Origin of the sequence: Rhizobacter sp. Root404 (assembly GCF_001425865.1) — a bacterium.
In the GTDB taxonomy this organism is placed as follows: domain Bacteria; phylum Pseudomonadota; class Gammaproteobacteria; order Burkholderiales; family Burkholderiaceae_C; genus LMDS01.
The window spans coordinates 727,327-784,250 of the sequence record NZ_LMDS01000005.1; the positions used below are offsets into that span (position 1 = coordinate 727,327).

Sequence of the window (56,924 nt, forward strand, 5' to 3'; positions counted from 1 at the left end):
AACGTTCCCTACGTCGACCTGCCGGATATCGGACTGGCGTTCGACGACAAGCGCGGTGCGTACAGGCTGGAGCCGAACAGCGACTTCGGGGCGGAACTGGCGCGGCGCGTGGCCGAGAAGGGCCTGGGCAAGGACGACGTGATCATCCTGATGTGCAGGTCGGGTGATCGCTCCTCCCGGGCCATCAATCAGCAGCTCGCCGACTCTGGCTACACCCGCGTGTATTCGGTGGTCGACGGGTTCGAGGGCGACCTGTCGAGCGACGGCAGGCGGACCGTCAACGGCTGGAAGAACGCCGGTCTGCCATGGACCTACAAGATGGATCGCAGCAAGGTCTACCTCCCGAAGTAGGGCGGCTGTGATGCACCTGTTCGCATGGCGCTCGTCACTGATGGCGGTCGTGGCGGTCGCCGTCGGGAGCCTTGCGAGACCCGACCTTGCAGCCGCCGCGGCAAGCGAGTTCGAGCCGGTCGCCGTGCCGATGCAGGTCACTCAAGTCGCGCCACACAGCTACTACGTGCTCGGTCAGGCGGGGATGGTTTCCAGCGCAAACGAAGGGTTCAACTCCAACGCGGGGTTCGTGGTCACCTCCGAGGGCGTCGTGGTGTTCGACGCGCTGGGCACACCGGCGCTGGGAAAGCGCCTGGCGGATCTCATCGCGAAGACGACAAGTCAACCGGTGCGGCGTGTCGTCATCAGCCACTACCATGCCGATCACTTCTACGGTCTGCAGGCGTTCAAGAAGCCGGGCGTCGATGTCTGGGCGCATGAACTCGTGCGCGACTACCTGGCCACCGACGCGCCTGCCGCGCGCCTGGCGGAGCGCAGGCAATCGCTGTTGCCGTGGGTGAACGACCTCACCCGCATCGTCGTGCCGGACCGGTTCGTCGGCAACGACACCGTCTTCAGGATGGGCGGCCTCACGTTCCGCCTCATGCATGCCGGGCCGGCCCATACGCCGGAAGACCTGATGATGATGGTGGAAGAAGACGGCGTGCTGTTCGTCGGTGATCTGATGTTCACGGGACGGATCCCGTTCGTTGCCGATGCCGACGTGTCCGCCTGGATCCAGGCCATCGACCGGGTGCTCCGGTTCAACCCCCGAATCGTCGTCGGCGGCCACGGACCGGAGTCGACGAACGCCGTCGCCGATCTGGCGCTCACGCGCGACTACCTCGTCTACCTCAGGGACCAGATCGCCGCTGCATTCGACGATGGCCTGGACTTCGATGCAGCCTATGGACGCATCGACTGGTCCCGTTTTTCGGGACTGCCCGCGTTCGATGTGGCGAATCGCCGCAACGCGTACCAGGCCTACCTCAATGTCGAACGCGAGGCGCTGAGTTCGATCAGGCCATCGGCCCAGCCACAGTCCGCCAAGCCATCACTCTCGGAGTCACCATGAAGGCAATTCGCACCCTCTTGTTCGTGCTCGGGCTCTCGCTGTGGGCGGGCGCCTTTGCAGCGGATGGCCCGGTCAAGGTCGTCTACCACCTGTCCGAAGGATTGGCCCAGGCGAGTCGAGCCATGAACAACATCCGGAACCACCTCGACGCCGATCCGACAGCGAAGATCGTGGTTGTCGCCCACGGCCCCGGCATCGAGTTCCTGCTCGAAGGTGCCAAGGACACCAAGGGTCAGTCGTACGCCGGCTCGATCGGTGATCTTGCCAACCGCGGCGTTCAGTTTCGCGTCTGCAACAACACCCTCGTGGCGCGGGGCATTGCCAAGGAAAAGGTGGTTCTCGAGGCGACGGTCGTCCCGTCCGGCGTCGCCGAGGTGGCGCGACTGCAGGCCCGGGAAGGCTACGTCTATCTGCACCCGTGAGAAGAATTCGCCGGTGGCGATCGGGCAGAGCGGCGATACCATCCGAGACTGGACCTGCGAGGAGATGAAGCATGAGCAAACGTGATGTGGTGGTGCTGGGCGCGGCGCGTTCGGCGATCGGGACGTTCGGTGGCGCCCTGGCCGATATCGAGCCGGCCGAATTGGCGGGCAGCGTGATGAAGGAGGCCGTCGGCCGCTCGGGCGTCGACCCCAAGGCGATCAACTACGTCACGGTCGGCAACACCATCCCGACCGAAGGCCGCTTCGCCTATGTGGCGCGGGTCGCCGCGATCCAGGCCGGGCTGCCGATGGATTCGGTGGCAATGTCGGTGAACCGCTTGTGCTCGTCGGGCCTGCAGGCGATCGTGACGACGGCGCAGAACATCCTGCTCGGCGATTGCGACTACGGCGTCGGCGGCGGCGTCGAGGTGATGAGCCGCGGCGGCTACCTCTCGCCTGCGATGCGCACCGGCGCGCGCATGGGCGACACCAAGATGCTCGACATGATGGTGGCGACGCTGACCGACCCGTTCGGCGTCGGGCACATGGGCATCACCGCCGAGAACCTGGTGACCAAGTGGGGCATCACGCGCGAGGAGCAGGACACGCTCGCCGCCGACTCGCACCGCAAGGCGGCTGCGGCGATCGCGGAAGGTCGATTCAAGTCGCAGATCGTGCCGATCGTGAAGCAGACGCGCAAGGGCGAGGTCGTGTTCGACACCGACGAGCACGTCAAGGCGGGCACGACCGTGGAGTCGCTCGGCAAGCTCAAGCCGGCATTCAAGAAGGACGGCTCGGTCACCGCCGGCAACGCCTCCGGGATCAACGACGGCGCGGCGTTCTTCGTGCTTGCCGATGCCGCCGTGGCGGCTGCCGCCGGCCACAAGCCGATGGCGCGGCTGGTGTCGTACGCGGTGGCCGGCGTGCCCAACGAGATCATGGGCGAGGGGCCGATTCCCGCGACCCGGCTCGCGCTGAAGAAGGGCGGCCTCACGCTCGACCAGATGGACGTGATCGAGAGCAACGAGGCCTTCGCGGCCCAGGCGATCGCGGTCGCACGCGGGCTGGAGTTCGACATGAAGAAGGTCAACCCGAACGGCGGCGCGATCGCGCTTGGCCATCCGATCGGTTGCTCCGGCGCCTTCCTCGCCACCAAGGCGGTCTACGAGTTGCACCGCAGCGGCGGCCGCTACGCGCTGGTGACGATGTGCATCGGCGGCGGCCAGGGCATCGCGGCGGTGTTCGAGCGGCTCTGACCACCCGCCGGCAAGGAGCAGCGCTGGATTTCGGCGTCGCTTCCATCGACGTGGCGCGCCGCTCGATCTCTACCGCTCGGACGGCATCCACCGGTGCCTCGACATCGAAGCGCGGGTCGCCCCCCGTCCGCATCGGCACGGCGGGCTGGAGCATTCCCCGCGCGTCGGCAGACGCCTTCCCCGGCGATGGCAGCCACCTCGCGCGTTATGCCCGCGTGCTGAACGGCGCGGAGATCAACACTTCGTTCTATCGCAGCCATCGGCCCGAGGTCTACGCGCGCTGGGCGGCGCAGACGCCGGCCGGCTTCCGCTTCGCCGTCAAGCTGCCGCGCACGATCACGCACGACCAGCGGCTGCGCGCCGCGCGGCCCGCGCTGACGCGGTTCATCGACGAAGTGTCCGGACTGGGCGATCGGCTCGGCGTACTGCTGGTTCAGTTGCCGCCGTCGCAGGTGTTCGAGCCCCGGCCGGTGCGCACGTTCTTCGAGCTGATGGCGCGCATGTTCGAGGGCGCCGTCGTCTGCGAGCCGCGGCACGCGACCTGGTTCGAGCCCGCCGCCGATCGCCTGCTGGTCAAGCTCCGCGTCGGCCGGGTGGCGGCCGACCCGGCGCGGTGGCCGGCCGCCGCGGTCCCCGGCGGCTGGCTCGGCCCGGGTGGCGACGGCGCGGGCGCGGTCGTCTACCACCGCTGGCACGGCTCGCCGCGGACCTACTACTCGGCCTACGGCGACGCCTGGCTGCGGGCCCGCGCGGCCGAGCTGCAGCGCTGGTCCGGCGACGCGGACCGCTGGTGCATCTTCGACAACACCGCCTCCGGCGCCGCGGCGTCCGACGCGCTGCGCCTGCGGGCGTGCGTGTGACGGAGGGCCAGGCCGACCTTGCGGCGGGAGCGCCTCAGCCGGACGCCGCGGCGATCGCCGCGTAGTTCCCCGAGCTGCGCGTGATCGTGTCGTGCACGCTCAGGCCGGCCGAATCGAGCGTGCGCGCGCGGCCCTGGTGCTTGGCGGCGTAGAGGTTGTCGTCGGCGCGCTTGAGCATGGCCGCCAGGCTGTCCTCGACGCCCTCGCGGGTGGCGATGCCGGCGCTGTAGTTGAGCTCGAACCCCAGCTCGCCCTTGGCGGCCTCGCCCAGGAACGCGCGCATCCGCGCGTCGAACGCGATCGTGGCCTGCAGGTCGGCGTGGTTCATCAGCACGCAGAACTCCTCGCCGCCATAGCGCCCGACCAGGTCGCCGCTGCGGACGGCGGCGCGCAGGGCCCGGGCGACGAACGTGAGCGCGCGGTCTCCGGCGTCGTGGCCCAGGGCGTCGTTGATGCGCTTGAAGTGGTCGAGGTCGATCATCAGCACGGCCACCGGGTGGCCGTGGCGCTCGCTCAGGGACAGCGCGGTCGTCGCCGACGCGACCCAGGCGCGCCGGTTCAGCACGCCGGTCAGGCCGTCCTCGGTCGCCAGGCGCTGCAGCTCGCGCGCGGCCTCGTCGCGGTGCGCGAGCAGGATCGCCACCAAGGACAGGACCGTTGTCGCGTTCGCCATCAGCGCGAAGGCGAGGTTGATCGGGTGGGGCGCCAGGAAGGTCGGGTAGCTCTCGGTGAAGAACGCGCCGAGCACCCCGCGCCCGGCGGTGACGACCATTTGGCCGATCAGGCTGAACAACAGCAGGTAGCGCCAGCGGCCGACGGTCACGGCGGGTTTGCGCCACAGCGCGATCGCCACGAGCGCCATCTGCAGCGTCAGCAGCCCGTTCGCCCAGCCGACGCGGAACGCGTAGCTCGAGAACCCGACGGCGTAGCCGACCGGCAGGACGATCGCGATCACCGCCGGCGCACGGTCGTGGGCGGGGCGGCCGCACCACAGGTCGAACGCCGTGGCATTGAGCGCCAGGCCGCCGGCCAGCCCGGCCATCGCGAACGACGACGCCGTCAGGTCGGCCAGCGAGCCGGGCGCGAACAGGCCCGAGAGCAGCAGCAGCGCCCAGCCGCAGGCCTGCATCAGGATGCCGGCCTGCGCACGGCGCGCCGCCTGGTTGACCTCGCCCATCACCGCCGGCAGGGCCACGGCCATCGTGATCATGCAGACGGTCATCCCGATCAGGAGCGTGGCGATGTCGATGTGCATGCGGGAACGGCGGGAAGCTGGGGACTGCGACGGGTTTTCGGACGCCGGACGCGGACCTGAACCTCTTCCTGACGGTAGCGCATCCGGGCGGCCGCGGAAGGCTGGAAAAGCGTCACGAATCGTGCATTGCCGCCTCCTTGAGGCCGGTCGCCCGCACGCGCCTCGGCCTCGTCGCCGCGCGACGCTCGGGTGGCGCGCGCGGCTGAACTGGCGCAGCATCCGGGTCGGGAGTCTTCATGTCCACGACCTGCCCCTGTCCCTCCTGTGGCTTCGCGTGCGAGTCGGCCTTCGCGTTCTGCCCGGGCTGCGGCGCCCGTCAGCCGATTCGCGGCGCGGTCACGCCGGTCGATCGCGCCGTCGCGGCGGCGCCGCCGCCGCCGGCCGAACACGAGGCCGACCGTCGTCAGGTGACGGTGCTGTTCGCCGACCTGACCGGCTTCACGTCACTGGCCGAACGGCTCGACCCGGAGACCGTGCGCGCGTTCCAGAACGCGCTGTTCGCAACGATGGCCGAGGTCATCGCGCGTTACGACGGTTTCGTCGAGAAGTTCGTCGGTGACGCCGTGATGGCCGTGTTCGGCGCCCCGCACGCCCACGAGGACGACCCGCTGCGCGCGCTGCTGGCCGCGCGCGAGCTGCTGCGTCGGGTCGAGGCGCTCGGACGCGAATGGAGCCCGCGCCTCGGCCGGGCGGTGACGCTGCACATCGGCGTCCACACCGGCCCGGTCGTCGCCGGCAGTCTCGGCAGCGGCGCCGGGGCGGGCTACGCCGTCACCGGGGACACGGTCAATTGCGCGTCGCGCCTGCTCACCGCCGCCGCGCCGGGGACGGTGCTGGTCTCGGCCGCCACACAGGCGATCGTGCGCGATCGCTGCGTGTTCGAGGCCGCGACCTCGCTGGAGGTGCGCGGCCGGGCGGAGCCCCTGCGCGTGCACCGGTTGATCGACGTGGCCGAAGCGGCCGGCCCGGCGCGCGGCCTCGAAGCGCTCGGCCTGCGCGCGCCGCTGGTCGGTCGGGACGACGCGCTCGAGACCCTGCGGGCGGCGTGCGAGCGTGCGCGGGCGGGGCAGGCGCAGGTGGTGCGGGTGATCGGCGAGGCCGGCGTCGGCAAGACCCGGCTGATCGCCGAGTGGCTGTCGCGGTTGGACGCGGCAGGCACCCTGCGCGAGATCACGCTGCGGCGCATCGCCTGCACCTCGCACGGCGAGCCGACCTACGGCACGTTCGCCGCGCTGTTCCGCGATGCGTACCGTGTCGACGAGTCCGACTCGCTCGAGGTGGCGCAACGCAAGCTCCGCGCCGGGCTCGCGGCGCTGGGCGCCGACGCGCGGGAGAGCGCGACGGTCGCGCAGGTCCTGAACTGGCTGCTCGGCCTCGAGGCCGCGGGGCCGCAGGAGATCGAGCCCGAGCAGTTGCAGCGCCAGATCACGCTGGCGGCGCGCGCGCTGATCGAGCGCCGGCTCGCGCAACAGGCGCTGCTGATCGTGGTCGACGATCTGCAGTGGGCGGATGCGGCCTCGGTCGCGTTGCTGGGGCGGATCGTCGACCAGCTGACCGACCGGCCGCTGATGCTGCTGCTCACGCAGCGCGCCGATGCGCCGGCCTGGCCGGGAACGCGCGTCGCCGCCGCGGTGATCCCCCTGGACGCGCTGGCCGACGCCGCCACCGGCACGCTGGTCGATGCGCTGCTCGGCGCCACGCCCGCGTCGGACGCCACGCTGCTCGCGCTGCGCGACCATGTCGTCGCGCGGGCCGGCGGGAACCCGCTGTTCGTCGAGGAGGTCGTGCGCAACCTGGTCGACGCGGGCGCGCTGCACCGCGAGCAAGGTCACTGGGTGTGCGGGCCGAGCGCGTCGGTCGCGGCGGTGCCTCCGACACTGTACGGTCTGCTGCTGTCGCGCGTCGATCGCCTGGACGCCGGCGAGCGACGCGCGCTGCAGGAGGCCGCGATCCTCGGCGCCGAGTTCGATGTCACGCTGCTGCAGCGGGTGGCGGCGGATCCAGTGGCGACGGCGGCCGCGCTGCCGCGGCTCGCTGCGCACGGGCTGATCCATGCGGCCGATGCGGACGCAACGCGCTGGCGCTTCACGCATGCGCTGCTCCACGAGGTCGTCTACCAGAACCTGCTGCGGACGCGGCGCACCGAGTGGCACGGCCGCGCCGGGGCGGCGCTGGAGGCGTCGGCCCCGGCCGCAGCCGGTGAAGCCCATGGTCCGCGGCGCCTGGCCGAGCTGGAGGCGCTCGGGCACCACTGGAGCCTGTCGAGCGACCCGCTGCGCGGCGCCCGCTACCTGCTCGCGGCCGCCGACTGGGCCCGCGCGGTCTACGCCAACCAGGACGCGCTGCGGCATTGCGAGCGCGCGCTGCGCACGCTGGTCGATGCCGGGCCGGCGCTCGTGCCGGATGCCGCCCGCGCGGCCACCGAACTCGACGCGCGCGAGCGCGTCGCCGACCTGCTGGCCTTGCAGGGCCGTCGCGCCGAGGCGCTCGCGCAGTTCGAGTGCGTGATCCTGGCGGCGCGCGCAAGCGGCGAGGGCACGCGGCACGCCCGCGTGCTGCGCAAGACCGGCGGCCTGCATTGGGACGCCGGCGACCGCGAACGCGCGAGCGCCTGCTTTCGCGACGGCCTGGCCGCGCTCGGTGCACAGGGCGACCCGATCGAGCGGGCACACCTCTTCCAGGAGATGGGCCGCCTGGCGTTCCGTGCCGGCGAGCACGACACCGCGGTCGCTTGGGCGCAGCGCGCGCTGGCCGAGCTGCCGGCCGCAGACGCCACGCGCAGCCGCGAGGCCGGCGAGGTCCACGCCGCGGCGCGCAACACGCTGGGCGTCGCGCTCGCCCGGCTCGGGCGCACCGCCGAGGCGGTGCTGCACATCGAGACCGCCGTGGCCGAGGCGGAAGCGCAGGACATGCTGCACGCCGCCTGCCGCGGCTACACCAACCTCGGCGTGCTGTACGCGACGCTCGATCCGCAGCGCGGCATCGACACCTGCCTGCGCGGGCTGGAGGCGGCGCAGCGGGTCGGCGACCTGGGCTTCGAATCGCGCCTGTACGCGAACCTGGCGGTGGCCTACTGCGCGCTGACCAACCGCTGCGACGCCGAGGGCATCGACGCGGCGCAGGCGGCGATCAACCTGGACCGGCGGCTCGGCCTGGTTGAGCACCTGGCCGTGCCGCTGGTCGTGCTCGGCCAGATCCACCAGTGCCACGGGGACGCCGGCCGCGCCTTCGCCGCCTATCGGGAAGCGCTTGCGCTGGCCGAGCAGATCGACGAACCTCAACTCCTGTTCCCTTGCTACGATGGACTGGCGACGCTGTACCTCGATGCCGGTCGCGCGGCCGAGGCCGAGGCGCTGCTGGCGAAGGCGCAGGCCGTCTGCGAGCGTGCCGGCGTCGAGCCCGACGCGCTGATGGTGCTTCCGTTCCTGTGCTGACCGTGTCGGAAGGAGCTTGCAACATGACCACCGCGATCCGTTCTCCCCTGGCGCCGGGCGAGCCCGCCCCGCATTTCGCCTTGCCGGCCGTGGCCGATGCCGCGACCGTGTCGCTCGACGACTACCGCGGCCGCAGCCCGTTGTTCCTGGCGCTGATGGTCGGCCTGTGGTGTCCTTTCTGCCGGCGTCAGCTGGTGCAGCTCGGCGCGCTCGAGGATCGGCTCAAGGCGCTGGGCGTCGAGACGCTCGCGGTCGTCGCGACCGACCCCGAGCACGCGCGGCTCTACTTCAAGTTCCGTCCGACCCGTTTGCGCCTGGCCTCGGACCCTGCGCTGACGATCCACCGCGCCTTTGGCGTGCCCAAACCGGAGCCCACGCCGGAAATGCTGCAGGCGCTGGAGCAGGTCCGGGTCAACCCGTTCGGCGAGTTTCCGGAACCGCTGCCGCTCGGCGAGGCCGCCAAGGTGCTGACCGAGCGCGACGGTTACGTCTGCACGCCGGCCGACCAGGGGGACATCGAGCGCCAGTGGCCGCAGCTCAAGGCCCTGTTCATGATCGACCGCGACGGCATCGTCCGCTGGGCCGACATCGAGTGCCAGGCCGATGGCCTGGCCGGCATCGGCAAGGTGCCGTCGGAAGCCACGATCCTCGAGGCCGCGCGCGGCGTGGCGCACTAGGCTCGGCGCCTGATCCGCGCCCGTCAGGGCAGCTGGCTCCTCGCCTGCTCGATCAGGCGGTCCAGCGCATCGCCAAAAAGCCGGCGCTCGTCGGCGTTCAGGCAGCCGAAGATCTCGGCGTTGCGCCGTTCGATCAGGGCCATCACGCGCTGCCAGCGTGTGCGGCCGCGCGCGGTCAGCGTCAGCTGCACGCCGCGGCCGTCCTGCACGTCGGCGGTCTTGCGCGCCAGGCCCGCGTCGACCAGCGCCTGCGCGGCGCGGCTGGCCTGGCCCTTGTCGAGGTTGGCGTGCTGCGCCAGGTCACGGATCGACAGCGGTTCGAAGGCGCCGATCGCGGCCAGGCAGCGGCCCTCGCTCATCGACATCCGGGCGTCGGCCAGGTAGGCGGCCTGACTCACCCGGTCGCTGAGCTTGTGCAAGGTGTGCAGGCGGTGGGTCAGCGTGCGCTGCAGCGGTGCGCGGCTCATCGCGGTTCCGTCACGTCGACGCGAGCCGTTCCGCCTGCGCGATCAGGTCGAGCACGCTCTGCACGTCGTCCTCGCGTGCCAGCAGCGCGAGGCTCAGCGTGGCCAGCAGCAGCGCCGATCTGTCCTCGCCGACGCGGCCCAGCGCCTCGCTGAGGGCGGTGTAGCTGCGATCCAGGTCGTCGCCGGTCATGCGGGTTCTCCTTCCGAGGTCAGCGGCGAACGATAAGCGGCGAGCGCGGCGTTCACGGCCGCGGCATCGGCAAGGGGCCAGCGCGCCATCACGTAGCCGTCCGGCCGCACGAGCACAAGGCCGCCTTCGGCGGCGCCGTAGCGCCGCCGCGCGTCGCCCGTGGCGTCGTGCAGTTCGGCGGTCGGGTCGCCGACGGGCGTGCGCGACAGGCGCCACACCGTCAGGCCGGCGAGGCCCTGGCCCGATTCCAGGCCACCGATGAAGTCCGGCATCGGCGTGTCGCTGAACAGCAGCGCCACGAAGCCGTGCCCGAACAACTGCGTCAGGTGCCGCGCGCCGACCAGCGCGTCCGGCGCGGTTTCGCCGGGACCGGGCGAGGGCTGTGGCGTGCGGGACGGGAGGTTCAGCGGTGACCCCGCGTAGCTGATCGGCGTCGACTGGCGCGGGTTGATCAGCGATCGCACCGTCTCGTTCTCGCCCGCCAGCCGCAGCGCGGCCTCGCGCATCAGCGTGAAGCCCGCATGCGGCGGCGCCATGAACTCGGTGCTCTTCGCGCCGTACCGGATGTTCTGACGCGTCGCGTGGACACGCTCGGACGAATAAGAATCGAGCAGCGCCGCATCGGCCTGGCGACCGACGACCAGCGCGAGCTTCCACGCCAGGTTGCCGGCATCGTCCAGCCCCGAATTCAGGCCGCGCACGCCGAAGATCGGCACCAGGTGCGCGGCGTCGCCGGCGAACAGCACGCGGCCGTGCCGATAGCGGTCGAGCGTCAGGCACTTGGCGTTGTAGATCGAGATCCACAGCGGATTCCACGGCGCGGTCTCGCCGATCATCTGCAGATGACTCTGCACGCGCGGCAGCACGTTCTCGGGCTTGACGGCCTCGGCCGCGTCCTCGTCGTCGGCGATCTGGTAGTCGATGCGCCACACGTTGTCGGGCTGGCGGTGCATCAGGATCGTCGAGCCGGGGTTCGACGGCGGATCGAACCACGCCAGCCGCTCGACCGGGCGCGCGGTTGTCTGCTCGATGTCGACGATGACGTAGCGGCCTTCGTACTGCATGCCCTCGAACGCCAGCCCGCTGCGCTCACGCACGGTGCTGCGGCCGCCATCGCACGCGACGAGCCAGTCCGCGCGAACGACATGCTGCTCTCCGTTCGGCGTCGCGATGGTCGCTTCGGCATGGTCGGCGTGCTGCTGCACGTCGACGACCCGGCTGGACCAGCGGATGTCGACCTCGTCAGCCGTCTCCCTCGCGGCCCGCGCGGCGAACTCCTCGACGTAGAACTGCTGGATGTTGACCATCGGCGCGAAGCGCTCGCCGAGCTCGCTCGGCATGCGGAAATGCAGCACCTCGCGATCCCGGAAGAAGCTGCGGCCGCCGGTCCACGACAGCCCTTTCTCGACCAGCGCGCGGTCCGCGCCGACCCAGCCCATGATCTCCTGCGAGCGCCGCGAGATGCAGATCGCGCGACTGCCCTCGCAATACGACGCATCCGCCTCGACCACCAGGCAGGGCACACCGTAGCGGCCCAGCAGCGCGGCCAGCGTCAGTCCGACCGGGCCGCCGCCGGCGATCAGCACGGGGACTCGCGTGGGCCAACGGGGAGGTGGGTGGGACATGGGGCGGTGACAATTTGGTTGCGAACGCAACCTTATGCGCTCGGCCAACCCGGTCACGGGGGTGGAAACCCTCGGCGCCGAAGCCCAGAGGTCACCGACCCGCGCCCAGATTGCGAACGACAGCTCCAGCGCATGCGCGCGGTCGAGTCGCCGATGCCGATCCAGCTTCTGCAGCTCGCGTTCGACGATCTGACGGCCGAGCGGCCACGGCGGGATCGGTCGGGCGGGCTGGCGGCGATCAGCAGCGCATGCATGGCGGTCGGATCGGCGCGGGCGTCACTTCGCGCCCGGCGCGTAGATCTGGTCGAACACGCCGCCGTCGTCGAAGTGCGCCTTCTGCGCGCTGCGCCAGCCGCCGAAGTCGCCGTCGATCGTCAGCAGCTTGATCGGCTTGAACTGCGTCGCGTACTTGGCGGCGATCTTCGCGTCGCGCGGGCGGTAGTAGTTCTTCGCGACGATTTCCTGGCCCTCGGGCGAGTACAGGTACTCGAGGTAGGCGGTCGCGACCTTGCGGGTGCCGCGCTTGTCGACGTTCTTGTCGACGACGCTGACCGGCGGCTCGGCCAGGATCGACAGGCTGGGCGTGACGATCTCGAACTTGTCCGCGCCCAGTTCCTTGACCGACAGGTGGGCCTCGTTCTCCCAGGCGATCAGCACGTCGCCGATGCCGCGCTCGACGAAGGTGGTGGTCGAGCCGCGCGCGCCGGAGTCGAGCACCTTGGTGTTGGCGTAGATGCGCTTGACGAAGTTCTTCGCGCTCTCGGCGTTGCCGCCCGGCTGCTTCAGCGCGTAGCCCCAGGCCGCGAGGTAGTTCCAGCGCGCGCCGCCCGAGGTCTTGGGATTCGGCGTGATCACCTCGACCCCGCTGCGCGCCAGGTCGACCCAGTCGGTGATCTTCTTCGGATTGCCCTTGCGGACCAGGAACACGATTGTCGAGGTGTAGGGCGAGGCGTTGCTCGGCAGGCGCTTCTGCCAGTCGGCGGGGAGCTGGTTGCCGTGGTCGTGGATCGCGTCGATGTCGTAGGCGAGGGCCAGCGTCACGACGTCGGCCTCGAGCCCGTCGATCACCGAGCGCGCCTGCTTGCCCGAGCCGCCGTGGGACTGGCGGATCGTCACGGTCTCGCCGGTCTTGGCTTTCCACTGCTTCGCGAACGACGCATTGAAGGACTGGTACAGCTCGCGGGTCGGGTCGTAGCTGACATTCAGCAGCGTGCTGTCGGCCCGCGAGGGCAGCGCACCGAGCGAGAGGGCGGCGGCCGCGGCGAAGGTCAGCGCGCGGCGCGAGAAGAAGGCGGTCGGGTTCATGGAGCGAGGGCCGGTTGATCGAAGACCTTCACTCTAGGCAGCGCACGTGCCGCCGTGAACCACGAAATCCTGCTTTGCTTTTCTACAGCAGCGCGCGCCGCACCTCGTCGACCACCCGGCTCAGGTCCTCCGGCTCGAACGGCTTCAGCAGCACCCGCACGTTGGGCCCGAGCCCGGACAGCTGGCCGCCCATGTCGTAGCCGGTCGAGAACACGATGCGCGCATCGGGCTGCCCCTCCAGCACCCGGCGCGCGAGGTCGACGCCGGACATGCCGGGCAGGCTGACGTCGGTGACGATCAGGTCGAACGGCTCGTCGCGGGCCAGCGCCTCCAGCGCCGCCTCCGCGGAGCCGCAGGTGGTGACCTGCACCGACTCCTCGGCGAGGAACCAGTTCATCTGCTCCTGCAGTTCCTCGTTGTCCTCGACCAGCAATGCACGCAGCTCGCGCGCGGGCACGGCCGGCGCCGCGCGCGCGCTGCGGCCGGCCGGCTCGTCGCGCCACTCGAGCAGGCCGGCCACCAGGCGCAGCATGTCGTTCGGCACCACGGGCTTCTGAATGACGCCCTGGTAACCCTCGTTCAGCGCGAGCTGGCGGTCCTCGGCGCGCACGAACGCGGTCACGGCCGCAGCCGGCAGCATGCCGGGCGTCAGGCCCAGATCGCCCCGGACGCGGCGGATCAGTTCGTAGCCGTCCATGCCGGGCATGCTGAGGTCGCTGAGCAGCAGGTCGAAGCCTTCCTGCCGCAGCCGGTCGAGCGCCGACGCGGCGTTGTTGACGGCCGTCACGCGCGCGCCGCTCGCGCTGAGCAGGCGGCACTCGACCTCCAGCACGTCCTCGTGGTCGTCGACCAACAGGATCGCGACGTCGCGCAGGTCGACCTCGCCGACGGCGCGCGCGCCGGTGTCCGTCGGACGCGCCGACTCGATCAATGCGTCGCCGGTCGCCGCCGGCGGCAGCCAGACCGTGAACACCGCGCCTTGTCCGATGCCGGCGCTGTAGGCGCTGAGCCGGCCGCCGTGCATCTCGACCAGGTTCTTCGCGATCGACAGCCCCAGGCCGAGCCCGCCTTGCTGGCGTGCGGCCGAGCCGTCGGCCTGCGTGAAGCGCTCGAACAGATGCGGCAGGAAGTCCGCCGCGATGCCTTCACCGGTGTCGCTGACGCGCAGTTCGACCCCATCCTGCGTGGCCGCGGTGGCGACCGTCACGGTCCCGCCGGCGCGCGTGAACTTGACCGCGTTGCCGAGCAGGTTCGACGCCACCTGGTGCAGCCGCGCCGAATCGCCGACCAGTTCGAGCGCGGTCGACGACAACGCGTTGACGAGGCGCACACCCTTCGCCTCGGCGTCGGGGCGGGCGGTGTCGGATGCAGTGGTGGCGATGCGGTTCAGGTCGACCGCCTCGGCGCGCAGGCTGAGCTTGCCGGAGACGATGCGGCTCACGTCGAGCAGATCGGCAACGAGTTGCGACAGCGCCTGGGCATTGCGCGTGACCACGTCGATGCCGCGATGCACGGTGGCGGTGTCGATCTTGTCGCGCCGCATGATCGAGGTCCAGCCGAGGATCGCCGCGAGCGGGGTGCGCAGCTCGTGGCTCAACGAGGCGAGGAACTCCTCTTTCGCGCGGGCGACGCGTTCGCCCTCGGTGCGCGCCGCGCGTTCCGCCTCGAGCAGGGCCTCGCGGCGGGACTCGACCTCGCGCCGGTCGGTGATGTCCAGGAAGTAGACCGACAGGCCGATCTCGGACGGGTAGCAATGGCCCTGCAGCCAGCGAGCGACCGGCGCCGGGAAGAACTCCTCGAACGTCACGGTCTGGCGCGAGGCCATCGCCTGCAGCACGGCGCGGCGCGCGGCCAGGCTCAGCGTGCGCGCCGACAGATCCCAGATGCAGGTGTGCAGCAGCTGCTCGACCGGCACGCCGACGACGCGCGCGCCTTCCTCGTTGGCGTAGGTGAAGCGCCAGTCGGTGTCCAGCATCAGCAGACCGTCGGAGATGCTGCCCATCATGTCGCGCAGCTGCTTGTCGGCCACGCGCAGCGCATCGGTGCGCTCGCTGACGCGCTGCTCGAGCGTTCGGTTCAGCTCGCGCAGCTGCTCCTCGGCGAGGCGCCGCTCCTCGACCTCGCCGCGCAGCGCCAGGTTGGCGCGGGCCAGGGCGCGGCTCTTGCGGTGCAGCTCCGCGAACACCGCGACCTTCGAGCGCAGCACGGCGGCGTTGACCGGCTTGCTGAGGAAGTCGACCGCGCCGGTCTGGTAGCCCTCCAGCACGTGCTGGTCCTTGTCGTAGTACGCAGTGAGAAAGATGATCGGCACCGACGCGGTCTTGCGGCGTTCCTTGACGAGCTGCGCGAGTTCCAGGCCGTTCATGCCCGGCATCCGCACGTCGAGCACCAGCAGCGCGAACTCCTCCTGCACCAGCGCCATCAGCGCCTGGTCGGCCGATTCGGCGCGCACCAGGCGGTAGGACGGGTCGTCGAGCACCGTCTCGAGCACGACGAGGTTGGCCGGCTCGTCGTCGACGATCAGGATGTTGATCGGCCCGTCCGCCGCATCGGGCGGCGGCGCGGGCACGCCGTCGTCGGCAAAGACGGCGCTCATCTGAACAGCCACACCCGCATCAACGACAGCAGTTGCGCCGTGTTGACCGGCTTGGAGATGTAGTCGCTGGCACCGGCGTCGAGGCACTTCTCGCGGTCGCCCTTCATCGCCTTGGCGGTCAGCGCCAGGATCGGCAAGTTGCGGAACGCCGGCCGCAGGCGGACCTGGCGCATCGTCTCGTAGCCGTCCATGTCCGGCATCATGATGTCCATCAGCACGAGGCTGATGTCGGGCGTCTCCTCGACGAGGCGGATCGCGTCGCGGCCGTTGGTCGCCGCGATCACGTCCATCTCCTGGTTCTCGAGCAGCGACGTCAGCGCGAAGATGTTGCGCGCGTCGTCGTCGACCACCAGCACCTTGCGGCCCTTCAGCGATTCGTTGGTGCTGTGCAGCCGCTGCAGCATCTGCTGCTTGTCCGCCGGCAGCTGCGACACGACGCGGTGCAGGAAGAGGGCGGTCTCGTCGAGCAGGCGCTCGGGCGACTGCACGTCCTTCAGGATGATGCTCTTCGACATCGTCTTCAGCAGCTTCGTGTCGTCCGCGCTCAGGTCCTTGCCGGTGTAGACGACCACCGGCATGTCGCCGAGTGCCGGCTCGGCCTGGATCTGCTTGAGCAGGTCGAAGCCGGACATGTCGGGCAGGCGCAGGTCGAGCACCACGCAGTCGAACCGCCGCTCGCGCATCGCCTTCAGGGCCTCTTCGCCGGTGGCGGCGGTACTGAGGTCGATGTCGTCGTGGCCGAGCAGGGCTTCGATCGCGGCGCGCTCGTTGTCGTTGTCCTCGACCACCAGCAGGCGGCGCGTGCGCGGCTCGACGAACTCCTTGATGCGGTCGAGCGCGCGCTCCATGCCGTCGCTGGTCGGCGACTTGACGATGTACGCGAACGCGCCGTGCGCCAGGCCGTGGTTGCGGTCTTCTTCGGCGACGCTGAGCATCTGCACCGGGATGTGCCGCGTCGTCGGGTCGAGCTTGAGCTGGTTCAGCACCGTCCAGCCCAGCATGTCGGGCAGGTAGATGTCGAGCGAGATCGCGAGCGGACGGAACTGGTGCGCCAGCGCGAGGCCCTGCGCGCCTTTCAGCGCGACCAGACCCTTGAAGCCGCGGTCACGCGCCAGCCCGAGCACGATGCGCGCGTAATGCGGGTCGTCCTCGATGATCAGCAGCACCGGGTCCCCGGGGGCGATCTGGTCGCGGTCGTCGATCACCTGCGCTTCGCGCGTCAGCGGCAGCACGTTGAACGCGTGCGGGACCGGCGGTTCGCTGGTGCCCGGCGCGGGCGCCGCGATGCGCTTGCCGTCGGGGTCGGCGAAGCGCAGCGGCAGGTACAGCGTGAAGGTGCTGCCCTGGCCGTGCACGCTGTGCAGCTTGATCTCGCCGCCCAGCAGCATCGCCAGTTCGCGGCTGATCGCCAGCCCCAGGCCGGTGCCGCCGTACTTGCGCGAGGTGCCGGCATCGGCCTGCTGGAAGGCCTCGAAGATCAGGCGCTGCTTGTCGGGCGGCACGCCGATGCCGGTGTCCTCGACCGCGAACGCGATCACCTCGCCGGCGTTCTTCAGGACCGGGTGGTCGGGGCTCCAGCCCTCGTCGGCCATCGCCACGCGCACCTCGACGCGGCCGTGCGCGGTGAATTTGACCGCGTTCGACAGCAGGTTCTTCAGGATCTGCTGCAGCCGCTTGGTGTCGCTCTCCATCGCGCGCGGCAGGTCGTCGGCGAAGCGGACGTGGAACGGCAGGTTCTTCGCCTCGGCGACGTGGCGGAAGTTGCGCTCGATCGTCTCGCGCAGGCCGACGAACGGGATCTCCTCGATCTCGACCGTGACCGTGCCGGACTCGATCTTCGACAGGTCCAGGATGTCGTTGATCAGGTGCAGCAGGTCCGAGCCCGACGAATTGATGTTGCGCGAGAACTCGACCTGCTTGTCCGACAGGTTGCCGTTGGCATTGCCGGCCAGCTGCTGGCTCAGGATCAGGATCGAGTTCAGCGGCGTGCGCAGCTCGTGCGACATGTTGGCCAGGAATTCCGACTTGTACTTCGAGGTGAGCGCCAGCTCGGCCGCCTTCTCCTCGAGCGCGTAGCGGGCCTGCTCGACCTCGGCGTTCTTGCGCTCGACCTCGGCGTTCTGCTCGGCCAGCAGCCGGGCCTTGGTGCCGAGCTGTTCGTTGGTTTCCTGCAGCTCGCTCTGGCGCGACTGCAGTTCGACCGTTAGCTGCTGCGATTGCGACAGCAGGCCCTCGGTGCGCATCGTCGCCTCGATGGTGTTGAACACCGCGCCGATGCTCTGCGTCAGCAGTTCGAGGAAGGCCAGCGAGCCGCTGCTGAACTCCTGCACCGACGCGAGCTCGATGACCGCCTTGGTCTGTCCCTCGAACAGCACCGGCAGCACGACGACGCTGACCCGCCGCGCCTCGATCAGGCTGGACGAGATCGTGATCAGGTCCGGCGCCACGCCGCCCAGCAGGATGCGCTTCTTTTCGAGTGCGCACTGCCCGACCAGGCCTTCGCCGAGGCGGATCGTCTCGGCCGGTGCGATGCTGCCGGACTGGCCGTAGCTCGACAGCAGCGTCAGGCGCGGGCGGGCGTCGGCGCCGGTCTCGCCCAGGTGGTAGATCGTCCCTTGCTGCGCGTACAGCAGCGGGGCCAGTTCGCTGAGGAGCATGCGGCTGACGGTCTGCAGCTCGCGCTGACCCTGCAGCATGCCAGTGAACTTGGCGACGTTGGTCTTCAGCCAGTCCTGCTCGCGGTTGCGCTCGGTGGTCTCGCGCAGGTTCGAGATCATCGTGTTGATGTTGTCCTTCAGCTCGGACACCTCGCCCTTGGCCTCGACCTGAATGGAGCGGGTCAGGTCGCCCTTGGTCACCGCGGTGGCGACTTCCGCGATCGCGCGCACCTGCGTGGTCAGGTTGGCGGCGAGCAGGTTGACGTTGCCGGTCAGGTCCTTCCAGGTGCCGGCCGCGCCCGGCACATTGGCCTGGCCACCGAGCCGGCCGTCGACGCCGACCTCGCGCGCCACGTTCGTCACCTGGTCGGCGAACGTGGCCAGCGTGTCGGTCATGTTGTTGATCGTGTCGGCCAGCGCGGCGACCTCGCCCTTCGCTTGCACGGTGAGGCGCTGGCTCAGGTTGCCGTTGGCCACCGCGGTCACGACCTTGACGATGCCGCGCACCTGGTCGGTCAGGTTGGACGCCATGAAGTTGACGTTGTCGGTCAGGTCCTTCCAGGTGCCGCCGACACCCGAGACCTGCGCCTGACCGCCGAGCTTGCCTTCGGTGCCGACCTCGCGCGCCACGCGCGTCACTTCACCTGCGAACGAGTTGAGCTGGTCGACCATCGTGTTGATCGTGTTCTTCAGCTCGAGGATCTCGCCCTTCACGTCGACCGTGATCTTGCGGTTCAGGTCGCCGCGCGCGACCGCGGTGGTCACCTCGGCGATGTTGCGGACCTGCGCGGTCAGGTTCGCGCCCATCGTGTTGACCGAGTCGGTCAGGTCCTTCCAGGTGCCGGCGACGCCCGGCACGACCGCCTGCACGCCCAGCCGGCCTTCGGTGCCGACCTCGCGCGCGACCCGCTCGACGGTGATCTTCTTCGACAGGTCGCCGTTGGCCACCGCGATCGTCACCTCGGCGATATTGCGGACCTGGCCGGTCAGGTTCGACGCCATCGAGTTCACGTTGTCGGTCAGGTCCTTCCACGTGCCGGCGACGCCGGGCACCGCGGCCTGGCCGCCGAGCTTGCCCTCGGTGCCGACCTCGCGCGCCACGCGCGACACCTCGGAGGCGAACGCACCGAGCTGCTCGACCATCGTGTTCATGGTCTCCTTCAGCTGCAGGATCTCGCCCTTCACGTCGACGGTGATCTTGCGGCTCAGGTCGCCTCGGGCAATGGCGGTCGCGACGTCGGCGATGTTGCGGACCTGGCCGGTCAGGTTCGAGGCCATCGAGTTGACGTTGTCGGTCAGGTCCTTCCACGTACCCGCCACACCCGGCACCTGCGCCTGGCCGCCGAGCTTGCCGTCGGTGCCGACCTCGCGCGCGACCCGCGTCACTTCCGACGCGAACGAGCGCAGCTGCTCSACCATCGTGTTGATCGTTTCCTTCAGCTGCAGGATCTCGCCGCGCACGTCGACGGTGATCTTCTTCGACAGGTCGCCGTTGGCCACCGCGATCGTCACCTCGGCGATATTGCGCGCACGTCGACGGTGATCTTCTTCGACAGGTCGCCGTTGGCCACCGCGATCGTCACCTCGGCGATATTGCGGACCTGGCCGGTCAGGTTCGACGCCATCGAGTTGACGTTGTCGGTCAAGTCCTTCCAGGTGCCGGCCACGCCGCGCACATCGGCCTGACCGCCGAGCTTGCCCTCGGTGCCGACCTCGCGCGCCACGCGCGAGACCTCGCCGGCGAACGCGTTGAGCTGGTCGACCATCGTGTTGATCGTGTCCTTCAGCTCCAGGATCTCGCCGCGCACGGTCACCGTGATCTTCTTCGACAGGTCGCCGTTCGCGACCGCGGTCGTCACCTCGGCGATGTTGCGGACCTGGCCGGTCAGGTTGGTGGCCATCGCATTGACCGAGTCGGTCAGGTCCTTCCAGGTGCCGGCGACGCCAGGCACCTCGGCCTGGCCGCCGAGCTTGCCTTCGGTGCCGACTTCGCGCGCGACCCGCGTCACTTCCGACGCGAAGCCGTTCAGCTGGTCGACCATCGTGTTCAGCGTGTTCTTCAGCGCCAGGATCTCGCCCTTGACCTCGACGGTGATCTTCGACGACAGGTCACCGCGCGCGATCGCGGTCGCGACGTCGGCGATGTTGCGGACCTGGCCGGTCAGGTTCGACGCCATGAAGTTGACGTTGTCGGTCAGGTCCTTCCACGTCCCCGCCACGCCGGGCACGACGGCCTGGCCGCCGAGGTTGCCGTCGGTGCCGACCTCGCGCGCGACGCGGCTCACTTCGGACGCGAAGCCGTTGAGCTGGTCCACCATCGTGTTCAACGTGTTCTTCAGCTCCAGGATCTCGCCCTGCACGTCGACGGTGATCTTCTTCGACAGGTCGCCATTGGCCACCGCGGTCGCGACGTCGGCGATGTTGCGCACCTGGCCGGTCAGGTTCGACGCCATCGAATTGACGTTGTCGGTCAGGTCCTTCCAGGTGCCGGCGACGCCGGGCACCGCGGCCTGGCCGCCGAGCTTGCCCTCGGTGCCGACCTCGCGCGCCACGCGCGAGACCTCGCCGGCGAAGGCATTGAGCTGGTCGACCATCGTGTTGATCGTGTCCTTCAGCTCGAGGATCTCGCCGCGCACCGTGACCGTGATCTTCTTCGAGAGGTCGCCGTTCGCGACCGCGGTGGTCACCTCGGCGATGTTGCGCACCTGGCCGGTCAGGTTGGTGGCCATCGCATTCACCGAGTCGGTCAGGTCCTTCCAGATGCCGGCGACGCCACGGCCTTCGGCCTGGCCGCCGAGCTTGCCTTCGGTGCCGACCTCGCGCGCGACCCGCGTCACTTCCGATGCGAAGCCGCCGAGCTGGTCGACCATCGTGTTGATCGTGTTCTTCAGCTCCAGGATCTCGCCGCGCACGTCGACGGTGATCTTCTTCGACAGGTCGCCGTTCGCGACCGCGGTGGTCACGTCGGCGATGTTGCGAACCTGGCCGGTCAGGTTGGACGCCATGAAGTTGACGTTGTCGGTCAGGTCCTTCCAGATGCCGGCGACGCCCGGCACCTGCGCCTGGCCGCCGAGCTTGCCTTCGGTGCCGACCTCGCGCGCCACGCGCGAGACCTCGCCCGCGAAGCCGTTCAGCTGGTCCACCATCGTGTTCATGGTGTTCTTCAGCGCCAGGATCTCGCCCTTGACCTCGACGGTGATCTTGGACGACAGGTCGCCCTTGGCGATCGCGGTCGCGACGCCCGCGATGTTGCGGACCTGGCCGGTCAGGTTCGACGCCATCGAGTTGACCGAGTCGGTCAGGTCCTTCCAGGTGCCGGCGATGCCGGGCACCTCGGCCTGGCCGCCGAGCCGGCCTTCGGTGCCGACCTCGCGCGCCACGCGCGTGACCTCCGACGAGAAGCCGTTCAGCTGGTCGACCATCGTGTTGATGGTCTCCTTCAGTTCCAGGATCTCGCCCTTGACGTCGACGGTGATCTTGCGCGACAGGTCGCCGCGCGCAACCGCGGTCGTCACGGTCGCGATGTTGCGCACCTGGGCGGTCAGGTTGGTCGCCATCGCGTTGACCGAGTCGGTCAGGTCTTTCCACGTGCCCGCCACGCCCGGCACCACCGCCTGGCCGCCGAGCCGGCCGTCGGTGCCGACCTCGCGGGCCACCCGGGTGACCTCGGACGCGAACGAACGCAGCTGGTCGACCATCGTGTTGGTCGCTTCCTTCAGCTGCAGGATTTCGCCGCGCACGTCGACCGTGATCTTCTTCGACAGGTCGCCGTTGGCGACGCCGATCGTCACCTCGGCGATGTTGCGCACCTGGGCCGTCAGGTTGCCGGCCATCTGGTTCACCGAGTCGGTCAGTTCCTTCCACACGCCGGAGACGCCCTTGACCTTGGCCTGGCCGCCGAGCTTGCCTTCGATCCCGACCTCGCGCGCGACCCGCGTCACCTCGGACGTGAAGACCGAGAGCTGCTCGATCATCGTGTTGACGAGCTTGGCCGAGCGCAGGAATTCGCCTTTCAGGATGCGGCCGTCGACCTCGAGCTCCATCGACTGGCTGAGGTCACCTTTGGCGACGGCGCCGATCGTGCGCGCGATCTCGGCGGTCGGCCGCACCAGGTCGTCCATCAGCGTGTTGATCGAGTCGATCTTGGTCGCCCAGCCGCCCAGCGAGCCGGGCAGCGACATGCGCTGCTTCAGCCGGCCCTCCTTGCCGACGGAGGCACTCAGCCGCGCCACCTCGGCGGCGATGCGGGCCTCATGGGCAATGGTCTGGTTGAACGCGGTCGCGATCTGGCCGTCGATGCCGTCCCAGTCGGCCGGCAGGCGCACGGCGAACTCCCCGTCACGGAAGGCGGTGAGCGCCAGCAGGATCTGGCGTGAGCGCGCGTCGTCGCCGTTCGATCGCCCGCTGGTCCCACCGCCAGCGCGCTCGAGTCCGTTTGCGCGCTTGTTGAGTCTGACCGCCGGTTTGAGTGCCTGCATGATCTGATCCGACGAGTTACGGTGCGGCAACAATTATTGGTGTGCAACGCGCACTCCAGTGAGGCGTGCGGACGCATCAGCCGGGATCGGACACGACGGCGGCGTGCCGGCGCTCGCGCCGACGCGGCCTTGTCCTACACGACGACGCAGGCGGCCGTGGTTGAGGCCGCGGTTCGACCGGAGATTCCCTGGGTGAGGGCCCCGCGGCGAGCGCCGTCGTCCTACGGCCGATTCACCCGCGGGCCGACTTTTCGGCGCCCGCCCCGGAACCAGACTGCCCGGAATGAGAGATTGCGGGAGAGACCATGGAGCAGACCGTCGACCGTGATTCCGACGCCGTCGGATCGATGCCCGAGACCAACACCGTCTCGTACGCCAAGCGCTCGGCCGTGCTCAGCGCCTTCGATCGCTTCGCCTCGCGCGTGACGCGCTGGGCCGGCTCGCCGGTCGCGTTCGCGCTCGCGCTGCTGTCGATCCTCGTGTGGGGCCTGACCGGTCGCTATTTCCGCTATTCGGAGAACTGGCAGCTCGTCGTCAACACCGGCACGACCATCATCACCTTCCTGATGGTGTTCATGATCCAGCAGAGCCAGAACAAGGACAGCATCGCGCTGCACCTGAAGCTGAACGAGTTACTGGCCGCGACCAAGCAGGCCAGCAACCGCATGATCGGGATCGAGGACCTCGACGAGCAGGACCTGCGCGAGGTGGCCGACTTCTATGTGCGCCTGGCCGCGCGCGCGAAGAATGGCGGCAAGGGCAAGGAAACGCACTCGATCGACGAGGAGGGCATGCCGACCGACCGGGACCGCGTCCCGATGCCGACCCTGGTGAACGCGAGCGCTGCCGGCGCCGGCGTGCGCTGAACCCGGGCAGGGCGCTCAGGCGCGCTTCTTTGGCGCGGGTGCAGTGGCGCCGTCGCTCAATGCGGCCCATTCCGAATTGCTCATGTCGAGCTCGATCACCTCGGGCTTGCGCGACTCGATCCCGCGCCGCCGCTCGTGCTTGCCCGGCGGCGGGCCGTCGGCGCGACGCCGGTCCACGCCCGCGCGGCGATCTGCGGGAGGAACGATCGGCTTCGGTGGCACGGACTTGGACATGGAACTCGGCGTGAATGGGGACACAAATTCTAGGCAATGCGAAACGCGTTGCGCGTGCCGCCGACCGCAAGCCCCGCGAACTACTTCATGGGGATTGACGTGGCTCGATCCACCGCAACCGCCGTCACGCTGTTCTTCGGCGACCCCTCGATGACCCGATCCGAGTAGGTCAGGTAGACCAGCGTGTTGCGCTTCTTGTCGACCATCCGCACGACCCGCAGCTTCTTGAACAGCACCGACAGGCGCTCGTTGAAGATCTCCTCCTGCTGCGCCAACGGTTTGCCGACGAAGCCGATCGGTCCGACCTGCCGACAGGCGATCGACGCGTCCGCCTTGTCCTCGGCCAGGCCCACGGCACCGGACAGGCCGCCGGTCTTCGCGCGCGACACGTAGCAGGTCACGCCCGACACCTTCGGATCGTCATAGGCGTCGACGACGATCTTGTGGTCCGGACCGATCAGCTTGAAGACCGTGTCGACCTCGCCAATGGGCTCGGCGCGCGGCGCCTGCGCGACGGTGACCAGGACAAGCGCCATGGCGGCGCAACGCAGAGGCTGATTCATCGATGCTCCGGGCAGGTTCAACGCGTGCGATATTGGGTTGCGCCGAACAGGGTCTCGCGCGCCTTCTCGTCGACCAGCGGCTTGCGCTGTGCCGCGAGCACCTCAACCCCGCGCTTGACCGCGGGCCGGGCGGCGATCTCGTCGAACCAGCCCTTCAGGTGCGGGAAGTCGGTCCAGTCGATCCCCTGGTTCTTCCAAGAGCGCAGCCACGGGAAGATCGCGATGTCGGCGATCGTGTAGTCGGGGCCGGCGATGTACTTGCTCTGCGCGAGCCGCCGGTTCATCACGCCGTAAAGACGTTTGGCTTCGTTGGTGTAGCGGTTGATCGCATACTCGATCTTCTCGGGCGCGTAGATACGGAAGTGATGCGCCTGGCCGAGCATCGGCCCGACGCCGCCCATCTGAAACATCAGCCATTCGAGCATCTCGTAGCGGCCGCGGGTGCTCTCGGGCAGGAAGCGGCCGGTCTTGCCCGCCAGGTACATCAGGATGGCGCCCGACTCGAACACCGAGATCGGTTGGCCGTCCGGGCCCTGCGGGTCGACGATCGCCGGGATCTTGTTGTTCGGGCTGATCGCGAGGAACTCGGGCGTGAACTGGTCGCCGGCGCCGATGTCGATGGCGTGCGCGCGATACGGCAGGCGGCATTCCTCCAGCATGATGTGAACTTTGTGCCCGTTGGGCGTGGCCCACGAATACACTTCGATCATGTTCAGATCCATGCCGATTACGCCTTTGCTGCTGAGTCGTGCGGGACATTCACTCTAGTTGATTGGGCGCACCGATGCTCGAATCGTTCAAGCGCTTGTTCTCCCGGCAGGGCCATGAGCGGGACCTGACGCTCGTTTCCGATTGGGCCCTGCAGCGCGGCTACGGGTTCAAGCGTGCGCGCGGCGAAGACGGGTTCGTGATCGACGGCAAGCTCGAGGGACGGCCCTGGCGCATCGAATGGGGCCCGCCGCAGCGCGATTACATCCGCGGCCACGAGTTGCGGCTGCGCATGGAGCTCGACCTGTCGTCGGACGCGCAAATGCTGGTGCTGTCGCGGCCGCTGATGGACTCGCTGGAGCGCAAGACCTTCGAGGAATTCACCGACAACGTGCAGACGCAGATCGGCACCCAGACGCCCGAGGAGATGCGCTGGCTGGTGATGTTCCCGAAGGTCAACCTGACGACGCTGAAATCGCTGCGCACGAACTTCGGTGCCGTGGCCAGCGTGCCCGAAACCGGCCTGGACTGGATCGAGGGCCCGCTCGCCAGCGCACTCGAGCATGCCTCGCGCGGACTGCTTCGCACCGAGCCCCCGTTCGTCCTGATGACGCTGCGTGGCCGCGCCTACCTGCGCACGCAACTCGATGCGCCGGATCCCAAAGCTGTTGCCGCGACGTTGGCGCTCTTCGAAATCGGCGTGACCCAGGCGCTGCGTGTCGTGGGCACCGGAGCCGGGCGCATGCCCGACCCCACCGGCAGAAGCACCGCATGGCAGAACTTTCCTGCCGGCGGCATGAGTGAGGGGGGCACGCGCTGACACGAAAGCGCGGCCGAGGAAGGGGAAAAGCAGGGAGGGGGTGAGCGATGAGAGTGCTGGTTGCCGACGATCAGCCGATCACTCGACTCGGTGTTCGCCAGTTGATCCAGGGCGAGTGGCCGGGCGCGCAGGTCGACGAAGTGGCGACGTTCGAGGCTGCGGCGCGCAGCTTCGACGCGCAGCGACCGGATCTGGTCGTCCTCGATATGGTGATGCCGGATGGGGTGGGTACCGAAGGTGTCGCGCGCATGCTTCAGTTGGCCGGTGAAACGCCGATATTGGTGTTCAGCGCGCATGCCGAATCGGCACTCGCGCTTCGACTTCTCCAGATGGGTGTCGCGGGCTACCTGACCAAGGACCGAGCGGTCGACGAGCTCGTGATCGCGTTGCGGCGCTTGCTGGACGGTCGTCACTATGTCAGCGAGTTCCTGGCGGACCAGTTGGTGGACCGCCTCGGCAACCGAGGCGCGGCCCGCGCGCCTCATGAGCTGCTGTCCTGTCAGGAGCACCGGGTGATGTTGTTGATCGCCGCCGGCAGGGCACCGGCCGTGATCGCCGAGACCATGCAGATCTCGGCCCGCACGGTGGGCACGTATCGAGCTCGCACCCTCGAGAAGACGGGTTGCAAGAACAACGTCGAACTGACCAAGTATTGCGTGCGTCATGGGCTGACTGAAGAGAGCTGACCCACTTTCGCACGCAGCTTGTCGTCGAATCCACTACACGCTCTTGCTTCGTTGCTTTCAAGGCGGAGCGAGTCGCGCTGACTCGAGCGGACGCGGCTCGCGTCCGAAATCATGGTCACACCGCGAGGAGCGACCATGACCCCGTACCGCCGCCGAACATACGTCCTGCTCGTCAGCGTCATGGCGTTTGCCATGACCGGCGCCTTTTCTCCGCGGGCCGATGCCACTGCGGCGAACACCAACCTTCAGGTCTCGGCGACCGTGGTGAGTGCCTGCTCGGTCTCGGCGACGGCGCTGAACTTCGGCAGCAGCATCAATCCGATCTCGGCGGTCGTTCCGATCGACGCCAGCACGACCCTGACCGTCCAGTGCACCGCGACAACCCCTTACAGCGTGGCACTCAGCGCCGGCAACAACGCAGGCGGCAACTTCAGCGCACGTGCCGTTTTGAATGGCGCCGCGACGCTGGGCTACCAGCTCTACAGCAACGCGCTGCGAACCACGGTCTGGGACGATGCCGCCGGCCAGGTCGCCGGGACCGGTACCGGCTCCAACCAGTCACTGACGGTGTATGGACGCCTGCCCAGCGTCACCGGTGCGGTGCCCGGCACGTACACCGACACGGTGGTCGTGACGATCACCTACTGAGGCCTGTCCATGCATCGCGCGATCTCATGCATCCTGCTCGCACTGGCCGCGGCAAGCGGCACGGCCTGCGCCTCCGACCTCGGCGTGGCGCCGGTGGTGGTGCAGCTCGACCCGCACAACCAGCGAACCGCGCTGACGGTCACGAACCGGGGCGCCGATCCGGTCGTCATGCAGGCGGAGGCGGTGCAATGGCGGCGTGACGCGTCGGCCGATGTCGACCTGCCGACCGCCGACCTGCTGGTCAACCCGTCGGTCTTCACGGTGCCGCCGGGGCAGTCGCAGCTGGTGCGGGTCGGCTTGCGCCGCGCCGTATCGTCGGACCGCGAGGAAACGTACCGGATCGTGCTGCGCGAGGTACCACAGCCACCCCGGCCCGGCGAGGTGCGGCAGGGCGGGCAGGTGCAGGTGCTCATGGCGATGCGGGTGCCGGTCTACGTGGCGCCGCCGACGGTGGTGCGCACGCTGCACTGGCGGGCCATGCAAGCCGGCGACGGCAGCATCGACGTCAGCGTGCAAAACGGTGGCAATGTGCATGCGCGGGTCAGGAGCTTGCAGCTGCGTTCTGCGCACGGGTCCGCCATCGCGCCCGAGCAGGCGGCTGTCGCGGTCGTCTTTCCGGGCGAGTCGCGCAGCTTCCGGGTCGCGGATGCGGCCCGCGCCGGTGCGCATCCGATGACGCTCGAAGTCACGACCGACCAGGGCGCGCAACTGGTACCCGTCGCGGCGCGGGCGCATCGATGACCGGCGCATTGCCGTGCAACCCCTCATGGCCACTGCCGCGTGCGTGGCCCTCCTCGTCAGCGCCTCTGCGGTGACGGCCGACGGGAACGGGCCGGCCGAACTGCTCGGCGTGCGGATCAACGGCATCGATCAACACAGCCTGGTGGTCGCGAGGCGCCTGGCTCCGCATGCACTCGCAGTGCCGGTCGATGCCCTCGCGGCGTGGCAGTTGCGCCGCCCGACAAACGAAGCCTTGCGTTTCGACGGGCTCGACTACATCGCGCTCGAAACGATCGCCGGCCTGCGATGGCAGGTCGACGAGGCGAGCCAAACGCTGCTGATCGACGTCCCGCCCACCGCCTTCACGCGCCATGTGTTCGAGCATGCCGCGGCGCGTCATCCGGCGCCGACCGCCGCCGGCATCGGCGGCTACGCCAGCTACGACCTGCAATGGCAGCGCGACAGCGCCATCGACGGCCGCGCTGCGGCGCCGCTGGCCGGGGGCCTGGTCGAACTCGGCGCGTTCGGCCCCTGGGGCCATGGCCGTTCCGGCATCTTTTGGCGCAGCGGTGACGAGCGGCGCAGTCCGCGCTTCACGCGTCTGGACAGCCAGTGGAGCATCGATCTGCCGGCGCACCCCAGCAGCGTGCAGATCGGCGATGCGATCGGCGTGCCGGGCGCATGGGGCCGTTCCGTGCGCTTCGGCGGCGTGCAGTGGAGAACGGAGTTCGCGCTGCAACCGGGGCTGGTCAGCTTTCCGATGCCGGCGATGCGCGGCGAAGCCAGCGTGCCGTCGGCGGTCGACCTGTACGTCAACGATGGCCTGCGCCTGCAGGGCCAGGTGCCCGCAGGCGCGTTCGACCTGACCGACGTGCCGGCAGTGACGGGGCAGGGCCAGATCCGCATGGTCGTCCGGGACCTGCTCGGCCGCGAGCAGGTCATCGTGCAACCCTATTACGTGAGCCCGGCGCTGCTGCGACCCGGGCTGCGCGACTTCGCGCTCGAGGCCGGCAATGTGCGACTCGACTACGGCCTGGAGAGCGCGAACTACGGCCGCGCGTTCGTGGCGGCGACCGAGCGGGTCGGCGTCAGCGACACGTTCACGCGCGAGTTGCGCGCCGAACTGCTGCGCGGCCAGCAGACGCTGGGCGTTTCCGGCACGTGGCTGTTGCGTCAGGTTGCCACCGCGACCGCGTCGGCGGCGTTGAGCCGCGGGCCGCAGGGTTACGGCGCGCTGGTGACAGGCGGCATCGACCATCGTGGCGCGCGCTGGAGCGCCAGCCTGGAAGGTCGCGTGGCGTCGCGATCGTTCGTTCAGTTGGGTCAGGCCTCGGCGATCGGATACGCCGCGCGCTCGCAGCTGATGGCGAACGTCGCGACCACCCTCGGGCAGGGCAGTGCAGGGCTGAGCGCCGTGCACCAGGTCAGCTGGCGGGGTGAGCGATTCGCAGTGGTCACGCTCAACTACAGCCGCCAGTTCGCCGGGCTTGGCCACGTGGGTGTCTCGTTGAGCCACATCGCCGGCGCCGCAACCGGTACGTCGATCGGCATCACCTTCATGCGCGCGCTCGGTGCCGACGCCAGCGCGAGCGTCGGTCACCTGGACAACCGCGAGCGTCGCGAGGGTGGCGTCACCACGCAAGACTCGCGGACCGTCGTCCAGTTGCAAGGCAACGCCCCTGCCGGACCGGGCTGGGGCTACCGCCTGCAGGCCGACGCGGGGGCCGGCGAGCGCCTCGTCGGTGAGGCCACGTGGAACGCCGAGACGGCGAGCCTGAGCGCCGGCGTCGCCCGCCAGGGGGGCGGCAGCACGTCGGTGCGCCTCGGCGCCAGTGGCTCCCTCGCCTGGATGCCGGAGGGTCTGTTCGCGAGCCGGCGGATCGACGGCAGTTTCGCGGTCGTCGAGGTCGGCGAGTACCCCGGCGTGCGCATCACTCGCGACAGCCAGGTGGTCGGTCGCACCGACGACCACGGCCGCGCCCTCGTCACTGGCCTGCGCGGCTTCGAGCGCAACCGGCTCGGCATCGAGGGGGCCGACCTGCCGCTCGATGCGCAGATCGACGCGTTGCAGATCGAGATCGTGCCGGGCCGCGACAGCGGCGTGTCGGTTCGCTTCCCGGTGCAACGCGCACGGGCGGCGACGCTGCGGCTCGTGACGGCGGACGGTACCGTCGTGCCGCCGGGAAGTCGGGTCCGCGTCGACGGCGCGGCGCGCGACTTTCCGATGGGCTTCGAGGGCCGCCTGTTTCTCTCCGACCTGGCGGACCGCAACACGATCGTCGCCGAGTGGGACCGCGGGCGATGTGTGGCGCAGTTCTCGCTGCGCAACGCTGCCGGGCCTGTTCCCGAACTCGGCGAGGTCGCATGTCACTGATCGGCCTGCTGAGAGCAATCCTTCTGGCATGCGCGGTGTTCGCGTGCCCGGCCGCGCAAGCGCTGTGCACGCTGGTCTGTTCGTGCAACGTGTCGACCACCCCGCTGACGTTCGGAACGTATAACCCGCTGGCCTCGTCCGACCTCGACAGTGCCGGCAACGTCCGGGTGACTTGCGGTGGAGCTGCCGGGCTGTCGATTCCGGTGACGCTGGCGATCAGCGCAGGGACCAGCGGCTCGATGACGCCGCGCCAGATGGCAAACGGCGTCCGCCGACTGAACTACAACGTCTACGTGAACGCCGGCTACTCCACCGTATGGGGCGACGCCAGCGGCGCCACTTCAACCCAGAGCGCCTGGATTGTGCTCAACGCCCTCGGCCTGGCGTCGCCGCTGGACTTCCCCGCCTACGGCCGGATTCCAGGCGGCCAGGCGAGTGTGGCCCCCGGCAACTACGCCGACACGCTGGTGGTGACGCTCACCTACTTCTGAGGCAACTTCAGGCGTACTTGCCGAGCTCCAGCTTTGCGATCGCGTTGCGGTGGACTTCGTCCGGGCCGTCGGCGAAGCGCAGCGTGCGCGCACCCGCGTAGAAGCCGGCGAGCGGGAAGTCCTCGCAGACGCCGCCGCCGCCGTGGGCCTGCATCGCCCAGTCGATCACCTGCAGCGCCATGCTCGGTGCGACGACCTTGATCATCGCGATCTCGGCCTTGGCGGTCTTGTTGCCGGCGACGTCCATGATCCACGCGGCCTTCAGCGTCAGCAGGCGCGCCATGTCGATGCGGCAGCGCGCTTCGGCGATGCGCTCGCGGGTCACGCCCTGCTCGGCCACGGTGCGGCCGAACGCGACGCGCGACGACGCGCGCTTGCACATCAGCTCCAGCGAGCGCTCGGCCAGGCCGATCAGGCGCATGCAGTGGTGGATGCGGCCCGGCCCGAGGCGGCCTTGCGCGATCTCGAAGCCGCGGCCTTCGCCGAGCAGGATGTTCGAGGCCGGCACGCGCACGTTGTCGAACGTGATCTCCATGTGGCCGTGCGGCGCGTCGTCGTAGCCGAACACCGACAGCGGGCGCAGCACCTTGATGCCGGGCGTGTTGGCCGGCACCAGGATCATCGACTGCTGGGCGTGACGCGGTGCCTCGAAATCGGTCTTGCCCATGAAGATGTAGATCTGGCAGCGCGGGTCGCCGGCGCCGCTGATCCACCACTTGCGGCCGTTGATGACGTAGTCGTCGCCCTGGCGCTCGATCTTCGACGCGATGTTGGTCGCGTCGCTCGATGCGACCGCCGGTTCGGTCATCGCGAATGCGCTGCGGATCTTGCCGTCCAGCAACGGCTCCAGCCACTGCTTCTTGTGCTCTTCCTTGCCGTAACGCTCGATCGTCTCCATGTTGCCGGTGTCGGGCGCCGAGCAGTTGAAGACCTCGCTCGACCACGGCACGCGGCCCATGATCTCGGCCAGCGGCGCGTAGTCGCTGTTGGACAGGCCGAAGTCGCGGCCGTTGTGGGCGGAGCCTTCGCCGCCGGCGGTCGGCGGCAGGAACAGGTTCCACAGGCCGATCGCGCGCGCCTTGGGTTTCAGGTCCTCGATCGTCTGCAGCGGCGTCCAGCGCTTGCCGGCCGCGGTGTTCGCGGCGATCTCGGCCTCGTACTTCGATTCGGCCGGATAGATGTAGTCGTCCATGAACTTGAGCAGTTTGGTCTGCAGTTCCACGGCGCGGGGTGAGTAGGCGAAATCCATCTTGGTGTCTCCTCGGGTGTTTGGGTATCAGGCACGCTGGGCCAGCGCCCAACCCATTTCTGCGAGCGGTCTCGCACCGGCGCCAGCTTGCCTTGCTTGCGCGCTCGACGCTGTCCCCATCTCGACACGTTTCGCAATTCCTTGCAGGATGCCGGCGAGGCGGAACATGTTGTAGGCGAGGTAGAAGTTCCAGTCCGCCATCACGGCGTCCGGGTCGGCGCGCCCGGTGCGCTCGCAGTAGCGGCGCACGTAGCGCTTCTCGTCGGGAATGCCGAGCGCCTCCAGGTCGAGCCCGCCGAGACCGCGGAACTGCCCGGGCTGGATGTGCCAAGACATGCAGTGGTAGCTGAAGTCGGCGAGCGGATGGCCGATGGTCGACAGCTCCCAGTCGAGCACCGCGATCGCGCGCGGCTCGGTCGGGTGGAACATCACGTTGTCGAGCCGGTAGTCGCCGTGCACGACGGAGACCTGCGTCTCGTCGCGCGCGCTGGCCGGAATGTGCGCGGGCAGCCATTCGATCAGCGCGTCCATCGCCGGGATCGGCTGCGTGATCGACGCCAGGTACTGCTTGGTCCAGCGGCCGATTTGGCGCTCGAAGTAGTTGCCGGGCTTGCCGTAGTTCGCGAGGCCGACCTTCGCGACATCGACCTTGTGCAGCGCCGCGATCACGCGGTTCATCTCGTCGTAGTAGGCAGCCCGGTCGGCCTTCTCGATGCCGGGCAGCGACTGCTCCCACAGCACGCGGCCGGGCATGAACTGCATGACGTAGAAGGCGCGGCCGATCACCGATTCGTCCTCGCACAGCAGGTGCATCTTCGGCACCGGCACGTCGCTGCCCTGCAACGCGCTCATCACGGTGAATTCGCGGTCGATCGCATGGGCGGAGGCCAGCAGCTTGTCGGCCGGGCCCGGCTTGGAGCGCATCACGTAGGACGCGCCCGGCGTGATCAGCTTGTAGGTCGGGTTGGACTGCCCGCCCTTGAACTGTTCGACCGTCAGCGGGCCGTCGAAGCCCGTCAGGTTCGCCGCCAAAAACGACTGCAGCGCGCCGACGTCGAAGGCGTGCGATTCGGCGACGGGCTTGGTCCCGGTGTTGGCTTCCATGGCGTCAATTCGTATGAAGAACTATCGGTAAACCGACGCGACGCGCCGGTTCGCTATTTGCTCGAGATCGCGAGCAGCTTTTCCTTGGACAGCACCACCAGACGGGTCGGTTCGATCCGCACCGCGCCGTCGCGCTCGAAGCCCTTCAACTCCTGGTTGACGCGCTGGCGCGAGGCGCCGAGCAGCTGCGCCAGATCTTCTTGCGCGAGCTGCAGGCCGATCCGGATCTCCTCGCCCTGCGCGATGCCATAACTGCGCGCCAGCAGCAGGATCTGCTTGGCCAGGCGCGAGGCCAGCGGGCGGGTGTTGAGGTCTTCCACCGCATCGAACATCAGCCGCAGGCGACGGCAGTTCAGGCGCAGCAGCGCCTCGTACAACTCGGTGTGCTGGGACAGCAGTTCCTTGAAGTCGGCCTTGCGCACGACCAGCAGCGTGGTCTCGCCATGCGCGTTGGAGTCGTGGGTGCGAGGCAGCCCGTCGAACAGCGAGATGTCGCCGAACCAGGTGCCGGGCTCGACATAGGTCAGCGTCACCTGCTTGCCGGACAGCGACACCGAGCTGACACGCACCGCGCCCTTGGCGACGCCGCACCATTCTTCGGCCGGGCCGCCGCGCGCCGAGAGCATCGCGCCGTCCTGCAAACGCCTGACCACCGCGCGCGACAGGATCGCGTTGCGCAAGGGCTGGGAGAGTTTGGAGAACCAAGAGCCGGCGTCTATGTTGGAGCGTTCGGCGATTGTAAGAACCGGGGTATTCATGAGTGAGTCGCTGATGTGACAGCATCATGCCGCCGCGCCGGCCTATTGTGTATGACGCTTGAAAGACGCTCGGGCGGCCCTTGAACCGCACCACACGGAGACATCGCCATGAACCCGCTCACCCTCGAAATCCCCAGCCGCAAGGGCCAGGTCAGCCCCGAAGAATGGCAGACCCGCGTCGACCTCGCGGCCGCCTACCGGCTCGTCGCGATGTTCAAGTGGGACGACCTCGTCTTCACCCACATCAGCGCCCGCGTGCCGGGCCGGCACGACGAGTTCCTGATCAATCCGTACGGGCTGATGTTCGACGAGATCACCGCGTCGAGCCTGATCAAGATCGACGCGCAAGGCAACAAACTCGACGAATCGCCGTACGACGTGAACCCCGCCGGCTTCACGATCCACAGCGCGATTCACGCGGCCCGCCACGATGCGCAGTGCGTGCTGCACGTGCACTCGCTGAACGGCATCGCGGTGTCGGCACAGAAGGGCGGGGTGCTGCCGATCTCGCAGCAGTCGATCTTCGTGCTGTCGAGCCTGGGCTACCACGGCTACGAGGGGGTGGCGCTGCGCGACGACGAGAAGCCGCGCCTGGTGGCCGACCTCGGCCCCGACAACAGCTTCCTGATGCTGCGCAACCACGGGCTGCTGACGCTCGGGGCGACGATCCCGGACGCGTTCCTGAACATGTACCTGTTCGAGACGGTCTGCACCATCCAGGTCCGCGCGCAGGCCGGCGGCGGCGAGCTGATCCCGGTGGACCCGCGCATCATCGCCGGCGCCCAGCAGCAGGCCAAGCAGGTGACGCGCGGCGTGGGCGGCGGCGCATTGGCGTGGCCGGGCCTGCTGCGCAAGCTCGACAAGGCCGACCCGGGCTACCGAACCTGAACTAGCCGAATTTCGGCGCGCGCTTCTCGAGGAACGCGTTCAGGCCTTCCGCGCCGTTGGCGTGGAACAGGTTCTCGACGAAGTGGTCGCGCTCGGCGTCCAGTTGCTGAGCCAGCGTCCGGCCACCGGCCTCGCGCGACAGCGCCTTGCCGCTGGCGAGTGCGTTCGGCGCCATCGCGGCGAGGCGTTCGGCCAGGCGCAGCGCGGTGTCGATCGCGCGGCCTTTGTCCACCACCGCGCTGACGAGCCCGCTGGCCTGCAGCTGTTGCGCCGTCACCGGCTCGCCGAGCCAGATCATCTGCTGCACCTGGGCCCGCGGCAGCGCCTGCAGCAGCTGCCACGTCGCGCCGCCGTCGGGCGACAGGCCGATGCGGCCGTAGGACAGGATGAAGCGCGCGTCGTCGGCCGCGACGATCAGGTCGCAGGCCAGCGCGAGCGAGAAGCCGGCACCGGCGGCCGCGCCTTCGACCGCCGCGATCACGGGCTTGGGGCACGCACCGAGGGTCTCGACGAGCTGATGCAAGTGCTCGAGCATCCGCACCTGGGCCGGCGGGCCACTGCGCCGGCGTTCGAGCAGGCCCTGCAGGTTGCCGCCGGCGCAGAAATGACCGCCGTCGCCGCACAGGACGACCGCCCGGATCTCGGCATCCGATTCGGCGCGGTTCAGCGCCTCGATGGCCGCGGCGATGACCTCGTGCGACAGCGTATTGCGCGTGGCCGGGTCGCTGAGCGTCAACACCAGGGTGGGGCCGCGCTGATCGGAGAGGAGGGTGGCTGTCATTAAGTGATCCGACCGGGGCGTTGTTGCGGAATTCTGTCACGCGTCTCTCGGGCGCCACGAGGGCGTGCAATTGTTACTTCATGCTAGAGTCCCTCGACCCCTAGACAGCCCCCACGCCCACCAACGCCGATCACGCATGCGCGCAGTTCTGACCTTCACCGCGATCGGCTCCGCACTGTGGTTAGCGGCGTCCTCCGCGCAGGCCATCGGCTTCGGGCGCATCAGCAATCCCACCCAACTGGGCCAGCCGCTGAATTTCAGCGCGGTCGTCCGGCTCGAGCCCGATGAGGCGCTGCCGGCGGAGTGCGTTTCGGCCGAGGTTCAATCCGGCGACAACCGGCTCGCGCAGGGACAGGTCCGCGTCAGCGTCGACGGGCCGCTCGAGGCCGGCGAGCGCACCGTTCGCATCACGACGAGCGCGCTGATCGACGAGCCGGTCGTCACGGTCAGCGTGACCGTCGGCTGTCAGGCCAAGGTGACGCGGCGGTTCGTCGCGTTCGTCGACCCGCCGCTGATCAACGCGCCGCAGACCGCGTTCACGGAGCCGGTGCCCCCGCGCGCCGAGCCGCAGACGTCGGCGATCGTCAATGCCGTCCCGCGCAGCACTGCGGCACCGCGTCCGCGCAGCGCGGACGACACGCCGCGCGACGGCGCGACGCCGCGCAGCCGTCCGCGTCCGTCCGCGCCGGTGACCGTGAGTCGCGCCGCGCGCGACGGCGTCACGGCGCAGCCGGCCAAGCCGCGCAGCAGCACCGCCGCGGCGCGCCAGCCGAACACGACGGCACGGGCGACGACCACCGGGCCGCGCCTGCAGCTCGAAACGGCGGCGCCGGTCATCGCGCGCGCCGCGTCCGCACCCCCGGTACCGGCGCCCGTGGCGACCGCGCTCGCCGCGGCAGCCAGCGCGGCGAGCGCACCGGCGGCGGACGCCGCGTCCGCCGCGAAGGCGGAGTCGCCGCTCGAACAGCTCGCCGCCGAGCGCCAGCGCATCCAGGCGCTGGAAGACAGCATGGCCAAGCTGGCCAAGAACTCGCAGGCCACTCAGGCCTCGCTGCTCGCGTTGCAGGCACGCCTGCAGGACGCCGAGTCCGAACGCTTCGCCAACCCGCTGGTGTACCTGCTCGCCGGCCTGGTGGCGCTGATGGCCTTGCTGGTGGCGCTGCTGTTCTGGCGCCAGACGCGCGGCACGCGGTCGGCGCAGTGGTGGTCCGGCCCGGTGCCGACGCCTGCGCCATCCGATGCGCCGTTGACGGTGGCGCCCGCGGCTGCGGTGCCGGTGCCCGTCCCGTCGATCGCGCCCGAATCGGCCGCGGCGCCGCTGGCGACGGACGACGTGTTCGAGGTGCCGACCTTCCCGCACGAAGAGGAACCGCCGCTGGCGGCAGCCGTCGCGCCGCCGCGCGAATTGTCGGTCGAGGAGCTGATGGACCTCGAGCAGCAGGCCGAGTTCTTCGTCGTGCTCGGCCAGGACGATGCCGCGATCGAGCTGCTGATGAGCCACGTGCGCACCGATGGCGGCAACAGCCCGCTGCCGTACCTGAAGCTGCTGGAAATCCACCGCCGCCTCGGCGACGCGGCGGCGTACGAACGCATCCGCGAACGCTTCAACCGCCGCTTCAACGCCTACGCGCCCGACTTCGAGGTCGATCCGCAGGAAGGCCGCTCGCTGGTCGACTACCCGGAGACGATCGAGCGGTTGCAGTCGCTCTGGTCGGCGCCGACCCGCGTGATGCAGACGCTGGACGCCTCGCTGTTGAGTCGCAACAAGGGCGACGCCACCTTCGATTTGCCGGCCTACCGCGAACTGCTGTTCCTGTACGCGGTGGCGCGTGACCTGGCCGAGAGCGTCGGCGTGCCGCCGAGCACCGGTGTCGACCTGCTGCTGCCGCTCGACGACTCGGCGGAGGAGCCGGTGTCGCGCCTGAGCGCGACGTCGGGCTCGTCGGCTTCGGAGTACGCCGACACGGCAACGCTGCCGGTCGATCTGAACCTGGCGTCGAACCAGGCCGCCACGGCGTCGGAACCCGGGCGCGGCGACGCCGCGAGGCCCGGCTTCATCGACTTTCACCTCGATCTGCCGAACGAGCCGACGCCCGACGACAAAGCGCGCTGAGTCAGAGCTTGGCCAGCCGCGTCAGCGCGAGCTGCAGCGTCTCGTCCTTCTTCGCGAAGCAGAAGCGTGCGATCCGCTGTTCGAACCCGCCCTTATAGAAGGCCGCGAGCGGGATCGCCGCGACGCCGACCTCGGTGGTCAACCAGCGGCAGAAGTCGGCTTCCGGGAGTTCGCTCACGGCCGAGTAATCGACGCACTGGAAGAAGCTGCCGGTACTCGGCATCACGCGCAGGCGCGTTGCGGCCAGGCCGGCGCGGAACAGGTCGCGCTTGCGCTGGTAGAACGCCGGCAGCGCGAGGTGGCGCGACGCGTCCGCCATGTAGCTCGCCAGCCCGTGCTGCACCGGCGTGTTGACGGTGAACACGTTGAACTGGTGCACCTTGCGGAACTCGGCCATCAGCGGCACCGGCGCAGCCACGTAGCCAACCTTCCAGCCGGTCACGTGGTAGGTCTTGCCGAAGCTCGAGACCACGAAGCTGCGCTCGGCGAGTTCCGGAAAGCGGGCGACGCTCTGGTGCAGTTCGCCGTCGTAGACCATGTGCTCGTAGACCTCGTCCGCGATCACCAGGATGTCGGTGCCGCGCAGCAACTCGGCGAGCCGCGCCATGTGCGCAGCGGACCAGACGGTGGCGCTCGGGTTGTGCGGCGTGTTGACGATGATCGCGCGCGTGCGCGGCGTGATCGCGGCGGCGATGCGGCCGAAATCGGGTTCGAAGGTGCCCGGCGTCAACGGCACGTGGACCGGCGTGCCGCCGGCCAGCTCGATGTTGGGCTCGTAGCTGTCGTAGCATGGGTCGAGCACGATCACTTCGTCGCCGGGGTGCACGATCGCGAGGATGATGGTGATGATCGCCTGGGTCGCGCCGGCGGTGATCGTGATCTCGCTGCCCGGGTCGTAGTGGCGGCCGTACAGCGCGGCGATCTTGGCACTCACGGCATCGCGCAGCGCTGGCACGCCCGCCATCGGCGGGTACTGGTTCAGGCCGCTGCGCATCGCCGCGGCGACCGCGTCGACGAGCGCCGGGTCGCAATCGAAATCCGGGAATCCCTGGCCGAGGTTGACGGCCCCGTGCTCGGTCGCGAGCGCGGACATCACGGTGAAGATCGTCGTGCCGACGTGCGGCAGGCGGCTGGTGATCGCAGGAGTCATGTCGGAGTGGAGGGGAGTCAGAGTTGGTAGTCGTCGCCACCGCCGGCCATCGCGCCGTCGATCAGCTTGCGGTTCAGTCGATCGGACAGCATCTCGGCGAACGCGTAAACGAAGTTGCGCAGGTAGGCGCCGCGCTTGAACGCGATCCGCGTGACGTTGTTGCCGAACAGGTGACCGACCGGTCGCGCGACCAGGTCGCCGCCCGGTGGGTCGTCGCGCACCGCGATCTCGGCGACGATGCCGACGCCCAGGCCGACCCGCACATAGGTCTTGATGACGTCGGCGTCGATGGCCTCGAGCACGATGTTGGGCTTGAGATTGCGTGCCGCGAAGGCCTGGTCGACGCGGGTGCGGCCGCTGAACGACGGGTGGTACGAGACCAGCGGCAGCAACGCCAGGTCTTCCAGCGAGATCCGCTCGACCTGCGACAGCGGATGCCCCGCCGGCATCACGACCGCGTGCCGCCATTCGTAGCAGGGCAGCGTGACGAGCTCGGGCACATCGGCCAGTGACTCGGTGGCCACGCCGATGTCGGCGACCTCGTCGCGCACCATCCGCGCCACCTGTTCGGGCGAGCCCTGGTGGATGCTGATGTTGACCTTCGGGAAGCGCCTGCGCAGTTGCGCGACCGGCTCGGGCAGGAAGTAGCGCGCCTGGCTGTGCGTGGTGGCGATCGACAGCGTCCCGGCGTCCTGCATCGAGAACTCCTCGCCGATGCGCTTCAGGTTGCCGACCTCGCGCATGATCACCTCGATGCTCTTCAGCACCTCGCGGCCGGGCTCGGTGATGCGGCGCAGGCGCTTGCCGTGGCGCGCGAAGATGTCGACGCCGAGCTCGGCCTCGAGTTCGAGGATCGCCTTCGAGATGCCGGGCTGCGAGGTGAACAGCGCCTTCGCGGTCTCGGTCAGGTTCAGGTCGCGGCGCGCGGCCTCCTGGACGAAGCGGAACTGGTGCAGGTTCATGGCGGTGGCGGCGGTTCGTTCGTCAAGTCGTGGGCCGCGACGGCCATCGCATCGATCACGCTGTCGATCTCGCCGATCGCGCGGCGCAGGCGCCAGTCGGTGCCGGGGCAGGCGGCGCGGAGCGCGGCGAGCAGTTCGGGCAGGTCCTTGCGCACGTGGCCGCCGGCGCCGAGGAACAGCGGCACGACGTCGACCTGCGTGCAGCTCGCGGCCGCGAGCGCGGCGCCGGCCTCCCCGAGCGTGGGCGTCATGAATTCGAGGAATCCGAGCTCGACCACCAGCGCGGCATCGCGCGCCCTCACGCGCTCGGCCACGGCGCGGAATGGGATCGCCCAGTTCGGGTCGCGCGCCCCATGCGCGAACAACAGCAGCCCGCGCTTCATCGGTACCTCACCAGCCAGCTGAACGCCGCCAGCGACAGCAGCAGGTACAGCGCGCTCGGGGCTGCCGCGACCATCCACGGTGTCCAGTTGCGCAGCAGCCCGAGGTGCCCCGCCACGTTGTTCAGCAACACGAAACTGATGCCCAGCATGATGCCGCCGAACACCTTCAGGCTGATGCCGCTGGCGCGCGCATGCATGTACGCGAAGGGCAGCGCGAGGCCGACCATCACGAGGCAGGCGAACGGGTAGAGCGCGCGCTTCCAGAACTGGATCTGGTAGATCTGCGCGGCCTGCTCGTTCTCGGCGAGGTGGCCGATGTAGCGTGCCAGGTCGATCGTCGACATCGCGCTGACCGGCGACACCGTCGCCGCGACCACGGCCGACGACAGCCGGCTGTTCCAGGCCAGCTCGGGCAGCTTCTGCTCCGGCACCTGGCGTGCACCGGCGCCATCGCGGGCATCGATCCAGCGCGTCACCGTCACATCCTGCAGCGCCCAGGCCTGGGTCTTCGGGTCGACCTGCGCGCGCGCCGCGGCGATCCGCCTCAGCAGGCGGTTGCTGTCGTCGAACTCGAAGATGCGGATGTCGTTCAGCAGGCCCTTTGGACCGGCGGAGCCGACGTTGATCGAGTAGTTGCGTTCGCCCTCGGGCGTGGTCGCGTGGTCCTTCAGCCAGGCGCCCGAGCGCCCGAGCTTGACGCCGCCCTTGTAGAGCGCCTGCACCTGGCCGGCCTGGCGCTCGCTGAGCGGCGCGAGGTAGTCGCCCACCACGAAGGTCAGCACGCCGAACACCAGCCCGAGCACCGCCAGCAGCGACAAGGCCCGCCCGGGGCCCAGCCCGCCGGTGCGCAGGATCGTGTATTCGGACGATTGCGCCATCCGCGCCAGCGTGTAGATCGTGCCGATCAGCACCGCGATCGGCGCGACCTCGTAGAAGTGCCCCGGCACCAGCAGCAGCGAGTACAGCGTCGCCTGCAGCACCGAGTAGGCGGGGCCGACATCGCCGAGCTGGTCGATGAAGTCGATGAAGAACGACAGCGACAGGAACGCGAGCGCGACGAATGCCACCGCGGTGACGATGTCGACGTAGAACAGCTGGCGTACGGTCTTCATGCCGGCACCGCGCGCGCGGCCAGCCGGGCCCGCCAGGAGCCACGCCGGTTGGCGTCGTCGCGCCACCAGAGCAGCGCGAGCGCGATCACGAACGCGCCTCCATGCGCGAGCAGCAGCGCGCTGCCCATGCCGATGCGCCCGCCCGCGACCCAGGCCTGGGACAGGTTGATCACGTTGTAGTAGATCGCGAAGGTCAGCAGCGCGAACAGCAGGTTCCAGTTGCTGGCGCGGCGCGGGTTCGAGGCCGACAGGCCGATCCCCAAGAGCACCATGTTGGCGGCGCCGAGCAGCAGGCCGAGGCGCCAGACCAGTTCGCCCTGGTGACGTGGCGTGGGCTGCAGCAGCAGGTCAAGGCTCGTGCGGGCCTTCGGCGGCAGGTTGTCCATGCTCGAGATCACGCGTTCGCCGGCACGCGCGCTGTAGCCCTCGAAGCGCGCCAGCGTCTTCTCGCCGGTCTTCAGGTTCTCCTCGTTCTGCTGGCCCCGGCTGAGCTGCAGGAAGCGGTCGTCACCGACCAGTTCGATGCGCCCGCTGCGTGCCGACGTGACCGACTCGGCGTTCGGCTGCGTGCTCAGGATGAACACGTTCTTGCCGATCCGCGCGTCACTCGTGTCGCGCTCGATGAAGAACACGCGCGTCCCGTCGCTCGAGGTCTGGAATTGCCCGGGAGCCACGCGCGACAGGTCGGAGCGGCGCTCGAAGCGCTCCTTCAGCTCGACGCCGCGCTGGTTCTGCCACGGCCAGACGAACAGCGCCAGCACGCCGATCACCAGCAGTACCGGCCAGGCCAGTCGCAGCACCGGTCGCACGAAGCGCGTCAGACCGACGCCGCTGGCGAACCAGATCGTCATTTCGCTCTCGCGGTACATGCGGGTCAGCGTCGCGACCACGGCAATGAACAGCGACAGCGCCAGCATCGTCGGCAGGTGGCCGAGCGCGACGTAACCGAGCAGCAGGACCACGTCCTGCGGCGCCACCTGCCCACCGGCCGCCTGGCCGAGGGTGCGGATCAGCATCATCGTCAGCACGATGGTGAGGATCACGACCAGGGTCGCCCCGAAGTTGCGTGCCAGGTCTCGGCGCAGGGTGGAATCGAATAACATCGTCGGCTTGTCTCAATGTCCTGCTCTTATGGGACGGGTGATTATGGACTTTCGTCATCAGATTTCTTCTCCGGACAACCTGGCCGCATTGGCCTGCGACGCGCTCGTGCTTGTCGTCGTCGGCGAGGCGGTCGACGCCAGCCTCGACCCGGCGCTCGCGAACGCGTTGAGCGACGCGATCGCGCAAGGCGACCTGGCGCTGAAGGCCGGCAAGAGCCTTTACCTGCACCGCCCGGCGGGCGTGCGCGCGGCCCGCGTCGTGTTCGCGGCGGCCGGCGCATCCACCGTGAAGGCGTTCAAGGCCGCACTGATGCACGGACTGAACCAGGTGAAGGGCAGCGGCGCGAAACACGTCGCCGTCGGCCTGGCGGGCGCCGGCGCCCTGAGCGATGCGCACGCCGAGGCGGTCGTCACCGCGGCGCGCGAGTGCACCTACCTCTACCGCCATACCAAGCCGAGCGCACCGGCCGCGTCGAAGATCGACAAGGTCACCGTGCTGTGCGCGAAGGCCGACGTGAAGCCGGTGCAGCAGGGCCTGGCCCGTGGCCACGCGATCGCCGCCGGCGTCAACCTGGCGCGCGAATGGGCGAACCGCCCGGGCAACCACTGCACGCCGACCCATCTGGCCGACGTCGCGAAGAAGCTCGGCAAGGAGTACGCGCTGAAGGTCGAGGTGCTCGACCGCAAGGCCTGCGAAAAGCTCGGCATGGGCTCGTTCCTGTCGGTGGCGCAGGCCTCCGACGAACCGCTTCGCTTCATCGTGGCGCGCTACGACGGCGCCCCGAAGTCGCAGGCGCCGGTGGTGCTGGTGGGCAAGGGCATCACCTTCGACACCGGCGGCATCTCGCTGAAGCCGGGCGCCGAGATGGACGAGATGAAGTACGACATGGGCGGCGCCGCGAGCGTGCTCGGCACGCTGCGCGCGGTCGCCGAACTCAAGCCGAAGCTGAACCTGGTCTGCATCATCCCGTCGTGCGAGAACATGCCGGGCGGCAACGCGGTCAAGCCGGGCGACGTGGTCACCAGCATGTCCGGCCAGACCATCGAGATCCTGAACACCGACGCCGAAGGCCGGCTGATCCTGTGCGACGCGCTGACCTACGCCGAGCGCTTCAAGCCCGCGGTCGTCGTCGACGTGGCGACGCTGACCGGCGCCTGCGTGATCGCGCTCGGCCACCACAACTCGGGGCTGTTCACCGCGGACGACAAGATCGCCGAGCAGATGCAGGCGGCCAGCGCCAAGGGCCTGGATCCGTGCTGGCGCATGCCGCTCGACGAGGAATACGACGCCGGGCTGAAGAGCAACTTCGCCGACATGGCCAACATCGGCGGCCGCCCCGGCGGCGCGATCACCGCGGCGATGTTCCTGAAGCGCTTCACCGGCAAGTACCCGTGGGCGCACCTGGACATCGCGGGCACCGCCTGGAAGTCGGGCGCCGCCAAGGGCGGTACCGGCCGCCCGGTGCCCTTGCTGACCCACTTCGTGCTCGCACAGGCGGCCTGAGGTGCCGTGACCGAGGTCAGCTTCCATTTCAACGTGCCCGACCGCACCGCCTACACCTGCCGGCTGGTGCGCAAGGCACACCGGATGGGTGCCACTGTCGTGCTGGCCGGGCCGGCGCCGGCGCTCGCGCACTTCGACCGCGCGCTCTGGACCTTCGAAGACCTGGAGTTCCTGCCGCACGTGATGCTGCGGCCGGGCCAGGCGATCGAACCGCGCCTGCGGGCGACCCGTGTCTGGCTCGCCCAGGATGCGAGCGAGCCCGGTCACCACGACGTGCTGATCAACCTCGGCCCGGACGCGCCCGCCGGGTTCGAGAGCTTCGGCAAGCTGGTCGAGATCGTCTCGGCCGACGAGACCGAGCGCAGCGCCGCGCGCGCGCGCTGGCGCCACTACGCGACGCGCGGCTACGCGATCCAGAAGCACGAGGTGACCGCGTGAACTCGCCGCTGCCGCCGGACCGCGTGCCGACGCTGACAGAAGTGGTCTCGTGGCCGGGTGCATCGGCCGCGCCGGTGACGGGACCGGCCTCGGAGCCCTTGGCTGAACCGGCCACGTCCGCGACACCGGAGGTCGCCACCCCGTTCACGGCGCCGTTGTCGATCACCGAGGAGCAGCTGACCGAGCGCATCCTCAACGACCTGCAGCGTCAGATGGACCTGATGCTCGACTACCGGTTGCGGGAAATCCTGACCCCGCTGCTCACGCGCGCGGCGGACAGCGTGGTGCGCGAGGCCCGCAGCGAGCTGGCATCGACCTTGCGTGATGTGGTGGCTCGTGCGGTGGCCCAGGAACTGACCCGTCATCGCACTCGCTGACCCGCGCGTTGTGGGTTGACCCTGACGGCTTTCGGCGGCCCTTCGCCGAGGCGCGCAGGCGGCGGTCGACCGAGCATTCACCACTATAGGGATTGCGATTCTTTTGCGGTATTGTGTCGCCCGTTGAGATATCAACCGTTTCCTTGAACATTCCAATCGGAGGTTTTTGCATGCAAGTCAAACTGAACACGATCGTCGCCGCAGCGCTGGTGATGGTCGGTGCTTCTGCGTACGCGCAGGACATGGTCGTCAAGATCGGCCACGTCGGCCCGACGAGCGGCGCCATCGCCCACCTCGGCAAGGACAATGAGAACGGTGCCCGCATGGCCATCGACGAACTCAACGCCAAGGGCGTGACGATCGGCGGCAAGAAGGTCAAGCTCGAACTGCTGGCCGAGGACGACGGCGCGGACCCGAAGCAGGGCACCGCCGTGGCGCAGAAGCTGGCCGATGCGAAGGTCGCCGGCGTGATCGGTCACCTGAACTCGGGCACCACGATCCCGGCCTCGAAGATCTACTCGGACGCCGGCATTCCGCAGATCTCGCCGTCGGCGACCAACCCGAAGTACACCCGCCAGGGCTTCAAGACCGCGTTCCGCGTGGTCGCTGACGACGTGCACCTGGGCAGCACGCTCGGCAAGTACGCCGTCAAGGAGCTGAAGGGCAAGACGATCGCCGTGATCGACGACCGCACCGCGTACGGCCAGGGCGTCGCCGAGGAGTTCACCAAGGCCGTCAAGGCCTCCGGTGGCGCGATCGCCGAAACCCAGTTCACGACCGACAAGGCGACGGACTTCACCGCCATCCTGACCCAGATCAAGTCGAAGAAGCCGGACGTGGTCTTCTTCGGCGGCATGGACGCCGTGGCCGGCCCGATGATCCGCCAGATGAAGCAACTCGGCATCAACGCCAAGTTCATGGGCGGCGACGGCATCTGCTCGAGCGAACTGCCGAAGCTGGCGGGCGGCGCGATGGCCGACGGCCAGGTCGTCTGCGCCGAGGCCGGTGGTGTCGAAGGCGAGCAGAAGGTCGGGATGGAGAAGTTCCGCGCCGACTACAAGAAGAAGTTCGGCATCGACGTCCAGGTCTACGCACCGTATGTGTACGACGCGACCAACGTGATGGTCGCCGCGATGGTCAAGGCCGGCTCGGCCGATCCGAAGGTCTACCTGCCGGTGCTGGCGAAGACGGCCGGCTACAAGGGCGTGACCGGCACGATCGCGTTCGACGAGAAGGGCGACATTAAGAACGGCGCGCTGACGCTGTTCACGTACAAGGGTGACAAGCGCGACCAGATCGCGGTCGTTCGTTAAGCGGACACCTCGCTCTGCAGCTCTGGGGCGCCTTCGGGCGCCCCTTTTCATTCCAGCCAGCCGTGGAGGCTGACTTCATTGGTTCGGTGCCGTACAGACTGGCTCGCCCCGGGACGTGAAGATCCCCGGTACGCACCGCTTCCGCGTGGCCCCGTCAACGTCAGGGCTCCCATTGCTTCATGAGTTTTTAACGAACAACCGCAGCGAACTGATTGGTCGCTGCAGGAAGAAGGTGCGCCGGCGCCTCCAGCGAAATGCGACCGACATGCAGCTGGTCAACGGCATTCCGCTCTTTCTGGACCAGTTGATCCGCACGCTGATTGCCGAGGATGAAGGGAACGCCGCGCTCAGCGTGGAGGTGTCCGGGCGTTCGGGCGGAGATGTCGATGCGCCGTCCGAAATCGGGGTGGGCGCGATGGCTCACGGCAAGGCGTTGCTGGGTCTGGGCTTCTCGGTCGACCAGGTCGTGCATGACTACGGCGACCTGTGCCAAGCGATCACCGAGCTCGCCGAGGAAGGGGATGCGCCTTTCCAGGTGCCCGAATTCAGGACGCTGAACCGCTGCCTCGACAATGCGATTGCGGACGCCGTGTCGGAGTTCAGTTCACAGCGCGACTCTGCCGTGGCCGAACGTCTGTCGACGGAGGCGAACGAACGCCTTGCCTATCTCGCGCACGAGCTCCGCAACGCCCTGCAAGTCGCGAATCTCTCGGTGCGTGCGATGGAGATCGGAAGCCTGTCTCTGGCAGGTGCCACCGGCTCCGTCTTGAAGCGCAGCCTCACGTCGATGCGCGCCCTGGTGGACAGCTCGTTGGCTGAAGTCCGAGCGCGAAGCCCGATGGCGATTCCGACGAGCATCTTCTCGCTCTCGTCACTCATCATCGACGCCGCAACCGCTGCGCAGCTGGAAGCAGATGTCCGCGGATGCGAGCTCATCGTCGCCACCGTGGACCCGGTTCTGCGGGTCGAGGCGAACCGGGACTTGCTGCTGGGTGCTCTGGGCAACCTGCTCAGCAATGCATTCAAGTTCACGCACCGGGACACCGCGGTTCACCTGATCGCGTATGACATCGACGACCGCGTTTACATCGACGTCGAGGACCATTGCGGAGGCCTCGCATCCAATCATGCGGAGACGATGTTCCTGCCCTTCACTCAGCTGAGCGCGGACCGCACCGGGCTGGGACTCGGTCTGTCGATCGCAAGACAGAATGTCGAGTCGATGGGCGGCACGCTTTCGGTGAAGGACCTGCCCCAGGTGGGCTGCGTCTTCACCATCTCGTTTCCGAGTTCGTTGGTCGAGCGCCGGAGCGACCTGGGTCAGCTCGGCTAGCGGCTCAACACCCTTCGAGCCGGATGCCGGCGCCGGCTGCAGCGAGTAGCAGCAACGATCCCGCCGGCAGGGGCAGCGCGACTTCGCCCTGGCCGTGCCAGGCGCCACGACCGGTCGGCTCGGTGGTGTCGACGATGACTTCCCACACCCCGGCCGGCAGCAGGAACTGTGTGTCGGCGGCACCGGCGTTGACCAGCACGAGCAAGGGCGCCGCCGCACGGCCGGGCTCGCCGATCAGGCAGCCCAGCACGCGGCTGTCGGGATCACTCCAGGCGACGCCCTGCAACGGTTCGCCGTCGCGCGTCAGCCAGGCGAGGTCGTGCAGGCCGAGCGGGTCGGTCAGGCCGCTGTACCAGCGGTTCGCGAACGGCCGGGCGGCGCGGCGCACGCGCAGCAGCCGGGCGGTGAACTCGAGCAGGTCCGCGTCCGCGCTCGACCAGTCGATCCAGGTGATCTCGCTGTCGTGACAATAGGGGTTGTTGTTGCCGGACTGGGTGTGGCCCAGTTCGTCACCGGCGCACAGCATCGGTGTCCCTTGCGCCAGAAGCAACGTCGCCAGCACGGCGCGCTGCAGCCGCCCGCGGAGCTGGTTGACGGCCGGGTCGTCGCTCGGCCCCTCGACACCGGCGTTGAAGCTCAGGTTGTGGCCGGTTCCATCGCGGTTGTCTTCGCCGTTGGCGAGGTTGTGGCGCTCGTTGTAGCTGAGCAGGTCGCGCAACGTGAAGCCGTCGTGCGAGATCACGTAGTTGACCGACTCGGCCGGGGCCCGGCCGCGTGCCTGGTACAGATCGCTCGACGCGCACAGCCGCTGCGCGAAGCCGCCGCGCGTGGCCGGGTGGCGCAGCCAGAACGCCCGCATGTCGTCGCGGTACTTGTCGTTCCACTCGGCCCAGCCGTTCGGAAAGCCGCCGACCTGGTAGCCGCCCGGGCCCAGGTCCCAGGGCTCGGCGATCATCTTGACGCCGGCCAGCACCGGGTCCTGCGCCACCGCGGCGAAGAAGGCCGCTTGCCGCATGAAGCCCTCGTCGCCACGGCCGAGGACGGGTGCGAGGTCGAAGCGGTAGCCGTCGACGTGCATCTCCTCGATCCAGTAGCGCAGCGAGTCCATGACCAACTGCAGCACGCGCGGGTGGCGCAGGTCGACGGTGTTGCCGCAACCGGTGTAGTTCTCGTAGGCGCTGCGTGCGTCGGGCGGCAGGCGGTAGTACGTGGCGTTGTCCAGTCCCTTGAACGAGACGGCCGGGCCGAGCGCGTCGCTCTCGGCGGTGTGGTTGAAGACGACATCGAGGATCACCTCGATGCCGGCCGCATGCAGCGCCGCCACCATCGCACGGAATTCGGCGCGCGTCGCGGCCGCGTCGTGCGGCGTGCTGCCGAGCCGCGGCTCGACGGCGAAGAAGCCGATCGTGTTGTAGCCCCAGTAGTTCGTCAGCCCCATCTTGACCAGGCGTTCCTCGTCGATGCGCTGGTGCACCGGCAGCAGGCTGACGGCCGTGACGCCGAGCTGCTTCAGGTGCGCGATCGAGGCGCCGTGCCCGAGCCCCGCGTAGGTGCCGCGCAGGGCCTCGGGCACGTCGGGGTGCAGCTTGGAAAAGCCCTTGACGTGCATCTCGTACAAGACCGTGTCCGCCAGCGGCGTGGCGGGTGGGCGGTCGTCGCCCCAGTCGTGGCGGTCGCGCACCACGCGCGCCTTCAGCGCGGTCGCGGCGTTGTCGCGCGGGTCCATCTGGCGCGGGTGGACGCGGTCGGCGTCGAAGTGCAGGTCCGACCAGTCGAGGCTGCCGACGATCTCGCGGGCGTACGGGTCGAGCAGCAGCTTGTTCGGGTTGAAGCGGTGGCCCTTGTCGGGCCGCCACGGCCCGTGCGCGCGCAGGCCGTACACGAGGCCCGCGGCGGCGCCGTCGATGCGGCCGTGCCAGACGTCGCCGGTGTGCCCGGGCAAGCGCAAGCGTTCGATCTCGCGGGTGCCGGTGGCGTCGAACAGGCACAGGTCGATCGCCTGCGCGTGCGCCGAGAACACCGCGAAGTTGACGCCGCGATCGTCGGCGTGGGCCCCCAGGGGCCAGGAGCGGCCGATGCCGAGCCGGCTCAGGCCTTCCATTCGAACATCACGGTGGCCAGTGGGGGCAGGTCGATCACGATCGATTGCGCGCGGCCATGCAGCGGTACCGGTTGCGCCGTCGCGGCGCCGAGCGGCGTGCCGACGTTGCTGCCGCCATAGTGCCCGGAGTCGGTGTTCAGGCACTCGCGGTAGACGCCCGGTCGCGGCACCCCGACGCGGTACGCGCGGTGCGGGGTCGGCGTGAAGTTGCAGACGACCACCACGAGCGTGTCGTCGGCCTGGCCGCGCCGCACGAAGCTCAGCACCGATTTCTCGGCATCCTGGTGGTCGATCCACTCGAAGCCGTCGGGCGTGAAATCGCGCTCGTGCAGCGCCGGGGTCGTGCGGTAGAACGAATTCAGGTCGCGCAGCAGCTTGCGCACGCCATCGTGCAACGGGTCGTCGAGCAGGTGCCAGTCGAGGCTGCGGTCGTGGTTCCACTCGCGCTCCTGCGCGAACTCGCAGCCCATGAACAGCAGCTTCTTGCCGGGGTGGCCGAACATGTAGCCGTAATACGCGCGCAGGTTGGCGAACTTCTGCCAGCGGTCGCCCGGCATCTTGGTGAGCATCGATCCCTTGCCGTGCACGACCTCGTCGTGCGAGAGGGGCAGCACGAAGTTCTCGTTGAACGCGTAGACCAGGCTGAAGGTCATCTCGCCCTGGTGGTGACGGCGATGGATCGGATCGCGCTGCATGTACTGCAGGGTGTCGTGCATCCAGCCCATGTTCCATTTGTAGTGGAAGCCCAGGCCGCCGGCATAGACCGGGCGCGAGACGGCAGGGAACGCGGTCGATTCTTCCGCGAGCGTGACCGCCTGCGGTCGCTCGGTGCCGACGATCTCGTTCATGCGCTTCAGGAACGCGATCGCCTCCAGGTTCTCGCGGCCGCCGTGCACGTTCGGCACCCACTCGCCGGCCTGGCGGCTGTAGTCGCGGTAGAGCATCGAGGCGACGGCATCGACGCGCAGCCCGTCGACGTCGTAGCGCTCGAGCCAGTACAGCGCGTTGGCGACCATGAAGTTGCTGACCTCGGTGCGGCCGAAGTTGTAGATCAGCGTGTTCCAGTCCTGGTGGAACCCTTCGCGCGGATCGGCGTATTCGTACAGGTGCGTGCCGTCGAATTCGGCCAGGCCGTGCGCATCGGACGGGAAGTGCGCCGGCACCCAGTCGAGCAGCAGCCCAAGTCCTTCGGCGTGGCAGCGATCGACGAAGCGCTTGAACCCCGCCGCATCGCCGAAGCGCGAGGTCGGCGCGTACAGCCCGATCGGCTGGTAGCCCCACGAACCGTCGAACGGATGCTCGGAGACCGGCAGCAGTTCGATGTGCGTGAAGCCCATGTCGCGCGCGTAGGGCACGAGCAGGCTCGCGAACTCGTCCCAGTTCAGGTAGCGGCCATCGGGGCCGCTGGTGTGGTCATGGTGACGGCGCCACGAGCCCAGGTGCACCTCGTAAATGCTGACGGGCGCGTCGAGTGCATTCGCACGGCGCCGCCCCTCGGAAGGCGGCACCACGGCCGGCATGCGCGCGACGACGCTGGCCGTGGCCGGCCGCAACTCGGATTGCAGCGCGTACGGGTCGGCCTTCTGCGGCAGGGCGCGGCCGTCGGCAGCGCGCAGCTGGTACTTGTACTTGGCGCCGGCGCCCACGCCGGGCAGGAAGATCTCCCAGACGCCGCACTCGCGGCGCAGGCGCATCGGGTGGCAGCGGGCATCCCAGTGGTTGAAGTCACCGACCACGCTGACCTGCGACGCATTCGGCGCCCAGACGGCGAAGCTGGTGCCGGCGGCCCCCAGCAGCACCCGCTGGGTGGCGCCGAGCACCTCGAACGGCCGCAGGTGCGTGCCCTCGCCGAGCAGCCAGACGTCGAGCTCGCCGAGCACCGGCGGAAAACGGTAGGGGTCGTCGACGATCGTCGAGCGGCCGTCCTCCCAGCGCACCTGGAGCCGGTAGTTCGGCCGCACCGTGATGGTCAGCGGTCCCTCGAACAGCCCGTCGGCATGCCGGCGGGCGAGGGCGCCGATCAGCTCGCCGTTGCTCGCGTCGAGCACGGCAATTTGCGAGGCGCCCGGCAGCATCGCACGCAGCCAGAGTTGGCCGTCGCGGTCGGCGTGGACGCCCAGCGCGGCGAACGGGTCGTTGTGGGTCGCGTAGCGAAACGCGTCGATCTCGGAGTCGGAAAGCATGTCGTGGGCGCTAAGCCGGAAAGGTGCAGGCTCGGTGCGACGCATCGTAGCGCCGCCACGGGCGATCGGACTAGCGTGATTCGGGCGCGATGCCCCAGATCTGCTTCGCGTACTCGCGGATCGTGCGGTCGGACGAGAACGCACCCATGCCCGCGACGTTGGCGATGGCGCGCTCGGCCCAGGCGCCCGGCTCGCGGTAGAGCGCGTCGACGCGGGCCTGCGTCGCGACATAGGACTCGTAGTCCGCCAGCAGCAGGTAGTGATCGCCGCCCCAGAGCAGCGAGTCGACCAGGCCGCGGTAGCGGCCCGGCTCGTCCGGCGAGAACGCGCCGCCGGCGATCGCGTCGAGCACCGCCTTCAGGCCCGGCACGCTTTCGTAGTAGCGCATCGGCTGGTAGCCCGATTGCTTCAGCGCCTGCACCTCGGGCGTCTTGAGGCCGAAGATGAAGATGTTGTCGTCGCCGACGTTCTGGCGGATCTCGATGTTCGCGCCGTCGTCGGTGCCGATCGTCAGGGCCCCGTTCAGCGCGAGCTTCATGTTGCCGGTGCCCGAGGCCTCGGTGCCGGCGGTGGAGATCTGTTCGGACAGGTCTGCACCCGGCATGATCGTCTCCGCCACCGAGACGCCGTAGTTCGGGACGAACACGATCTTGAGCCGGTCGCCGATGCGCGGGTCGGTGTTGACGACGCTGCCGACATCGTGGATCAGCCGGATGATGTTCTTGGCCATCGCATAGCTCGACGCTGCCTTGCCGGCGAAGATGACGGTGCGCGGCACCCAGTCCGCCTCCGGTTGCGCGAGGATCGCCTGGTAGCGCGTCACCACGTGCAGCACGTTGAGGAGCTGGCGCTTGTACTCGTGGATGCGCTTGACCTGCACGTCGAACAGGCTGGCCGGGTCGACGCGCACGCCGGTCTTGCGCTCAATCAGCGCGGCCAGGCGCGCCTTGTTGTGGCGCTTGACGGTCATGAAGGCGTCGCGGAAGCCCGGGCTTGCCTTGACCTTGTTCAGTTCGGCGAGCTTGTCGAGATCGAGCCGCCAGCTCTTGCCGAGCGTGCGGTCCAGCAGGTCGGACAGGCCGGGGTTCGCCTGCGCGAGCCAGCGGCGGGGTGTCACGCCGTTGGTCATGTTCGTGAAACGCTCCGGCCACAGGCTGGCGAAGTCCTTGAAGATCGTCTGCACCAGCAGGTCGGAGTGCAGCGCCGAGACGCCGTTGACCTTGTGGCTGCCGACGATCGACAGGTTCGCCATGCGCACGCGACGCTCGCCGCCTTCGTCGATCAGCGACACGCTCGACATGAACCCGACATCGCCGGGCCGGTGCGCCGCGGCCAGGTCCATCAGGTCCTGGTTGATGCGGAAGATGATCTCCAGGTGACGTGGCAGCACGTGCTGCATCAGCGCCACCGGCCAGGTCTCGAGCGCCTCGGGCATCAGCGTGTGGTTGGTGTACGAGAACACCTTGACGCAGATCGTCCAGGCCTGCTCCCAGTGCATGCCGTGGTCGTCGCACAGCACGCGCATCAACTCGGCCACGCCGATCGCCGGGTGGGTGTCGTTCAGGTGGATCGCGACCTTCTCGGCCAGGTTGGCCAGCGTGCCGTGCTCGGCCAAGTGGCGATCGATCAGGTCCTGCATCGAAGCAGCGACGAAGAAGTACTCCTGGCGCAGCCGCAACTCGCGGCCGGCGGGCGTGCTGTCGTTCGGGTACAGCACCCACGAGATGTTCTCGTATTCGTTCTTGGCGCTGGCGGCGCGCGCGTAGTCGCCGGTGTTGAAGGCGTTCAGGTCGATGTGCGCCGGCGCGGCGGCCTTCCACAGGCGCAGCGTGCTGACCTTGTCGGTGCCGTGGCCGGGAATCACCATGTCGTAGGCCTTCGCGGCGACCTCGCCGCTGGGGCGCCAGAGCGCGCGCGCGTCGGGGCCGCTGCCGGTATGTTCGACCCAGCCACCGAAGCGCACCGGATACGTGATGGCGGCACGCGGGAACTCCCACGCCGTGCCGTCCTCCAGCCACGGATCGGGATGCTCGATCTGCGTGCCGTTCTTGATCTCCTGCGCGAACATGCCGTACTCGTAGCGGATGCCGTAGCCGAACGACGGCAGGCCGAGCGTGGCCATCGAGTCGAGGAAGCAGGCCGCGAGCCGGCCCAGGCCGCCATTGCCGAGCGCGGCGTCCGGCTCACGATCGGCCACGTCTTCGAGCCGCTGCGCATGCGCGGCGAGCGCGGCGGCGGCCTCGCCCTGCAGGTCGAGCGCGGCCAGCGCGTTGCCCAGGGTGCGGCCCATCAGGAATTCCATCGACAGGTAGTAGACGCGGCGCGCCTTGTCGTCGGTCTGCTGCTGCTGCGTGCGAACCCAGCGCTGCGAGAGCCGTTGGCGCGCGACCTGCGAGACCGCCTGCATCAGGTCGGTGGGGGTGGCGCTCGCCGGCGCGACGCCGACGTGGTCGAGCAATTCTTCTTCAAGACCGGTGGCCACGCTGCGCGCGGTGCCGCTGGTGACGCCGAGCGTCGAAGGCTGGAAATTGGGTATCACTGTCGGATCCTTCATCGTCTGAAAATTGCCGTGCCGGTCAGTGTCTCATCGCACGACCTGCGGTCGAATCATGGCAACGCAATTTTTGCGCCCGTGCCCTGCGGCGTGCGCCGACACCGATAGGGGAAGATCGCGAGTGTTGCGCGAGCACAAAAATGGCCACACTGGGGGTGTGCGCCGGCCGGCCCACAATGACGACGAGACCGAGGAGATGACGAGATGACGCCCGACGAACTGGCCCTGAGCCTGGACCTTCCAAAACGCGCCGTGGCGCTGGTACTGGCCGGGGGGCGCGGGAGCCGGCTGAAAAGCCTGACCGATCGCCGCGCGAAGCCCGCGGTCTACTTCGGCGGCAAGTTCCGCATCGTCGATTTCGCGCTGTCGAACTGCCTGAATTCCGGCATCCGCCGCATCGGCGTCATCACCCAGTACAAGAGCCACAGCCTGCTGCGCCACGTGCAGCGCGGCTGGGGGTTCCTGAAGAGCGAGATGAACGAGTTCGTCGACCTGCTGCCGGCGCAGCAGCGCACCGACGACGAGAGCTGGTACCGCGGCACCGCCGACGCCGTCTACCAGAACCAGGACATCCTCGCGAGCTACGGTGCCGACTACATCGTCGTGCTGGCCGGCGACCACATCTACAAGATGAATTACGCCTTGATGCTGGCCGACCACGTGGCCAAGGGGCGCGATTGCACCGTCGGCTGCATCGCGGTGCCGCGGGCCGAGGCGACCGCGTTCGGCGTGATGGCGATCGACGAGCACTACAAGATCACCGACTTCGTCGAGAAGCCGCCCGAGCCGCCGACCATGCCCGGCGACGACACCCGCTCGCTCGCGAGCATGGGCATCTACATCTTCAACGCGCGCTTCCTCTACAAGGAGCTGGAGCGCGACATCAACGACCCGGGATCCAGCCACGACTTCGGCAAGGACATCATCCCGCGCGCGGTGCGCAACGGCAACGCGTCCGCACACCCGTTCTCGCTCAGCGCGGTCGGCACGCGCGTCAACGAAGAGCCGTACTGGCGCGACGTGGGCACGATCGACGCGTACTGGGACGCCAACATCGACCTGACCGCGACCGACCCGCTGCTGAACCTGTACGACACCCGCTGGCCGGTCTGGACCTACCAGGCGCAGCTGCCGCCGGCCAAGTTCGTGCACAACCAGGACGACCGCCGCGGCATGGCGATCGAATCGGTCGTCTCGGGCGGCTGCATCGTCTCCGGCAACGTGCACCGCTCGGTGCTGTTCTCGAGCGTGCGCGTGCATTCGCATTCGGTCGTCAGCTGGTCGGTGCTGCTGCCTGGCGTGCAGGTCGGGCGCCATGCACGGCTGACGCGCACCGTGATCGATCGCGGCTGCACCATCCCCGACGGCATGGTGATCGGCGAGGACCCGGTGCTCGACAACGAACGCTTCTACCGTTCGGAGAACGGCATCACGCTGGTCACCCGCGAGATGCTCGACAAGCTCACGCTCGCATGAGGGTCCTGCACGTCGCGGCCGAGGTGTTCCCTCTCGTCAAGACCGGTGGCCTGGCCGATGTGCTGGGGGCGCTGCCGCAGGCGCTGATCGGGCAGGGCGCCGACGTCCGGCTCGTGCTGCCGGGCCTGCCCGCGATCGCCGACGCGGTGCTCGATCAGCGACCGGTCGGCGAGATCGGCCCCTGCTTCGGTGCGGCCCGTGTGGGCCTGCGGCTCGGCCGGATGCCGGACAGCGGCGTACCGGTCTACGTCATCGATGCACCGCTGCTGTATCGCCGCGCCGGCGGGCCGTATCAGGGCCCCGATGGCGACGAGTGGGCCGACAACGCCGAGCGGTTCGCGCTGCTGGGCTGGGTCGGCGCGCACCTGGCGTCGGGCGAGCTCGACCCGGGCTGGCGGCCGGACGTGCTGCATGCACACGACTGGCATGCCGCGATGGCCTGCGCGTACCTCGAGGCCCACCCGCCCGCCAGCGCTGCCTCGGTGTTCACGGTCCACAATCTGGCCTACCAGGGGCTGTTCCCGCAAGGCGATTTCGCGCTGCTCGGGCTGGGTTCGCGCTTCATGGCGTCGACCGGGCTCGAGTACCACCAGCAGGTCTCGTTCATGAAGGCCGGCCTGAAGTTCGCCGACCGGGTGACCACCGTGAGCCCGACCTATGCCCGCGAGATCGGCACCGCCGAGTTCGGCTTCGGCCTCGACGGCGTGATCCGCGGCCGCGGCGCCGACGTGAGCGGCGTGCTGAACGGTGTCGACGGCGCAGTCTGGAACCCGGCCACCGACACCGCCATCGCGGCGCGCTATGCGCCGGGCAAGCTCGCCGGCAAGGCACGTTGCAAGTTCGCGCTGCAGACGGAACTCAACCTGGCGCCGCGCGCCGATGCGCCGCTGTTCGGTGTCGTCAGCCGGCTCACGTCGCAGAAGGGCCTCGACCTCGTGCTCGGCGCGCTGCCCGGGCTGCTCGAGCGGGGCGGCCAACTCGCGCTGCAGGGTGCCGGTGACCCCGCGCTCGAAGCCGCGTTCGTCGCCGCCGCCCGGGCCAACCCGGGCGCGGTCTCGGTGCGCATCGGCTACGACGAGGCGTTCGCCCACCGGTTGGTCGCCGGGGCCGACGCGATCCTGGTGCCCTCGCGCTTCGAGCCCTGCGGGCTGACGCAGCTCTACGGGCTGCGCTACGGCACGCTGCCGGTCGTGCGGCGCGTCGGCGGCCTGGTCGACACCGTGGTCGACGCGACCGACGAAGCCCTGCAGGCCGATCGTGCCACCGGGTTCAGCTTCGATGCGGCGACCCCGGCAGCGCTCGATG

At 69.1% G+C, this 56,924-nt stretch carries 46 protein-coding genes and 1 pseudogene (2 of these 47 only partly in view); 23 read left to right on the forward strand and 24 right to left on the reverse strand.

Features of this window, described 5'->3' with window-relative positions; genetic code table 11:
- The 5 genes from ASC76_RS17510 to ASC76_RS17530 all read left to right on the forward strand — a co-directional run.
- A protein-coding gene (locus ASC76_RS17510; RefSeq protein WP_056469209.1) for a rhodanese-like domain-containing protein crosses the window boundary here: on the forward strand, positions 1–351 show its 3' portion. The gene continues 249 nt to the left of window position 1, outside the view; only the last 351 of its 600 coding nucleotides appear in the window; its start codon lies off the left edge, out of view; its stop codon occupies positions 349–351.
- A 10-nt stretch (positions 352–361) separates the two neighbouring features.
- Positions 362–1,405: an MBL fold metallo-hydrolase gene (locus tag ASC76_RS17515; RefSeq protein WP_235580500.1), complete on the forward strand. Its 1,044-nt coding sequence runs from the start codon at positions 362–364 to the stop codon at positions 1,403–1,405.
- Positions 1,402–1,827, forward strand: a complete 426-nt coding sequence (locus ASC76_RS17520; RefSeq protein ID WP_056469214.1) for a DsrE family protein — start codon at positions 1,402–1,404, stop codon at positions 1,825–1,827. The genes ASC76_RS17515 and ASC76_RS17520 overlap by 4 nt, the downstream gene beginning before the upstream one ends.
- Positions 1,828–1,898: 71 nt before the next feature.
- The gene (locus ASC76_RS17525; protein ID WP_056469218.1) at positions 1,899–3,083 is read left to right on the forward strand and encodes an acetyl-CoA C-acyltransferase family protein; all 1,185 of its coding nucleotides are present in this window, start codon (positions 1,899–1,901) and stop codon (positions 3,081–3,083) included.
- A 50-nt stretch (positions 3,084–3,133) separates the two neighbouring features.
- Positions 3,134–3,943, forward strand: a complete 810-nt coding sequence (locus ASC76_RS17530) for a DUF72 domain-containing protein (RefSeq protein WP_371262144.1) — start codon at positions 3,134–3,136, stop codon at positions 3,941–3,943.
- Between the two features lie 34 nt (positions 3,944–3,977).
- On the opposite strand, the gene ASC76_RS17535 is transcribed toward ASC76_RS17530, so the two are convergent.
- Positions 3,978–5,198, reverse strand: a complete 1,221-nt coding sequence (locus ASC76_RS17535) for a GGDEF domain-containing protein (RefSeq protein ID WP_082549240.1) — start codon at positions 5,196–5,198, stop codon at positions 3,978–3,980.
- Between the two features lie 236 nt (positions 5,199–5,434).
- On the opposite strand from ASC76_RS17535, the gene ASC76_RS17540 reads away from it, so the two are divergent.
- Both ASC76_RS17540 and ASC76_RS17545 read left to right on the forward strand, forming a co-directional pair.
- Positions 5,435–8,632, forward strand: a complete 3,198-nt coding sequence (locus ASC76_RS17540) for an adenylate/guanylate cyclase domain-containing protein (RefSeq protein WP_056469226.1) — start codon at positions 5,435–5,437, stop codon at positions 8,630–8,632.
- A gap of 23 nt (positions 8,633–8,655) precedes the next feature.
- Positions 8,656–9,309, forward strand: a complete 654-nt coding sequence (locus ASC76_RS17545; RefSeq protein WP_056469229.1) for a redoxin domain-containing protein — start codon at positions 8,656–8,658, stop codon at positions 9,307–9,309.
- A 23-nt stretch (positions 9,310–9,332) separates the two neighbouring features.
- On the opposite strand, the gene ASC76_RS17550 is transcribed toward ASC76_RS17545, so the two are convergent.
- The 8 genes and pseudogenes from ASC76_RS17550 to ASC76_RS26645 form a co-directional block, all read right to left on the reverse strand.
- Positions 9,333–9,776 (reverse strand): MarR family winged helix-turn-helix transcriptional regulator, encoded by a 444-nt coding sequence (locus tag ASC76_RS17550; protein WP_056469232.1) that lies wholly within the window; start codon positions 9,774–9,776, stop codon positions 9,333–9,335.
- Between the two features lie 10 nt (positions 9,777–9,786).
- A complete protein-coding gene (locus ASC76_RS17555) occupies positions 9,787–9,966 on the reverse strand; it encodes a hypothetical protein (protein WP_056469235.1) in 180 nt (59 codons plus the stop codon).
- Positions 9,963–11,591, reverse strand: coding sequence for an FAD-dependent oxidoreductase (locus tag ASC76_RS17560; RefSeq protein WP_056469238.1), 1,629 nt, complete (start codon positions 11,589–11,591; stop codon positions 9,963–9,965). Before ASC76_RS17560 ends, ASC76_RS17555 begins: the two co-directional genes overlap by 4 nt.
- 276 nt (positions 11,592–11,867) lie before the next feature.
- Positions 11,868–12,896: a sulfate ABC transporter substrate-binding protein gene (locus ASC76_RS17565; RefSeq protein ID WP_082549241.1), complete on the reverse strand. Its 1,029-nt coding sequence runs from the start codon at positions 12,894–12,896 to the stop codon at positions 11,868–11,870.
- Between the two features lie 82 nt (positions 12,897–12,978).
- Positions 12,979–15,492 (reverse strand): response regulator, encoded by a 2,514-nt coding sequence (locus ASC76_RS17570; RefSeq protein WP_056469241.1) that lies wholly within the window; start codon positions 15,490–15,492, stop codon positions 12,979–12,981.
- Positions 15,489–19,661 (reverse strand): response regulator, encoded by a 4,173-nt coding sequence (locus tag ASC76_RS26635; RefSeq protein ID WP_371262145.1) that lies wholly within the window; start codon positions 19,659–19,661, stop codon positions 15,489–15,491. Before ASC76_RS26635 ends, ASC76_RS17570 begins: the two co-directional genes overlap by 4 nt.
- Entirely contained in the window at positions 19,658–20,191 is a 534-nt protein-coding gene (locus ASC76_RS26640) for a HAMP domain-containing protein (RefSeq protein WP_371262159.1), read from the reverse strand. Before ASC76_RS26640 ends, ASC76_RS26635 begins: the two co-directional genes overlap by 4 nt.
- A pseudogene (locus ASC76_RS26645) lies at positions 20,177–22,627 on the reverse strand (HAMP domain-containing protein); the annotation flags it as partial. The gene ASC76_RS26640 and the pseudogene ASC76_RS26645, both read right to left, overlap by 15 nt.
- Before the next feature lie 305 nt (positions 22,628–22,932).
- Between ASC76_RS26645 and ASC76_RS17585 the strand changes: the two are divergent.
- On the forward strand, positions 22,933–23,493 hold the full coding sequence (locus ASC76_RS17585) for a low affinity iron permease family protein (protein ID WP_082549243.1): 561 nt from the start codon (positions 22,933–22,935) through the stop codon (positions 23,491–23,493).
- Between the two features lie 15 nt (positions 23,494–23,508).
- Here the strand turns inward: ASC76_RS17585 and ASC76_RS24795 are convergent, their stop codons facing one another.
- The 3 genes from ASC76_RS24795 to ASC76_RS17595 all read right to left on the reverse strand — a co-directional run bounded on the left by ASC76_RS24795 (position 23,509) and on the right by ASC76_RS17595 (position 25,000).
- Complete coding sequence (locus ASC76_RS24795) at positions 23,509–23,727, reverse strand: hypothetical protein (RefSeq protein ID WP_082549244.1); 219 nt, start codon at positions 23,725–23,727, stop codon at positions 23,509–23,511.
- A gap of 80 nt (positions 23,728–23,807) precedes the next feature.
- Entirely contained in the window at positions 23,808–24,290 is a 483-nt protein-coding gene (locus ASC76_RS17590; RefSeq protein ID WP_056469244.1) for a CreA family protein, read from the reverse strand.
- A 17-nt stretch (positions 24,291–24,307) separates the two neighbouring features.
- Positions 24,308–25,000 (reverse strand): glutathione binding-like protein, encoded by a 693-nt coding sequence (locus ASC76_RS17595; protein WP_056471043.1) that lies wholly within the window; start codon positions 24,998–25,000, stop codon positions 24,308–24,310.
- Positions 25,001–25,074: 74 nt separating this feature from the next.
- Between ASC76_RS17595 and ASC76_RS17600 the strand changes: the two genes are divergently transcribed.
- From ASC76_RS17600 to ASC76_RS17625, 6 genes are all read left to right on the forward strand, one after another.
- A complete protein-coding gene (locus ASC76_RS17600; RefSeq protein ID WP_056469247.1) occupies positions 25,075–25,818 on the forward strand; it encodes a hypothetical protein in 744 nt (247 codons plus the stop codon).
- A 47-nt stretch (positions 25,819–25,865) separates the two neighbouring features.
- Complete coding sequence (locus ASC76_RS17605; RefSeq protein WP_082549245.1) at positions 25,866–26,504, forward strand: response regulator transcription factor; 639 nt, start codon at positions 25,866–25,868, stop codon at positions 26,502–26,504.
- A 135-nt stretch (positions 26,505–26,639) separates the two neighbouring features.
- The gene (locus ASC76_RS17610) at positions 26,640–27,152 is read left to right on the forward strand and encodes a spore coat U domain-containing protein (RefSeq protein WP_056469253.1); all 513 of its coding nucleotides are present in this window, start codon (positions 26,640–26,642) and stop codon (positions 27,150–27,152) included.
- 9 nt (positions 27,153–27,161) lie between these two features.
- Positions 27,162–27,893, forward strand: coding sequence for a molecular chaperone (locus ASC76_RS17615; protein WP_056469256.1), 732 nt, complete (start codon positions 27,162–27,164; stop codon positions 27,891–27,893).
- A 25-nt stretch (positions 27,894–27,918) separates the two neighbouring features.
- Positions 27,919–30,246: a fimbria/pilus outer membrane usher protein gene (locus ASC76_RS17620; protein WP_056469259.1), complete on the forward strand. Its 2,328-nt coding sequence runs from the start codon at positions 27,919–27,921 to the stop codon at positions 30,244–30,246.
- Positions 30,237–30,737 carry a spore coat U domain-containing protein gene (locus ASC76_RS17625; RefSeq protein ID WP_162247135.1) on the forward strand — a complete coding sequence of 167 codons (501 nt, stop codon included), beginning with the start codon at positions 30,237–30,239 and terminating at the stop codon, positions 30,735–30,737. Before ASC76_RS17620 ends, ASC76_RS17625 begins: the two co-directional genes overlap by 10 nt.
- A 7-nt stretch (positions 30,738–30,744) precedes the next feature.
- Here ASC76_RS17625 and ASC76_RS17630 read toward each other — a convergent pair whose 3' ends face one another.
- From ASC76_RS17630 to ASC76_RS17640, 3 genes are read right to left on the reverse strand one after another with little or no spacing between them, the layout of a single operon-like run.
- On the reverse strand, positions 30,745–31,986 hold the full coding sequence (locus ASC76_RS17630; RefSeq protein ID WP_056469264.1) for an acyl-CoA dehydrogenase family protein: 1,242 nt from the start codon (positions 31,984–31,986) through the stop codon (positions 30,745–30,747).
- Positions 31,987–32,013: 27 nt separating this feature from the next.
- The gene (locus ASC76_RS17635) at positions 32,014–33,090 is read right to left on the reverse strand and encodes a phosphotransferase (RefSeq protein WP_056469267.1); all 1,077 of its coding nucleotides are present in this window, start codon (positions 33,088–33,090) and stop codon (positions 32,014–32,016) included.
- A 53-nt stretch (positions 33,091–33,143) separates the two neighbouring features.
- Entirely contained in the window at positions 33,144–33,848 is a 705-nt protein-coding gene (locus ASC76_RS17640; protein ID WP_056469270.1) for a Crp/Fnr family transcriptional regulator, read from the reverse strand.
- 108 nt (positions 33,849–33,956) lie between these two features.
- Between ASC76_RS17640 and ASC76_RS17645 the strand changes: the two genes are divergently transcribed.
- Positions 33,957–34,736, forward strand: coding sequence for a class II aldolase/adducin family protein (locus ASC76_RS17645; RefSeq protein ID WP_056469274.1), 780 nt, complete (start codon positions 33,957–33,959; stop codon positions 34,734–34,736).
- Between the two features lies 1 nt (position 34,737).
- Here the strand turns inward: ASC76_RS17645 and ASC76_RS17650 are convergent, their stop codons facing one another.
- Positions 34,738–35,517: an oxepin-CoA hydrolase, alternative type gene (locus ASC76_RS17650; RefSeq protein WP_056469277.1), complete on the reverse strand. Its 780-nt coding sequence runs from the start codon at positions 35,515–35,517 to the stop codon at positions 34,738–34,740.
- Positions 35,518–35,653: 136 nt separating this feature from the next.
- On the opposite strand from ASC76_RS17650, the gene ASC76_RS17655 reads away from it, so the two are divergent.
- Positions 35,654–37,630 (forward strand): FimV family protein, encoded by a 1,977-nt coding sequence (locus tag ASC76_RS17655; RefSeq protein WP_056469280.1) that lies wholly within the window; start codon positions 35,654–35,656, stop codon positions 37,628–37,630.
- A gap of 1 nt (position 37,631) precedes the next feature.
- Here the strand turns inward: ASC76_RS17655 and ASC76_RS17660 are convergent, their stop codons facing one another.
- From ASC76_RS17660 to lptF, 5 genes are read right to left on the reverse strand one after another with little or no spacing between them, the layout of a single operon-like run.
- Positions 37,632–38,780: a pyridoxal phosphate-dependent aminotransferase gene (locus ASC76_RS17660; protein WP_056469283.1), complete on the reverse strand. Its 1,149-nt coding sequence runs from the start codon at positions 38,778–38,780 to the stop codon at positions 37,632–37,634.
- A gap of 17 nt (positions 38,781–38,797) precedes the next feature.
- Positions 38,798–39,742 (reverse strand): CysB family HTH-type transcriptional regulator, encoded by a 945-nt coding sequence (locus ASC76_RS17665; protein ID WP_056469286.1) that lies wholly within the window; start codon positions 39,740–39,742, stop codon positions 38,798–38,800.
- Positions 39,739–40,125, reverse strand: a complete 387-nt coding sequence (locus ASC76_RS17670) for a sirohydrochlorin chelatase (protein ID WP_056469289.1) — start codon at positions 40,123–40,125, stop codon at positions 39,739–39,741. Before ASC76_RS17670 ends, ASC76_RS17665 begins: the two co-directional genes overlap by 4 nt.
- Positions 40,122–41,237: an LPS export ABC transporter permease LptG gene (gene lptG, locus ASC76_RS17675; RefSeq protein WP_056471045.1), complete on the reverse strand. Its 1,116-nt coding sequence runs from the start codon at positions 41,235–41,237 to the stop codon at positions 40,122–40,124. Before lptG ends, ASC76_RS17670 begins: the two co-directional genes overlap by 4 nt.
- Entirely contained in the window at positions 41,234–42,340 is a 1,107-nt protein-coding gene (gene lptF, locus ASC76_RS17680; protein WP_056469291.1) for an LPS export ABC transporter permease LptF, read from the reverse strand. Before lptF ends, lptG begins: the two co-directional genes overlap by 4 nt.
- Before the next feature lie 43 nt (positions 42,341–42,383).
- Between lptF and ASC76_RS17685 the strand changes: the two genes are divergently transcribed.
- The 5 genes from ASC76_RS17685 to ASC76_RS17705 all read left to right on the forward strand — a co-directional run bounded on the left by ASC76_RS17685 (position 42,384) and on the right by ASC76_RS17705 (position 47,305).
- Positions 42,384–43,844, forward strand: coding sequence for a leucyl aminopeptidase (locus ASC76_RS17685; RefSeq protein ID WP_056469296.1), 1,461 nt, complete (start codon positions 42,384–42,386; stop codon positions 43,842–43,844).
- Between the two features lie 6 nt (positions 43,845–43,850).
- Complete coding sequence (locus ASC76_RS17690) at positions 43,851–44,282, forward strand: DNA polymerase III subunit chi (RefSeq protein WP_056469299.1); 432 nt, start codon at positions 43,851–43,853, stop codon at positions 44,280–44,282.
- Positions 44,279–44,659 (forward strand): hypothetical protein, encoded by a 381-nt coding sequence (locus ASC76_RS17695; RefSeq protein ID WP_056469302.1) that lies wholly within the window; start codon positions 44,279–44,281, stop codon positions 44,657–44,659. Before ASC76_RS17690 ends, ASC76_RS17695 begins: the two co-directional genes overlap by 4 nt.
- Positions 44,660–44,829: 170 nt before the next feature.
- Positions 44,830–45,972, forward strand: coding sequence for a branched-chain amino acid ABC transporter substrate-binding protein (locus ASC76_RS17700; RefSeq protein WP_056469305.1), 1,143 nt, complete (start codon positions 44,830–44,832; stop codon positions 45,970–45,972).
- 265 nt (positions 45,973–46,237) lie between these two features.
- Positions 46,238–47,305, forward strand: coding sequence for a HAMP domain-containing sensor histidine kinase (locus ASC76_RS17705; RefSeq protein ID WP_082549248.1), 1,068 nt, complete (start codon positions 46,238–46,240; stop codon positions 47,303–47,305).
- A 4-nt stretch (positions 47,306–47,309) separates the two neighbouring features.
- Here the strand turns inward: ASC76_RS17705 and glgX are convergent, their stop codons facing one another.
- The 3 genes from glgX to ASC76_RS17720 form a co-directional block, all read right to left on the reverse strand.
- A complete protein-coding gene (gene glgX, locus ASC76_RS17710) occupies positions 47,310–49,406 on the reverse strand; it encodes a glycogen debranching protein GlgX (RefSeq protein ID WP_056469311.1) in 2,097 nt (698 codons plus the stop codon).
- On the reverse strand, positions 49,394–51,589 hold the full coding sequence (gene glgB / locus ASC76_RS17715) for a 1,4-alpha-glucan branching protein GlgB (RefSeq protein ID WP_056469314.1): 2,196 nt from the start codon (positions 51,587–51,589) through the stop codon (positions 49,394–49,396). Before glgB ends, glgX begins: the two co-directional genes overlap by 13 nt.
- 70 nt (positions 51,590–51,659) lie before the next feature.
- Positions 51,660–54,143 carry a glycogen/starch/alpha-glucan phosphorylase gene (locus tag ASC76_RS17720; RefSeq protein WP_082549249.1) on the reverse strand — a complete coding sequence of 828 codons (2,484 nt, stop codon included), beginning with the start codon at positions 54,141–54,143 and terminating at the stop codon, positions 51,660–51,662.
- 204 nt (positions 54,144–54,347) lie between these two features.
- On the opposite strand from ASC76_RS17720, the gene glgC reads away from it, so the two are divergent.
- Entirely contained in the window at positions 54,348–55,619 is a 1,272-nt protein-coding gene (gene glgC, locus ASC76_RS17725) for a glucose-1-phosphate adenylyltransferase (protein ID WP_056469322.1), read from the forward strand.
- Positions 55,616–56,924: the 5' portion of a glycogen synthase GlgA gene (gene glgA / locus ASC76_RS17730; protein WP_056469324.1), read on the forward strand. 158 nt of this gene lie beyond the right edge of the window; only the first 1,309 of its 1,467 coding nucleotides appear in the window; it begins with the start codon at positions 55,616–55,618; its stop codon lies off the right edge, out of view. The genes glgC and glgA overlap by 4 nt, the downstream gene beginning before the upstream one ends.

What these genes read in the sequence shown, in the direction of transcription:
- ASC76_RS17700 (WP_056469305.1), top strand. Translation starts at nt 44,830, where the DNA reads ATGCAAGTCAAACTGAACACGATCGTCGCCGCAGCGCTGGTGATGGTC.
- ASC76_RS24795 (WP_082549244.1), bottom strand. Translation starts at nt 23,727, where the DNA reads ATGTCCAAGTCCGTGCCACCGAAGCCGATCGTTCCTCCCGCAGATCGC.
- ASC76_RS17620 (WP_056469259.1), top strand. Translation starts at nt 27,919, where the DNA reads ATGGCCACTGCCGCGTGCGTGGCCCTCCTCGTCAGCGCCTCTGCGGTG.
- ASC76_RS17635 (WP_056469267.1), bottom strand. Translation starts at nt 33,090, where the DNA reads ATGGAAGCCAACACCGGGACCAAGCCCGTCGCCGAATCGCACGCCTTC.
- ASC76_RS17720 (WP_082549249.1), bottom strand. Translation starts at nt 54,143, where the DNA reads ATGAAGGATCCGACAGTGATACCCAATTTCCAGCCTTCGACGCTCGGC.
- ASC76_RS17535 (WP_082549240.1), bottom strand. Translation starts at nt 5,198, where the DNA reads ATGCACATCGACATCGCCACGCTCCTGATCGGGATGACCGTCTGCATG.
- ASC76_RS17665 (WP_056469286.1), bottom strand. Translation starts at nt 39,742, where the DNA reads ATGAACCTGCACCAGTTCCGCTTCGTCCAGGAGGCCGCGCGCCGCGAC.
- ASC76_RS17520 (WP_056469214.1), top strand. Translation starts at nt 1,402, where the DNA reads ATGAAGGCAATTCGCACCCTCTTGTTCGTGCTCGGGCTCTCGCTGTGG.
- lptG (WP_056471045.1), bottom strand. Translation starts at nt 41,237, where the DNA reads ATGAAGACCGTACGCCAGCTGTTCTACGTCGACATCGTCACCGCGGTG.
- glgX (WP_056469311.1), bottom strand. Translation starts at nt 49,406, where the DNA reads ATGGAAGGCCTGAGCCGGCTCGGCATCGGCCGCTCCTGGCCCCTGGGG.
- ASC76_RS17645 (WP_056469274.1), top strand. Translation starts at nt 33,957, where the DNA reads ATGAACCCGCTCACCCTCGAAATCCCCAGCCGCAAGGGCCAGGTCAGC.
- ASC76_RS17595 (WP_056471043.1), bottom strand. Translation starts at nt 25,000, where the DNA reads ATGATCGAAGTGTATTCGTGGGCCACGCCCAACGGGCACAAAGTTCAC.
- ASC76_RS17525 (WP_056469218.1), top strand. Translation starts at nt 1,899, where the DNA reads ATGAGCAAACGTGATGTGGTGGTGCTGGGCGCGGCGCGTTCGGCGATC.
- ASC76_RS17515 (WP_235580500.1), top strand. Translation starts at nt 362, where the DNA reads ATGCACCTGTTCGCATGGCGCTCGTCACTGATGGCGGTCGTGGCGGTC.
- ASC76_RS17705 (WP_082549248.1), top strand. Translation starts at nt 46,238, where the DNA reads ATGCAGCTGGTCAACGGCATTCCGCTCTTTCTGGACCAGTTGATCCGC.
- ASC76_RS17570 (WP_056469241.1), bottom strand. Translation starts at nt 15,492, where the DNA reads ATGAGCGCCGTCTTTGCCGACGACGGCGTGCCCGCGCCGCCGCCCGAT.
- ASC76_RS17540 (WP_056469226.1), top strand. Translation starts at nt 5,435, where the DNA reads ATGTCCACGACCTGCCCCTGTCCCTCCTGTGGCTTCGCGTGCGAGTCG.
- ASC76_RS17640 (WP_056469270.1), bottom strand. Translation starts at nt 33,848, where the DNA reads ATGAATACCCCGGTTCTTACAATCGCCGAACGCTCCAACATAGACGCC.
- glgB (WP_056469314.1), bottom strand. Translation starts at nt 51,589, where the DNA reads ATGCTTTCCGACTCCGAGATCGACGCGTTTCGCTACGCGACCCACAAC.
- ASC76_RS17630 (WP_056469264.1), bottom strand. Translation starts at nt 31,986, where the DNA reads ATGGATTTCGCCTACTCACCCCGCGCCGTGGAACTGCAGACCAAACTG.
- ASC76_RS26640 (WP_371262159.1), bottom strand. Translation starts at nt 20,191, where the DNA reads ATGGTCGACCAGCTGAACGGCTTCGCGTCGGAAGTGACGCGGGTCGCG.
- ASC76_RS17565 (WP_082549241.1), bottom strand. Translation starts at nt 12,896, where the DNA reads ATGAACCCGACCGCCTTCTTCTCGCGCCGCGCGCTGACCTTCGCCGCG.
- ASC76_RS17685 (WP_056469296.1), top strand. Translation starts at nt 42,384, where the DNA reads ATGGACTTTCGTCATCAGATTTCTTCTCCGGACAACCTGGCCGCATTG.
- ASC76_RS17585 (WP_082549243.1), top strand. Translation starts at nt 22,933, where the DNA reads ATGGAGCAGACCGTCGACCGTGATTCCGACGCCGTCGGATCGATGCCC.
- ASC76_RS17555 (WP_056469235.1), bottom strand. Translation starts at nt 9,966, where the DNA reads ATGACCGGCGACGACCTGGATCGCAGCTACACCGCCCTCAGCGAGGCG.
- ASC76_RS17655 (WP_056469280.1), top strand. Translation starts at nt 35,654, where the DNA reads ATGCGCGCAGTTCTGACCTTCACCGCGATCGGCTCCGCACTGTGGTTA.
- ASC76_RS17550 (WP_056469232.1), bottom strand. Translation starts at nt 9,776, where the DNA reads ATGAGCCGCGCACCGCTGCAGCGCACGCTGACCCACCGCCTGCACACC.
- glgC (WP_056469322.1), top strand. Translation starts at nt 54,348, where the DNA reads ATGACGCCCGACGAACTGGCCCTGAGCCTGGACCTTCCAAAACGCGCC.
- ASC76_RS17590 (WP_056469244.1), bottom strand. Translation starts at nt 24,290, where the DNA reads ATGAATCAGCCTCTGCGTTGCGCCGCCATGGCGCTTGTCCTGGTCACC.
- ASC76_RS17650 (WP_056469277.1), bottom strand. Translation starts at nt 35,517, where the DNA reads ATGACAGCCACCCTCCTCTCCGATCAGCGCGGCCCCACCCTGGTGTTG.
- lptF (WP_056469291.1), bottom strand. Translation starts at nt 42,340, where the DNA reads ATGTTATTCGATTCCACCCTGCGCCGAGACCTGGCACGCAACTTCGGG.
- ASC76_RS17625 (WP_162247135.1), top strand. Translation starts at nt 30,237, where the DNA reads ATGTCACTGATCGGCCTGCTGAGAGCAATCCTTCTGGCATGCGCGGTG.
- ASC76_RS17545 (WP_056469229.1), top strand. Translation starts at nt 8,656, where the DNA reads ATGACCACCGCGATCCGTTCTCCCCTGGCGCCGGGCGAGCCCGCCCCG.
- ASC76_RS17610 (WP_056469253.1), top strand. Translation starts at nt 26,640, where the DNA reads ATGACCCCGTACCGCCGCCGAACATACGTCCTGCTCGTCAGCGTCATG.
- ASC76_RS17615 (WP_056469256.1), top strand. Translation starts at nt 27,162, where the DNA reads ATGCATCGCGCGATCTCATGCATCCTGCTCGCACTGGCCGCGGCAAGC.
- ASC76_RS17600 (WP_056469247.1), top strand. Translation starts at nt 25,075, where the DNA reads ATGCTCGAATCGTTCAAGCGCTTGTTCTCCCGGCAGGGCCATGAGCGG.
- ASC76_RS17660 (WP_056469283.1), bottom strand. Translation starts at nt 38,780, where the DNA reads ATGACTCCTGCGATCACCAGCCGCCTGCCGCACGTCGGCACGACGATC.
- ASC76_RS17560 (WP_056469238.1), bottom strand. Translation starts at nt 11,591, where the DNA reads ATGTCCCACCCACCTCCCCGTTGGCCCACGCGAGTCCCCGTGCTGATC.
- ASC76_RS17605 (WP_082549245.1), top strand. Translation starts at nt 25,866, where the DNA reads ATGAGAGTGCTGGTTGCCGACGATCAGCCGATCACTCGACTCGGTGTT.
- ASC76_RS17670 (WP_056469289.1), bottom strand. Translation starts at nt 40,125, where the DNA reads ATGAAGCGCGGGCTGCTGTTGTTCGCGCATGGGGCGCGCGACCCGAAC.